Source organism: Streptomyces sp. KMM 9044, assembly GCF_024701375.2.
Taxonomy (GTDB): domain Bacteria; phylum Actinomycetota; class Actinomycetes; order Streptomycetales; family Streptomycetaceae; genus Streptomyces.
The window spans coordinates 2,012,661-2,070,331 of record NZ_CP113910.1; the positions used below are offsets into that span (position 1 = coordinate 2,012,661).

Sequence of the window (57,671 nt, forward strand, 5' to 3'; positions counted from 1 at the left end):
TGGTGAAGTCCCGTACCAGATCGAGGAGATGGGCAGGGCGCAGCATCCCGGCGACCAGGACCTCCTGGTCGGTGAGGGCTGCCGACGCGGACTTGCGCACCTCCTCGCGCACGCGGTCCTCGCTCACGGGCGCGACCGTGCGCCAGGGGGCGAAGTGCCGGGGTTCGGCGGTGACCGTGCCGGTCTCGGCGTGGTCGCGGTCGGTGCCGACCAGGACCTGCGCGAAGCGGACGAACTCGGGGACTGCGGCCGGGGAGTTGACGCCCGCGTACCGAAGGACCTGGTCGACGGCGTCGTCCAGGGCGGCCCGCACGTCTCCCCGAGGGCCGGACACCACGGGCGCCTTGCACTCGATCACCACCCACGGCAGCCCGTTGACGAACAGCACGAGGTCGGGCGTGACGGGAGCGGCGTCCTTGCGCTCGACCCGGAACTGGGAGACGACGAGCAGGTCGTTGCCGCCGCCGGGCGTGTCCGGCCGCTCCCCGAACTCGCCGTCCCAGTCGACGAGCCGTACGTGTTCGGGGTCGCCCTTCGTCCAGCCCGTCAGGGTGCGGGCGTTGCGGCCCTTGCGCAGGAGGTCGGTCACCTCCAGGTTCCCGGCCACACCGCGTTCCTTCGGGCCCTGCCCCGGCGCGGTGCCCTGGACCAGGGCGAGGAGGTGGTCGAGCTGCGCGTCGCTCAGCCAGGGTTTCCCGTCCGACGGCCTCGGGTTGATCCTGGCCACGGCGGCCCTGAACCGGTCCGCGTACACGACGGCCTCGAAGCTCGTACGGTCCGAGGCGCCCGGCGCGGTGGCGGGTCCGGCGGTCGGTCCGCCCCGGAGATGGGTCCAGCCCATCGCCGTCAGCTGCTCGATCAGCGGCCGCTCGGTCCTGACGTACTCCGGCTGCTCCCCCACGCGCCTGCCCTCCCCGGCCACCGGCCCCGCTCCCCGCCCTCCGGTACAGGACAGGAGATCGAAACTCTATCGGCGGCCGGGGAGCGTGGGGCGGGGTGCGCGCGGATCAGGCCGCGAGTACGGGTGAGGGTGGCTGGAAAGCACCCACTCCTTACTCAGAGGCGCGTGGTGTCCAGGACGATCCCGAAGGGCTCGGGCAGGGTGACCGGGGTGCCGAAGGGGTGAGGGCCGTCGGCCTTGGTGTAGCCGAGTTCGCCCGGCTCGGAGAAGAGCGTGAGTTCGCGGTTCTGACGGTCGACCAGTAGGTACAGCGGAGCGCCGTACTCGGCGTAGCGCTTGCGCTTGGTGACGCGGTCCGTGTCGGCGTTGGACTTCGAGGTGACCTCGACCGCCAGAAGCGTCAGATCCGGGGTGACAACGATGTTGTCGTCCTGCGCGAGTTCCTCGGGGACGACGGCGATGTCCGGGACGTACCAGTTGGGCGAGCCGGGGAGGTCGATGTCCCCGGAACCCTCGACGCAGCCGAGTTCGTCGACACGGTCCTCGATCTGACGGCGAATGACCCGTGTGGCGCGTTCGTGGTCCCAAGTCGGCGGCACGGGTTGGATGATCCCCTCGATGATCTGTACACGGCTGCCGGCCATGTACCTGATGGCGTGCTTCAGGGCCCGCTCGTGATCGATGTCCGCGTACCTGTCGTCGGGCTGCGGGTGGGTGCTCATGGCGTCGTCGCCTTCTCTCGCGGAACGGCGTGATCGGTGTACCACGGACGTGGTGACTCCTGAACCAGGACGCAGGCAGTGCTCCCCCATACGGGTGATGAACACTGCCGGCGTCGGCTTCGGGAGGTAAGGCACCGGGTGTGCGGATCAGGCCGCGAGCGCCGGGAGCGGCGGCCTGAAATCACCACCAAGGGCGAGTTCGAACCAGATGGTCTTGCCGCCCGGCCCGCCGTTCGGCCCGTCGACGGACCCGCAGCCGCCCCACCGGTCGGCGAGACTCTCGATGATCGGCAGCCCACGGCCGGAGGGAGCGGCGGGATCGGGCATCGCCGCGCCCGGCGCGAACGGAGGCAGATCCGGACTCGCGTCCCACACGCTCACCCGCAGCGCGGGGCACAGCCACTGCATCCGGACGATGACCGGGCCCTTGGTGTGCCGCACCGAGTTGGTGGCGAGTTCGCAGGTCAACAGCTCTGCTCGGTCGGCGAGTTCACTGATCCCGTGCGCGTGGAGTACGGCACGGAGGGTGCCCCGGACGATCCGGGGGCCGCGTGGGTCGCAGGGGAGGTGGATCTCGTACGTCCAGGGAGCGGCGAACGGGATCGGGGCGGGGTGGTCGCCGTAGCCGACGTCGTGGTTGACGCCGTAACTGACAGGGCGGGTCGATTCGTTGCTCGGTTCAGTGCTCTGTTCGTTGCTGCTCACGAGGGTCTGCCTCCGTGGTGCGGAACGGGTTCTTTGGGGCGCCGGTCGCGAACCGCCGTACGGCGGTGGCAATGCCGGGGTCCTGCCTTCCGGAGGGCAGGGGGCCGGTGCGCTTCCGCTGAGCGGCTGGAACGCGAATGGCGTGCTACACAATGTAGAGCTACCCACTTAACCCGTGCCATGCTTTGAACTGGAACGAGTGAATAATCGGATTCGGTTGGACCCGATCCACCAGCGTCGGCACACTGTGCGCGAGCAAGGAGGCTGTAAATGGCACCGAAGCACCAGCCTCGATTCTTCACTTGCGGTGTGACGTCGGTCGGTTCGGCGGTTTGCCCGTAATGTCCCCTGCCGTTCGAGGACGGGCCGTCGCGTGACGCTGCGGGGCGTCGGGTTCCACGGGCCCGAGGGTGCTGCGGGTCCTCTCCTCTCCGCTGTCGTCGGGGCGGGGCCGACCGTCAGGTGTGGGCCGGAAGCTGGGTGGCCCGCTGCCAGGCGGTGGCGAACGCCGGCGCCCAGGGCCAGGTGCGGTCGAGGTGGAGGGTGCGTCTGCGTGCGTGGGCGGTGAGCCGGGCGGGCAGGTGGTAGAGCCTCCTGCGGATCGTCTCCGGTTCGGCGGCGGCGAGTTCGGGCTCGTCATGCAGGAGAAGGAGCCTGGTCCATGCGTCGAGGTCCGCGGCGATAGTGGCAGCCAGCACCCAGGCGGCGTTCAGCTGCCAGGACTTCGAGGGCAGCAGCCCGAGGCCGATCCGCTTGATCGCCTTGACACGATCCTCGACCTCGGCATGATCACGGTAGAGAGCATCGACGAACCACACCTGCCCGGAGCCGGACACCCCGGAAAGCCCCTGGTGGGCGGGGATGTTCGTGGCGACGATCTGGTAACGCCAGCCGGTGCGCTGCTCGAACGCGGTCAGCTTCTTCAGATCGCGGCGCGAGGGCTTGACCCGGCGCACGATCAGCCGCATCCCCTCGGGCCAGCCGCTCAGGTCGCGCACCCCGGTCAGCTCGGCGACCTGGTAGGTGACCTTCTGTCCGTCCGGGCCCTTGATCTCGTGGACCTCGCCGTCCTGCCGCAGCGCGTCGTTCCACACGTCCGCGGGCAGCAGTGCGATCGCGGCCTCGTCGGCGGTATTGATGGCCCAGCCGGTCACCCAGCGCACTCGGCGGCGGCTGGTGGTCAGCGCCTGCAGATGCTCAAGGAGGCCGTGGCTGAAGGCCGCGCCGTCGATCCTCACCAGCAGCTTCGACCACAGCGGCAGCGGAGTTGCCGCAGCGCGGCGGCCAGCACCGTCTTGTGGTCGGCGACGTCGTTGGACGCCGCGTTGCCCGGCCGTAGCAGCATGGTCACGCACTCGCGGGTATTGGCCAGCCAGGCGCCCAGCGGGTGATGTCCGTAGCCGCCCTTGAACGTGCCGGCCGCGCCGTCCTTCTTGCTGGTGCAGGTCACCAAGGTGGCATCGAGATCCAGGACGTACCAGTTGGTGAGCGTGCGCCCGCATACCGAGATCCACGGGAACCCACCGGGCCGCAGGGCGAGCAGCGTCCACACCCCACGCCGTATCACGGCGCGCACGCGCTCCACCCGGGCTCCGACAGGGCCGTCGATGGCTTCCAGCGTGCGCCACAGGGTGCTGTCCGAGACCGGACGGGGAAGAACGGCCTCCAGTGCTGCTGCAGTTGCTCGGCCTGCAGGACATTCCTCGCGCCGAGGACGATCGCGCAGGCCAGCTGGACCAGGGCCATCCCGCGATCCCGCCACCCCGGCCCGACGCCGCGGGGCAGCGCGGCGGCCAGGGCGCGGGTCAGCCCGACCCGGTCCGCGATCCGGTGCAGCAGCACCACGCCCGCATGCCCGACCAGGTTCTTGCCGTCGGCCCGCACAACGAGCCGACGATCCCATTCGGTAGCCTGCACCTGTTGGGTGCCCCCACTCTGCGACGTTCTTGATCTAGGAAGTTCAGATCATCGCAGGTCAGGGGCACCCTTCCGCTATCAGGGCGTCACATCACTGACGGACGGCCCTCGTAGCTGAATACACGAGGCCAGCCCACGATCCGTCAGCGCCGACTCGGCGCCGAGCTGCGACGGCTCAGAGAGTCCGCAGGCATGCCCGCTCCCAGGGCAGCCGAGTTGCTGGGCACCGACCGCACCAACATTTCCAACATCGAGGCCGGTAGGTACGGCATCAGCGAGGACCGTCTGCGTCGGCTCGTGAGCATCTACGAGTGCGACGACGAGGAACTCATCGACGCCCTGGCCTCCATGACCGGAGGCCGCCGGAGCGGTTGGTGGGAGGAGTACCGGGGCAAGATCCCGCCCGATTTCCTCGACACATCGGAACTGGAGCACTACGCCACGAGCCTGCGCTCAGTCCAGACAGCCCATCTTCCCGGCATCTTCCAGACCGAGGACCACGCGCGCGCCCTCTTCGACTTGTTCATCCCGACCCTGCCCCGCCTTGAGGTGGAACTCCGCATCGCTCATCGGCTGGCGCGGCATGCACGGATCGCAGATGAGCCCGGCATCCCCTACATCGGACTCATCCACGAAGCCGCGCTGCATATGCAGGTGGGCGGGCGGAAGGTAGCCAAAGCGCAGCTCGCTCGCCTCTTGGAAGAAGGCGAGCGTGACAACGTCACTCTCCGGGTCATCCCGTTCTCGGCGGGCGGCTTCCCCATGGCCGGCGACTCCGTGATGTACGCGGTGGGCCCCAGCCCTCACCTGGACACAGTCCTGGTCGACTCCCCGCTCGGCGCCGCTTTCTTCCACTCGTCCACTCAACTCGCCAACTTCCGTCGGCGACTGGACGCGATCGAACAGGTGGCGTTGAATCCGAAGCAGTCATCAGATGCCATCGCCGAAATCGCCAACGACCTCTAAGAGGTGCCCGTCGTGTCCGCCCTGAAGTGGATCAAGTCCTCGTACTCCGAGGCCAGTGGTAACAACTGCGTTGAGGTTGCCTGGACACAGACAGGAGTCGCCCTGCGGGACAGCGAACGCCCGGCGGATGTGATCGTCATGGGCCGGGCGTCGCTTGGTGCGCTGATAGGAAGCCTCAGGTCCGGTTCACTCGGGAGCGGCCGCTGAGCAGGTCTTCGATCACGCCCTGCTGGATCGTGCGGAGCTTTGCGATCTGCTGTTGCAGCACGGCAGCCCGCTCCCGAGCCGCATGTACCGGGCCGAGTAGACGCCGTTGCTCCTCCACCGGCGGGACCGGAACCGGCATCTGCTTCACCTGGGTCGAGTTGATCGACGCAAGGTTGGTCGTTTGCTTACCCACACGCTGAAAGTAGGCTCGGCCCTCGGGCGACGCGGCATACAGCGCGAGGAAGTCCGGCAACATCTGCTCGCCACAACGAACTCTGAACACATGGTTCTGGTGCAGACACTCGTCGATGCGACCGTCCCAGACGGCACCTCGGCCCAGCTTGTCGAGGTCGCCGCCCTCGGTGAGTAGAAGGTCACCCTTCCTGAGGGCGTAACGCTCATACTGTGTCTTTACGATACGAACCGTCTTTACGTCAGTGGTGTCAATTCGCCCATCGAGCACGTTCGCGACGCGGAGGTAGGGCAACTCGATGGTTCCGTCGCCCACGAGTTCGGAGCCGAGTGTGACACCGGCCGCAACGGTGGCGACCGAGTCGAGACGCGGACCGGCTGTCCCGACTTGACCCAATGCATGCGCAGAGAGCGCGGATTCGGCGATTTCGACCTTGGCCAGCATCCGCTCCAACGCCCCGATCCGCCGCTCGAACGCCTTGTGCGCGGCGACAATGTCGCGTTGTTCGGACAGCGGCAGTCGCGGAATCTCCAGGGCTCGTACGTCGGCCTGCGACACCTTGTACTGGCCGCTGGTCCCGCGCATGGCCGCCTCAATCTGCCGCCGCACAGCAGCTGAGGTCAGCACGATTCCCAAGAATCCGGGGTCCAGCAGGTCAGGATCAGCAACCAGCCGGAACACCAAGTCCGGCAGAAGCAGTCTCGGACGGACCTGGTTCACCGTGCAGGCGACACCCACCAGCGCCTTGACCCCGTTGGCCCGGGACATGAGGACATCGCCGCGCCGTACTTCAAAGGCGATCCTCGGCAGGACCTCGTTGGGAAGTCGCTTCGCCTCCGAGGCGACGAACTTCCCCGAAGTGACCGCGCTGAGCTTCAGGACACCCCACTCGTCCATCGCAGGTCGCGCCGAGTCGCAGACCGGACTCCATCCGGTCTCGACTTTCCGCAGCACATCCTTGAGTGCCACCGTGGATCGGACCTCAACGCCCATAACCCAGCACCCCCAGCCACTCCGCAAGCCCCTTCGCCGCGTCCCCGCTCTCGTCCTCCAGGTCCGTCAGCGAGACCTCGTACTTCTCGGCCCAGCGTCGGAAGGAGGCGACGATCTCGCGGCGGCCCGCCGCCAGCGCCGCGTTCAGACGGTCGGACAGGTCACGGCGCAGGACGGCGAGGACGACACCCTCAGGTCCGCCCGCCTCGGACAGCTTCCACTTGGCCGCCTGCTTCAACTCCGGCAGGAAGCTGTCGTCCAGCGCCTTGCGCTTCCTGCGCGCCGCCGTCAGGGACTTCTTGGCTGCCGTCAACGCCTTGTCCAGAGCGGCGAGTTGCTCCGGGGCGACCGGCTCCCCCAGTTCACCGGATTCGGAGTCGGACTCGTCGTCCGTGTCCGTACCCGCGTCCGCCACCGCCGACCTCGCCTCGGCCGCTGTCTTCGCCGCGGCCTCCGCCTCCGCGACGGCCTTGTCCGCCGCCTTGACCGCCTCCAGGAACTCCGGGATCAGCTCCCGTACGACCGGCTGGTCGAGGGCCCTGCGGCGCTCGGCCGGAGAGACCGACGTGCGCTTCGCGTCCTCCGCGCCGCCACCCGGGACCGCCGGGTCGACGATCGCCTCGACGGAGTCGACCCAGCCTTCCAGGACCCGCTCGAAGCCGCCCGCCGCGAGGGCCTTCATGTCGTAGCGGTTCTCCGTCCACCAGGCGGCGATGATGCCGGCGGTCGTGAACTCGTCGAGAACCCCGGCTCCGCCGACCGCGGCCGTGAACCCGTCGAGAAGCCCACTGCGCAGACCCATCAGCTTCCGGTCCGCCGCGAGCTGGGCGAAGAGACCGGAGCTCTTCGCCCACCACTCGTCGAACGTCTCGCGCAGCTCCGACTCCCGCGCGTACGTCAGTCCCGGAACACGGGCGGCCGTGGCCTCCGCGCCCTCCGGCAGGAAGTCGTAGTACTCGCCCGAGCCCTCCCGGCGCGCGAACAGCGAACCGGCGTCGACCCCGTACGCCCTGAACAGCCCCTCCTTCGCCGCGACCTCGGCGACCGGCACGCCCCCGTACAGGTGCGCCCGTACGTCCTGCGGCTCGGCGGGAGGCGAGTTGTCCACCCAGCGGCGAATGTTGAAGTTCGCCTCGGGGACGCCCTTCGCGTCGGGGGCGAGGAGTTCGTCGCGGTGGACCTCGCGCGAGTAGCCGTCGATGAGGCGCCAGCTGCGGAAGACCTTGACGATCTTCTCGATGTGTTCGGGGCCGAGTTCGTTCTGGTTGCGGCCGGGCGTGAAGTCCCGGTCGGCGTTGATGAAGAGGACCTTCTCCCGGCGCTTCGGGTCGGTCTTCCCGTGCGGGGGCCGCAGGATGAGGATGCAGGCCGGGACGCCCGCGCCGTAGAACAGGTTCGGGCCGAGGCCGATGACGGCTTCCACGCAGTCCGCGCGGAGCATCCCGATGCGGATCTCGCGTTCCTTGCCGCCCCGGAAGAGCACCCCGTACGGCATGACGACGGCCGCTCGCCCGCCGTCCTCCTCCAGGACGGACACCATGTGCTGGACGAACATCAGGTCGGCCTTCTTGCCGCTCCCGGGCGTCCAGCCCCAGTGCATCCGCTTGCCGTGGTCCTCGTCGGCCCTGGCGACGGCGTCCTCGTCGTACGGGAGCGAGAACGGAGGGTTCGACAGGATCGCCGAGAACTTGCGCAGCCGCCCGTTCTCGTCGAGGTGGAGCGGCTCGGCGAGGGTGTCGCCGTGTTGGAGGTCGAAGGTGTGGATGCCGTGCAGGACCATGTTCATGCTGGCCATGGACCAGGACGGGCCGTTCTTGTCCTGCCCGTTGACCGACAGTTCCTCGGGGTCGCCGCCGTGTTCCTCGACGTGCTCGCGGGCCGCGATGAGCATGCCGCCGGAGCCCGCGCACGGGTCGTACACCGACTCCCCGGCCTGCGGGTCGACGAGGCGCACCATCATCCGCACCACCGAACGCGGCGTGTAGAACTCGCCGCCGCGCTGGCCGGCCGAGTCCGCGAACCGGCCGAGGAGGTACTCGTAGGCCGCGCCCAGCATGTCGGGGAACTCGAAGTCCTCGTTGCGCAGCCGGTAGAGGCTGAAGTGCCGGATCAGCGAACGGAGTTCGGGGTCGGTGAAGCGCGGCTTGGTGCCGACCACCTCGTTGAAGCCGATGTGCGAGGCGATGCCCGCGAGCAGGTCGTTGCCCTCCTGGAGCGCCACCAATGCCTCGTCGAGGCCCTGGCCGACGTTCTCGGTCAGGGCCATGATGCCGGGCGCCGGGCTCTGCGGTTTCTCCGGGTCGTGGTGTGGTCCACGCCACCAGCGGGCCCGCGGCGGCACGTAGAAGACGCGGGGGTAGGCGGCCGGGTTGTCCGCCTTGGCCAGTGCCCTCGCCTCGTCGCCGCCGGTCTGCGCGAGCCGCTGCTCGTACACCCGCTTCCACTCCGGCTCGAACTCGTCCGAGGCCCGCTTCAGGAAGAGCATCCCGAAGATGAAGTCGCGGTACTCGGAGGCGTCCATCCGGCCGCGCAGGATGTCGGCGGCCGAGAAGAGATGGCGTTCGAGCTCGGGCAGGGTGATTCTGGCCACGCGCGGATCCTTCGTACGGAGATGGAGGTGCTACGGAAGGTTAGACGGCCCGCCGGTGCGGGAGGCAACCCGCGCGGAAACCGGACATCCGCCGCCGCACGGCGAGGGGCGCGGCCGTCGCTCAGACCTTGACGATGCCCAGGCTGACCAGGAGCCGCCACACGTCGGTGGACGGGTCGCGGTTCAGCGGCTCGCAGTTCTTGGCGTGCCCCGAGCGGGGGGCCCGTTCCTTCTCCGAGCGGCCGTACTCCGGAGCCTCGAACGTGGCGTTGGCGGGCTTGCACGCACCGTGCTCGCACTGACCGACCAGGGCTCGCGCGTGCCGCACCGCCGCCTTCTCCCTGCCCTTCAGCGCCTTGGTACGGGCATCGCCCAGACCCTTGTCGGGCTTGTCGAACCGCTTGTACGCGGGGTCGGCCTTGCGCAGCTTCTCCAGGACGTGCGTGTTCTTCGCCGCGCCCTGGGCGCCGCCGAACGGCTGGAAGTGCAGCAGCAGCCACAGTTCGAAGGAGGGGTGGGAGAAGCAGACCTCGGTGTCCGAGGCCGCTGCGGCCTCGAAGGCCTCGGGGATGTCGTGGTGGCTGTCCCGGTCGAAGAGCACCCAGGTCTCGTCCTCCCCCCGGGCCGCGTCGACGACCGCCTCGACGGCGCGGGACGGGATCAGGCCGTCGGCCTTGCGGACCGGCTTGATGGTGAAGGCCGGCCGGCCGGTCTCGCTGTCCCCGCTCCCGTACTCCTTGTTGAGGTAGCGCAGGTAGTCGTACTCGGTCGCCTCGCCTTCGCATCCCACGTACAGCACCCGCTCGCGACGTGAGTACTGCGGCGGAGGCGCCTGCGGCGGCATCACCGTGCTCGCCGCGTCCTTCCTCGACCTGCGTCTGCTGCTCATGCTCCGTGCCCACCCCGCTCGCTCACGCCGTCGCTGCCGCCTTCTCCTCCAGCTGGGACACCTCACGGGCGATCTCGCCCGGGGTCACCCGGGGCACCCCTCCGTACCGGCCCCGCAGATAGCCGCGCTCCAGGTCCTCGCCGGCCTCCGGATGGGCTGCGACCAGCGGATACAGCTCGGTCGCGCCGGACTTCGTCTTCGCGGTGAGCCATACCTGGTCGCGGCCGAGCGGACGGTCCAGCACGGCGTTGCCGAGCAGGGTGGCGTCATGCGTGGTGAAGATCAGCTGGGCACCCTTGGCATTGGCCTCACGGTCCTGGAAGAGGCGGACGACCTCGGCGGCCAGCGTGGGGTGGAGACTGGAATCGAGCTCGTCGACCAGCAGCGTCGCCCCGTTGTCGAGGACGGTGAGCATCGGGCCGAGGAAGGCGAACCACGCGTGTGTGCCGAAGCTTTCCTCGGTGAGGAAGTCGAGCGGCACCGCTTCCGCCCCCTCCGTCCGGTGCCGAAGGGAGACCGTACCGGTGTCCGGATCGAGATCGAAGCCGGTGACGCCCAGGTCGGCGGCGGCCAGGAGCTGGACGAGTCGTTCGCGGTAGCCGGTGTCGTCGTGACGTTCGGTGAGGCGGCGCTTGGTCCAGTCGGCACGGTGGCTGATGTCCTCCCCCGGGGTCATCAGCCACAGGTTGTTCAGGAACCAGCGGTGCAGGGCGGACAGCTGAGGGTCGTTGAGGGTGGCCGCGGTGGAGAGGAAGAGGGCGTTCGGCCGGGTGAGTGCGACCAGGTCGTCGCGGCGGCCGGTGAAGGCCGGGCTCTCGAAGAGGTACGCGTCGCCGTCCTCCGCCGGGCGGTCCGCCTCCCGGTCGAACCAGACCTGCCGGACGCCGCCCGGGTAGGCGTGCAGCCATTCGGCCTCCACCCGGTCGTCGGAGAGTTCGAAGCCGTACGTGTAACGGACGGGGGTGCGGGCGCCCAGGACCAGGTCGACCTCGAAGAGGGTGGTCTCCTCGGCGCCGGCGGCGTCCAGCTTGAAGGGCTGCCGGTGCGGTACCCCGGGATACTTGGCCCAGTCCGCGAAGGAGGTGCGTACCGCCTCCCGCATGGCGTGGAACGCGCTGAGCATGTTGCTCTTGCCGGAAGCGTTCGCACCGAAGATCCCGGCGACGGGCAGCACCGGCACGTGCCCGCCACCGTCCTGAGCGATCCCGCTGTCCCGCGCGACGCTGTCGGAACTGTCCACACCGCCCGCAGCGACAAGTGTCAGCTCGGCCTCGTCCCGGATCGAGCGGTGGTTCGCCACTCGAAAGCGCAGAAGCACCGTCCACCTCCCGGAGGGGCGGGGAGGTCCCGCCGCCGACTCACCCTGCGCGGACCTTCCGCGACGGCCAGCCTATGCCGGGGTGGTCGGACCGTGCCAGCTCCTGCGAGCCCTCGACATCAGGCGGTGGCGGCTTCCCGGCGAACCGTGGTGGCGATGGTGGCGGAGCCGACCACCCGGGTGCCGTCGTACAGCACGATCGCCTGCCCGGGAGCCACCCCGCGCACGGGCTCCGTGAACGACGCGTGCAGCGTGTCACCGACCAGCTCCGCCCTCACCTCGGTCTCGCCGCCGTGGGCGCGGAGCTGGGCGGTGTAGGTGCCGGGGCCGGCCGGGGCGGTACCGCACCAGCGGGGCTCGACCGCGGTGAGCGCGCCGACGTCGAGGGAGTCCGCGGGACCGACGGTGACCGTGTTGGTCACCGGGGAGATGTCCAGGACGTACCGGGGCTTGCCGTCGGGGGCGGGGGTGCCGATCCGCAGACCCTTGCGCTGGCCGATGGTGAAGCCGTGGGCGCCCTCGTGCGTGCCGATCCTGGTGCCGGACTCGTCGACGATGTCGCCCTCGGCCCGGCCCAGCCGGTTCGCGAGGAAGCCCTGGGTGTCGCCGTCGGCGATGAAGCAGATGTCGTGCGAGTCGGGCTTCCTGGCCACCGCCAGCCCCCTGCGCCCGGCCTCCGCGCGGATCTCGTCCTTGGTGGTCACCGTGTCGCCCAGCGGGAACATCGCGTGGGCGAGCTGCCGGTCGTCCAGTACCCCGAGGACGTACGACTGGTCCTTGGCCATGTCGGAGGCGCGGTGCAGTTCGCGCGTGCCGTCGGGCAGGGTGACCACGCGCGCGTAGTGGCCGGTGGCCACGGCGTCGAAGCCGAGGGCGAGGGCCTTGTCCAGCAACGCGGCGAACTTGATCTTCTCGTTGCAGCGCAGGCACGGGTTGGGGGTGCGGCCGGCCTCGTACTCGGCGACGAAGTTCTCCACCACGTCCTCGCGGAAGCGGTCGGCGAGATCCCACACGTAGAACGGGATGCCGATGACGTCGGCGGCGCGGCGGGCGTCGCGCGAGTCCTCGACGGTGCAGCAGCCCCGCGCGCCCGTGCGGAAGGACTGCGGGTTCGCGGAGAGCGCGAGGTGGACGCCGGTCACGTCGTGTCCCGCTTCGGCGGCACGGGCCGCGGCCACGGCGGAGTCGACGCCGCCGGACATGGCGGCCAGGACGCGAAGGGGACGGGAGGGCTGCGGGGTCTCAGTCATAACGTCTCCAGGGTACGGGGCACGGGAACCGGAACCACCGGGTATCCGTTGTAGACCGCATGGGGGAGAGAAGAGCTTCCAGGGACCGGGTCACCAGGGACGGGGACCGTCGCATCGGCCGGCGGGCCCTGATCGTCGGCGGGGTGGCCGCCGCCGCGGGGACGGCCGCGCTCGCACGGGACGAACTGGGCCGCCTGTGGTGGAGGGTGCCGGGGGTCGAGAAGCCCCGTGAGGACGGTGTCGTCGACTTCGCGGGCGCGCGCTGGGTGGCGGCCTCGGACGCCAACTGGCGGCGCGCGGACCGGCCCGACGACTTCGGCATAGACATGGTGATCGTGCATGTCACCCAGGGCAGTTTCGACAGCGCGGTGCGGGCCTTCCAGGACCCCGGGCACCAGGCGGCGACGCACTACATCGTCGGCCAGGACGGACGCGTCACGCAGATGATCCGCGAGCTGGACGTGGCCTACCACGCGGGAAACCGCGACTACAACGAGCGCAGTGTCGGCATCGAGCACGAGGGGTTCGTGGACCGGCCGCAGGACCTCACGGACGAGATGTACGAGGCCTCGGCCCGGCTCGCGGCCCGGATCTGCGCCCGCTACGACATCCCGGTCGACCGGGAGCACATCATCGGCCACATCGAGGTGCCGGGCACCGACCACACCGACCCGGGTCCGCACTGGGACTGGGACCGCTACATGAAGCTGGTCCGCCGGGCGCTCACGGCACAGGCCTGAGAGCCGGCGTTCAGGTCAGGCCTGCCCGGCGGGCACGTTCCACCGCCGGGCCGATGGCCTTCGCCAGGGCCTCGACGTCGGCGCGGGTGGAGGTGTGGCCGAGGGAGAAGCGGAGGGTGCCGCGGGCCAGGTCCGGATCGGTGCCGGTGGCCAGGAGGACGTGACTGGGCTGGGCGACACCGGCGGTGCAGGCGGAACCGGTGGAGCACTCGATGCCCTGGGCGTCGAGCAGGAGCAGCAGGGAGTCGCCCTCGCAGCCGGGGAACGCGAAGTGGGCGTTGGCCGGAAGCCGTCCCCCGGGCGCGGGGTCGCCGCCGAGGACGGCGTCCGGGACGGCCTCGCGGACCGCGGCGACCAGCGCGTCGCGGAGCGCGCCGATCTCCCGGGCGAACCACTCCCGCTGCTGGGCGGCGAGCCGGCCGGCGACCGCGAAGGAGGCGACCGCGGGCACGTCGAGCGTGCCGGAGCGCACGTGCCGCTCCTGACCGCCGCCGTGCAGCACGGGTACGGGGGTGTACTCACGGCCCAGGACCAGCGCTCCGATGCCGTACGGGCCGCCGATCTTGTGGGCCGAGACGGTCATCGCGGCGAGCCCCGACGAGACGAAGTCCACCGGCACCTGGCCGAAGGCCTGGACGGCGTCGGAGTGCAGCGGGACACCGGACTCGGCGGCGGCCTCGGCCAGTTCACGGACCGGCAGAACCGTCCCGATCTCGTTGTTGGCCCACATCACGGTGGCCAGGGCCACGTCGTCGGGGTTCCTGGCGATCGCCTCGCGCAGGGCGTCCGGGTGGACCCTGCCGTGCGAGTCGACCGGCAGGTACTCGACGGTGGCGCCCTCGTGCTCGCCGAGCCAGTGGACGGCGTCCAGGACGGCATGGTGCTCGACGGGGCTGGCGAGGACCCGGGTGCGGGCCGGCTCGGCGTCGCGGCGGGCCCAGTACAGCCCCTTCACGGCGAGGTTGTCGGCCTCGGTGCCGCCCGAGGTGAAGACCACCTCGCTGGGGCGTGCGCCGAGGGCGTCGGCAAGGGCTTCACGGGCCTCCTCGACACTCCGGCGGGCACGCCGGCCGGCCGCGTGGAGGGAGGAGGCGTTACCGGTGACGCCGAGGTGCGCGGTGAGTGCCTCGACCGCCTCGGGAAGCATCGGGGTGGTCGCGGCGTGGTCGAGGTAAGCCATGGTGGGGCCGATTCTACGGGCCGTGTCCGGTGGCCCTGGGGCGCGGTCGGCCGGGTACCGCGCCCGCTCGGAAGCTCCGGGAGATCGTGTCGTCCGTCTGCGTCGACGCCGGCAGGACCAGCGGGTCGGCGACCAGGCCGAGGCCCAGGCAGGCGCGTGCGCGCCGGGTCGTGCCCCGCCGCAGGGCGAGGCCCGCCAGCACGACGGCGATCGGCCCGGGAACGACGTCGAGGACGAGCAGGCCCAGCACCCCCAGGACGAAGGACGCGACCGCCATGCCGTCGGCGCCCTGGACAGCGGTCCGGTGGGCGACCCCGGAGGTGGGGTATGGGGGGTCGGGCAGCTCAGCCCAGGCGTACCCGGGCGAGCTGACGGGACTGGGCCGCCAGACGGCCGGTGCTGTCCCAGACCTCGGCGTCCTCCTCGAGGAAGCCGCCGGCGAGGTTGCGGGTGGTGATCGACACCCGCAGCGGGCCGGGCGCCGGGCGGGAGCGGACGTGCACCGTCAGCTCGACCGTGGGGACCCAGCCCTTGAGCCCGAGGTCGAAGGCGGTGGGAGGCAGCGCGTCCACCGCGAGCAGCAGGGAGAGCGGGTCGTGGTCCCGGCCGTCGGCGAGCCCGAACCAGGCACGCGTCTCCCCCTTGCCGGAGGGCTCTCCGAGAGCCCAGCCGAGGGTCGACGGGTCCAGTTTGAGCAGCAGACGGTCCATGATGGCGGAGCTGCCGTCGACGGGGGCCGGGCCGTCCTCGGCACCGAAGCACTGGTCCATGGGCGGTATCACGGGCGGCTCGGCCGACGTACGGACGTCGTCGGGCAGGGCGTCCAGGTCGCCGTAGGAGGCCAGGAGACGGATGCGCTCGACCTCACGGCCCCGGTCGTCCGTCTGGAAGAGGGACGCCTGCCCGGTCGAGAGGGTGTGTCCGGTGCGTACGGTCTGGGTACGGACGACCGCCGGGCCCGGCTGGGAGGCGGTCAGGTAGTGCGCGGTGAGGGTGAACGGGTCCGGATGCGGCAGCGCGTGGGCGAGGGCGCGGCCCAGGACGGCCAGCAGATAGCCGCCGTTGACGGCGCTGATGATCGTCCATCCGGCGGAGAGATCGGCGTCGTAGACGCCCGGTGCGCGGGGGACGACCGCGGTGTCGCGATCGAACTCACTGTCGCCGATGGTGGCCCGAACGGCCGCGGCGGAGGCTGCTTCTGGCATGGATGAACAGTACAAGAGCGACCTACTGAGCGGTAGCTTTTCCCCTTGTCCCTCCACCGCTCCCCTCGTCTACTCCTCCTCGCGAACCGTCGTGCGGCGCTGCCAGGCGCGGGGCGCCCGCCAGTGGTACCGCAGCGCCAGCAGCCGCAGCACGAACGCCGTGATCACCGCCACAGTGCTGGTGAACGCGTTCAGCGCGTCGAACCGGATGCACAGCGCGACCATGGTGGCGCCGACGATCGCCGGTACCGCGTACAGGTCGCGGTCCCAGCGCAGCAGCGAGGGCACCTCGTTGGCGAGCACGTCCCGCAGCACGCCGCCGCCCACCGCGGTGGCGAGGCCCATGCAGGCGGAGGCGGTCAGGCCGAGCCCGTAGTCGTACGCCTTGGTGGTGCCGACGACGCAGAACAGGCCGAGCCCGGCGGCGTCGAAGAAGTTGACGGCGTTCTGGATGCGCTCCACGTGCGGGTGGAGGAAGAAGACCAGCACCACGGCGAACAGCGGGGTGACGAAGTACCCCAGGTCCGTGAAGGCGGCGGGCGGCACCGCGCCGATGACCACGTCGCGGAAGAGACCGCCGCCGAGCGCGGTGACCTCCGCGAGTACGGCGATGCCGAAGACGTCGAGGTTCTTGCGCACGGCCAGCAGGGCACCCGAGATCGCGAAGACGAAGATGCCGATCAGGTCGAGCGTGTGCAGGAGGGACGGGCTGAAGAGTTGCTGAAGCACCCGTACATTCTTACCCGGCAAGAACCCCTCGCCTTGCAAAGCAAGGCGAGGGGTGAGACGAACGTGCTGTCCGTGGACCGGTGGGATCAGATCTGCCGTCCAGTCGTCCGACGGCCGCCGGGCTGTCCGCGACGGTGCGAACCGCTCCGGGCGGACACCGGGCGGTGGCCCGGAGGGTTCCCGGAGCGCCGGGAGGTCTTGCTCCGTCCGGCGCTCCGGGAATCCGGGAGCACGGCGGTCCGTCAGTCGGTCCCGGCCGAACCCCTGGCGGACACGTCCGGCCGCGCCACGTCATGGCCCTTCGCGTCGGCATCGGCCGTCGGGTCGCCCGGGACCTCGACCGCTGCGGGCGCCTTCTCCTTGACCACCGCGGCGTCCGGCTTGGTCGTCGAGTCGGCCGGCAGGAGCGCGGCGGGAACCTCCGCCTCGCCCTCGGCCCGCTCCGCCGGCACGTCCTCGGTTTCCGTGACGGCCTCGATGCCCGTCGGCTGGGTCCGCGTCAGCTCTCCCGACGCGATCTCGGCGGTGTAGTGGCAGGCCACCCGGTGACCGCCGCCGACGTCCTGCAGTTCCGGCCGCTCGGTCGCGCACCGCTCCGCCTGGGCCCAGGGGCAGCGGGTGTGGAAGCGGCAGCCGGTGGGCGGGTTGGCCGGGGAGGGCAGGTCACCGGTGAGCAGGATGCGCTCGCGGCGGTCCTCCACCTCCGGGTCCGGCACCGGCACGGCCGACATCAGGGCCTTGGTGTACGGGTGCTTGGGCTCGGCGTAGAGGGTGTCGCTCGGTGCCTCCTCGACCAGCGAGCCCAGGTACATCACGCCGATCACGTCGGAGATGTGCCGGACGACCGCGAGGTCGTGGGCGATCACCAGGTAGGTCAGGCCGAGTTCCTCCTGGAGTTCCTCCAGCAGGTTGACGACCTGGGCCTGGATCGACACGTCGAGCGCGGAGACCGGCTCGTCACAGATGATCACATCCGGCTCGAGGACCAGCGCGCGGGCGATGCCGATGCGCTGGCGCTGGCCGCCGGAGAACTCGTGCGGGTAGCGGGCCAGCGCGTTGGAGGGCAGGCCGACCCGCTCCAGGATCGCCTTGATCTTCTCGCGGCGCTCCTCCTGGTTCTTGCCGATGCCGTGGGCGACCATGCCCTCGGACAGGATCGACTCGATGTTCTGCCGGGGGTTGAGCGAACCCAGCGGGTCCTGGAAGACCATCTGGAGCCGGCGCCGGAAGCGGCGCATCTCCTCGCCGGGCAGCTTCGCCAGGTCGGTGCCGTCGAGGACGACCGACCCCTCGGTGATGTCCACCAGCCGCAGCACCGACCGCCCGAGGGTGGTCTTGCCGCAGCCGGACTCGCCGACCAGGCCGTAGGTCTCGCCGGCCTCGACCTTCAGGGACACCCCGTCCACGGCGTAGACGTGTCCGACCGTACGGTCGAACAGGACGCCCTTCTTGATGGGGAAGTGGACCTTGACGCCGTCCAGTTCGAGCAGGCTCATGCGGGGACCTCCTCGGCCTTCGCGTCGTCGGGTACGGGGTTGACGCACCGCACCCGGTGATCGGCGGCACGCTCCTCGGCCAGCTGCGGGGTGCCGGTCAGGCAGCCCATCTCGTACCGGTCGCAGCGCGGCGCGAAGGCACAGCCGTCGGCCCAGGCGACGCGGTCGTTGATGGAGCCGCGGATGGGCTTGAGGGACTCGCCCCGGGGGGCGTCCAGGCGCGGGATGGAGCCCAGCAGTCCGTGCGTGTAGGGGTGGGTGGGGTGGGCGAACAGCTCGCGGCGCCCGGCGGACTCCACGGCCTTGCCCGCGTAGAGCACGTTGACCTCGTCACAGAGGCCGGCGACCACACCGAGGTCGTGGGTGATCATCAGCAGGGCGGTGCCCTCCTGGTCCACGAGTTCCTTGAGCAGTTCCAGGATCTGGGCCTGGATCGTCACGTCGAGGGCCGTGGTCGGCTCGTCGGCGATGAGCAGGCTCGGGGCACAGGCCACCGCCATGGCGATCAGCGCGCGCTGGCGCATGCCGCCGGAGAGCTGGTGCGGGTACTCCTTGAGCCGCCGGACCGGGTCGGGGATGCCGACCCGGTCCAGCAGGTGGGCGGCCTCCTTGCGGGCGGCCTCCCCCTTCATCCCGCGGTGGCGCTCCAGGATCTCGGTGACCTGCACGCCGATCGGCACGACCGGGTTGAGCGAGGACAACGGGTCCTGGAAGATCATCGCCATCCTGCTGCCGCGCAGGTCGCGACGGGCGGACGGGCTCATGGTGAACAGGTCCGTGCCGTCGAATTCGGCGCGGCCGCCGACCGTGACGCCCTTGTGGGGCAACAGGCCCATCAGGGCCAGGGAGGTGACGGACTTTCCGCAGCCGGACTCGCCGACCAGGCCCACGACCTGGCCCTGGTCGACCGCGAAGGAGACGCCGTCGACCGCCCGGGACTCCTTGCGGCCGCGGCCGCCGAAGGTGACGGTCAGTTCGTCGACAGTGAGCAGAGACATGGTGGTTCAGCCCCTCAGCTTCGGGTCGAGGGCTTCCCGCATGGCCTCGCCGAGGAGGGTGAAGCCGAGGGCGGTGATGATGATGCCGACGGCGGGGTAGACCGCCATCATCGGCGCGTTGTCGAAGAAGCGCTGCGCCTGGGCGAGCATGACACCCCACTCGGGGATGGCCGGGTCGGGGTTGCCCAGGCCCAGGTAGGACAGGGCGGCGGCCTCGATGATCGCGGTGGCCAGGGAGAGCGTGGCCTGCACGATCACCGGGCTGAGCGAGTTGGGGACGATCTGCGAGACCACGATGCGCCGCTTGCGCACGCCCAGGGACTTGGCCGCGAGCACGTAGTCCGCGCCGCCCTGTGCCAGCATGGAGCCGCGCAGCAGCCGCGCGAACACCGGGATCTGGACGACACCCACGGCGATCATCACCGTGGTGAGCGACTGCCCCATGACGGCGGCCACGGACACGGCCAGCAGCAGCGAGGGCAGCGCCAGCATCATGTCGATGAAGCGCATGATGACGGAGTCGATCCGCTTCCCGGCATCACCGCCGAGGGTGGCGGCGGCTCCGGAGACGCCGCCGATCAGGAAGCCGACGGTCAGGCCGATGAAGGTGGAGACGACGCCGACGAGCAGCGTCTGGCGGGCGCCGACCAGCATGCGGGAGAACATGTCCCGGCCGAGGTGGTCGAGCCCGAACCAGTTGTCGCCGCGGGGGCCGACGAACTCGCCCCGGTTGGGGAAGACCTCTCCTCTCCACGCCTGGGCGGTCGGGGAGTACGGGGTGAGGTAGGGCCCGACGACCGCGACGAGGACGAACAGGGCGATGACGACGGCGCCGATGATCGCCATCTTGCTGTGCTTGAGCCGGCGGAAGGCTTCCCGCCACAGGCTGGCGCCGGAGCTGGTCTCCTTGGTCGCGGTCAGTTCCGCGAGGCGCTGGATCTTGTCGGTCTTGGTGGCGACACTCACGTCAGTGCACCCGCACTCTCGGGTCGATGAGGCTGTACGCCACGTCCACCAGCAGGTTGATCAGGACGTACACCAGCGCGATGAACATGATGAACCCGACGAGCACGGGGTAGTCACGGCCGTCGATCGCGGTGCGGATGAAGGAACCGATGCCGCCGAAGGAGAACACGGACTCGGTCAGGACCGCCCCGGACAGCAGGGAGCCGGTGAGCAGGCCGACCGCGGTCACCACGGGGAGCATCGCGTTGCGCAGCACGTGGCGGCTGCGCACGACGCTCCGCTTGAGGCCCTTGGCCTCGGCGGTGCGGACGTAGTCCTCGTCCTGGACCTCGAGGACGCTGGCGCGGGTCATGCGCACGATGACGGCGAGCGGGATGGAGGCCAGGGCGACGGAGGGCAGCACCAGGTGCATGATCGCGTCCCAGGACGCGTCGAGTTCCCCGGTCAGGACGCCGTCCAGGACGGCGAATCCGGTGACGTTCGTGGCGTTGATGCCGGTGTCCAGGCGTCCGTAGCTGGGGAAGATCCCCAGCTCGACGGCGAAGATCTGCTTGAGGATCAGGGCCAGGAAGAAGACCGGGATGCAGATGCCGACGAGTGATCCGGAGACCGCTGTGACGTCGAGCCAGCCGCCGCGGTTGCGGGCGGCGAAGTAGCCGAGCGGGATGCCGACGGCCACGGCGATGATGATCGCCAGGAGGGACAGCTCCACGGTGGCGGGGAAACGCAGGACGAACTCGTCCCACACCGGCTGTCCGGTCTGGGTGCTGGTGCCCAGGTCGAGTTCGGCGATGCGCTTGAGGAAGCGCCAGTACTGGACGTAGACGGGCTGGTCCAGTCCGAGTGCGCGGTTGATCCGCGCCACTTCGGCCTCGGTGGCCTTTTCCCCCAGGATCGCTGAGGCGGGTCCGCCGGGCAGCCGGTCGAGCCACAGGAAGAGCAGAACCGACAGGCCGAGCAGCGTGGGTATGAGCTGGAGCAGTCTTCGTACGACGAGACGCAGCACCCCGCATGCCCCTTTCTTGCGTAATGTGTGACATGAACGGACCCGCCCGGCCGCCGAGTTGCGACGGCCGGGCGGACTCCTCGTGCTTGGGTTGCTCCTGCTCGCCTACTTGAACGAGACCTCGGCGAAGACTTCCTGCGTCAGCGGGGAGACATTCGGCGGGTTCACGTTCTTGGCGAAGGCGATGGCCGGCGGGGAGGACGAGACCGGGAGACCGGGCAGGTAGTCCATGATGGCCTCGTTGGCCTTCTCGTACGCGGCCACGCGCTCGTCGTGGTTGCCGAGGGTCGAGCCCTCGTTCACGGCGTCGAAGACCTTCTTGTTCTTGAAGCCCCACTGCTTGTCGTACCCGGAGAACCAGGTGCCGATGAAGTTGAAGCCGTCGTTGAAGTCACCGGTCCAGCCGAGCATGTGCAGGTCGCAGGAGCCCGACTCGGTGGCGTCCAGGTAGTCCGGGGCCCACTTCATCGCCTTCGGCGTGACGGTGATGCCGGACTTCTCCAGGTCGGCCTTCATCAGCTCGAACAGGTCCTGCGGGGCAGGCATGTACGGGCGGGTGACCTCGGTCGGGTAGCAGAAGTCGACCTTCAGCTTCTCCTCACCGGCCTCCTTGAGGAGGTTCTTCGCCTCGGCGGTGTCGTACGAGTACTGCTTGACGTCCTTGGAGTAGCCCTCGACCGTGTCGGGCATGAACTGGTCGGCGACCTTGCCGCCCTCGGGCAGCTGGGTCTTGACCAGGTTCTCCCGGTCGATCGACTGCGCGATGGCCTGGCGGACTTCCTTCTTCTTGAGCGCGGGGTTGGCCTCCTGGCTCATGCCCACGTAGAAGAGGTTGAAGACGCCACGGGTCGGGACGACGTAGCCCTGGTCCTCGAGGGTCTTGACGTCCGCCGGCGCGACGAGGTCGTAGCCGTCGATGTCACCGGCCTGGAGCGCCTGGCGGCGGCCCTCTTCGGTGTCGATGGTGCGGAAGACCAGGTTCTTGACCTTCGCCTTGTCGCCCCAGTAGCCGTCGAAGCGCTCAAGGGAGACTTCCTTGTTGCCCTTGTTCCACTTCGTGATCTTGTACGGGCCGGTACCGGCGACCGTGCCGGCCTCCTGGCTGTACTTGGGGTACGTGATGGCGTCGCCCTTGGCGGAGGCGTCCTGCTTCTTGTACTCCTCGAGGGCCTTCGGCGAGTGGATCGCCAGGGCCTGGAGGGAGAAGCCGCCGGGGAGGTTGGCGGAGGGCTCCTTGACCTCGATGACGGCGGTGTTGTCGTCCTTCGCGGTGCAGGACTTGTAGTTCGCCTCGGACGTTTCCTTGTCCTCGTTCTTCGCGAAGCCGCCCATGATGGACTGCCAGTAGTACGAGACCGCGCTGGACTGGTAGGTGCCCGTCCAGTTGAACCAGTGGTCGTAGTTGGCGCAGACGGCCTCGGCGTTGAACGCCTCGCCGTCGTGGAACTCGACGCCCTTGCGGAGGTTGAAGGTCCAGACGGTGCCCTCGTCGTTGCTCGACCACTTCTCGGCGAGGCCGCCGACGAGCTCGCTGCCGCCCGACTCGTGCTCCAGAAGCGCCTCGAAGGCCTGCCGCGTCACGCGGAAGGTTTCACCGTCGCTGGCCAGGGCAGGATCGAGGGAGCCCGGGTCACCGGCACCGGCGAAGACGAAGGTGTCCTTCTCGCCGCCGCTCTCGTTGTCACTGTCCCGTTCACTGGAGCAGCCCGTGGCGATCAGACCGACCGCCACCGCGGCCGTGATCGCCCGAGCGGCTCGGGACTTGGGTATGCGCATATTGGGGCCACTCCGGGTCCGCTATGTGGATGCATCTTGACCGGCCGAACACTACAGACGTTCACAGCGAGTCGAGAACAGTCCGGATAGCGGTGATACCTAGCTGAGATCTGAACAGTTGACATAAGGGATGTTTCAGGCGTCCCCCTGTTGCAAATTAACCGTTCGGACACATCTGACCCTCCGTCAAGAGACCCGAGAAAAGCGCCGGACGGCGTGAAGGACGGGTGAAACCGCAGGTGACAGGCGGTTGACTGGCCATAGCTGAGTGCACATGGCCGAAAATCTGACGTGAAATCAGCGGCCGGGAGGGCGAAACGGGCGCTCTCCGTCGACAGGTGTGCCCGTTCCGCGGACACCGTCACGTTGAGTCATCACGGGGAGTGCGGCCGGGTCCTTCCGGACCTGCCTCTCACGCATACGCCCCGGTCAGCGCTGGGACCCGTCCGGCGGATCAGGCCGGAGGTGACTGGCGGTATCTCTCCGACCAGGCCGAGCGGGGGCCGGTGCGTTCAGCCGCAAGGCGGAGGAGGGCGCCGACGCGATGAGGGCCCTCCCCGCTCATGGGAGTTCCCCGATCGAGCGAAGCCGAGAGCCTGGGGAAGTCGGCAGCCGACGACAGCGCCGCCGGGGCGCCCCCTTCTCGAAGAGCTCGAGGAGGGCGTGCCCGGCCGCCCCCGCTCATGGGAGTTCCCCGATCGAGCGAAGCCGAGAGCCTGGGGAAGTCGGCAGCCGACGACAGCGCCGCCGGGGCGCCCCCTTCTCGAAGAGCTCGAGGAGGGCGTGCCCGGCCGTCCCCCGGCCTCCGAGGCGCGGTCCGCCGGACAGGACCTACCGCGCGGGCAGGTAGCCGGACCCCGCGGCGGGAGGCGCGGCGGCGGCGGCGTGCGCCTCGCGGTCGTAGAACGGGCGCGCGTGGGCACGCAGCCACATCGCGACCGGGTCGTGCTCGTCGGACATCGCGACGGTCGACACCGGAAGCCCGTCCGGGACCGCGTCGAGGGACTGCCGCATCATCGCGCGCACCGCGTCCACGGCCGACGGCGACGTGTCGTACACGTCCAGGCCGACGGCGAGGTACGGGTCACCGAGCGACGGCTGCACCCAGGCACGGCGCAGCGAGCGGACGGCGGGAGTGCGGTGCGCGTTCTGCGCGAGCAGGGCGTAGAACTGCGGGATCTCGATGGCGGGTTCGGACAGCCTCAGGGGTCCGGCGGGCTGGCGGTCCAGCCCGGTGGCGAGCCTGCGCAGATCGAGCCAGGGGATGCCGAGGCCGCCGCCGGGGGCGTGCGGATTGAGCCAGAGTCCGTAGCGGTCGGGGTAGAGGGCGCGGGCGGCCTCGACGCCGTCGACGACCTCGTAGGACCGGTTCCAGCCACTGGCGGACAGCTCCTGGGCGGAGGTCACGCAGGGCGCGTAGCCGAAGCCGTCGACCTCCATGTTCCCGTACTGGGCGTCCGGGGAGCCGGCCTGGCCGTGCCACAGCAGCATCCAGACGTGGCCGGAGGAGGGTGTCGCGAGCGCGCGCAGCAACGCCTCATAGGCGTCGTAACGCCCGGGTGTCACCTGGCGCAGCATGTGCTCGACCTGCCCGGCCGCCGCGGTGCCAGCGCTCACTTTGTATCGCCCCTCCGTACCACCCGTACAACACCCTCGCCCGAGCCCGATGAACCTAGCTTAAGCGCCTCCCGGCGCCGGGGAGCTCCGCCGGTGCGTGACCGGCCTCCGGCAGCACCGAGCCCCCTCAGCGCTGCCACTGGTAGAAGGGGCGGACGCGGTCGCGCATCCACTGGCCGACCGGGTCCTGGGCCACGTCCAGGAGGACGAGGTTGACGGGCCACCTCACCGGCTCACGGCCCAGCGCGCGGCCCAGCGCGTCCATCGGCGCGGCCCGCAGGTCGCCCTCCGTCCGGGACAGTTCGGCGGGGGCCAGCTCGACGCCGACGAACAGCACCGGTTCGGCCGTCTCGATCTCGGCGAGGCAGCGGCGGGCGGTGGTGACGACGCCGAGGGCCTCGAACTCCGCGGCGGCGGCGGCGAGGAAGTCCACCGGGTCGTCCTGCCAGTCGGGGGCGAACAGCTTGACCCGGCCGCCGCTCGCGGGTCCGTCCAGCGGGCCGCGTCCGGCGCGGCACAGGGCGGCGACGGCGGGGGGCGGCAGCGGGATGCCGACCACTCCCCCGGGGTTCACGGCGATCCCGGCCTGCGGCGGCAGACCGCGCGCGAACTCCACCGCGGGCGCGACGGTGAACGACATGTGGGTGCCGACGACCTGACGGAACTGTTCCTCGGAGCTGAAGACCGGTACGTACGCCTGGCCGTCGATCTCCGTCATGGGCAGGTCCAGCGGGCCGCTGTCCGGTCCGCCGCCGTTGGGCAGTGGTATCCACAGGTGACTGCGGCCCAGCACCTCGATGATCCGGCCGTCGGCCGAGGGGACGCCGAGGGACGCGGAGAGCGCCTCCTCCAGTTCGTTGCCGGGCCATCCGCCGTGCGGGTGGGGGTGAGTCTGTGCCGGGAAGTCCGCGGAGAAGCCCGCCGGGAAGTCCATCTGCCTACCGCCTGCCTGGAACCACTGCTGTGGCTGAAAAGGCTAACCGCTGCCGTACCCCGGCGTGCGGCCCGTCCACGGGCCGGCCGTGGAGCCGCCGGCCCGTGATCAGTCCGTGAACTCGATGCGGTGCAGCGCGTCCGCCGCGTCGCGGTCGGCCAGGACCGCCGAGCCGCAGCCCGCGGGCAGGTCGCCGCGCGTCACGGACGTCAGCAGCCGGTCGATGGCGGTGCGGTGGCGCCGGAAGGCGTACCGGGAGACCCCGCGGCCGCGCTCGCGCTGGCCGTCCAGGGCCTGCTTCGGGGGGACGTCGAGCAGCAGCAGGTGCAGGACCGCGCCCCGGCGGCGGGCCTCGCGGGCCAGCCAGCGGCGCACCCAGGCCTGCGTGCCGCAGTCGTGGACGACGACGCCCTCACCGGTGCGCAGGGCGCGCCGCAGTCCGGCGTAGTGGGCGAGGCGGACCAGGGGCCGGTACACCGCGTACGGCAGGAGGCGCGGCATGCCGCGGTCCCAGCGGTCCCGGGTGTCCTGCGAGTCGATGCGGGTGCCGCGCGCCGCGCGCCGCATGAGGGTGGACTTGCCGCTGCCGGGCAGTCCGGTGACCACGACGAGGTCGCGGGGGCCGAAGAGCAGGGCGTGCGGGCTGCGGCCGGCACGCTCGCGCAGGTCGCGGACGACCGGCGCGGGCAGGATGACGCGGGTCCCCCGCACCGAGGGGGCCTGCTGCTCGGGCAGCGCGACGCCCGTGGTGGTGGCGTACGCCGTGGCCTTGTTCACCGTAAGTCCTCCCCTGGGGGCGGTCCGGCCCTGTGACCAGGTACCGGACCGTCTCCCCGCCGAGTGTAAAGAGACGGTAACGCCGCGGTCTTCAGGATTCCTTCCCTTTCCCGGTACAGGCCTGTCACAGCCGTCCGTGAACACCCGAACACCCTGCGCTTCCTCCCAGAAGGGTCCCCCTGCCGCGGCCCGGCGATGCGTGCAATGATGTGCGCGCCAACTGCATACCGGCCGTTCGAATCCGCGCGGGAGAGTCCCCGGCACCGTTGCCGCCGGGGCGCCGAAGGAGCAAGTCCCTCCCTTGAATCTCTCAGGCACCGTTACCGCGTGGGCGAGGCACATCTGAAAAGCGGGCCGCCGCACGTGTTTCCGGCGGCCCCACCCAAGGTGCAAACCGTGGTCGTCCCCTGCGCGGGCGGTCATGGCGAACCTCTCAGGTCCCGATGACAGATGGGGAGGAACGACCTCGCCCGTCCTGCCCTGGGAGACCGACCGATGAGCAGTACCGCACCCCGCCGGACCGCACTGGACGCCCTGCACCGTTCGCTCGGCGCCACGATGACCGATTTCGCCGGCTGGGACATGCCCCTGCGCTACGGCTCCGAACGCGACGAGCACAACGCCGTGCGCACGAGAGCCGGCCTCTTCGACCTCTCCCACATGGGCGAGATCACCGTCACCGGCCCGCAGGCGACGCAGCTCCTCGACCACGCGCTGGTCGGCAACATCGGGACCGTCAAGCCCGGCCGCGCCCGCTACACCATGATCTGCCGCGAGGACGGCGGCATCCTGGACGACCTGATCGTCTACCGGCTCGAGGACACCGGGGCCGGGTCCCCTCACGCCGGGACCCCTCACGCCGGGACCCCTCACTACATGGTGGTCGCGAACGCCTCCAACGCCCAGGTGGTGCTGGACGCGCTGGTGGAGCGGTCGGCCGGCTTCGACGCCGAGGTCCGTGACGACCGCGACGCGTACGCGCTGCTCGCGGTGCAGGGCCCCGAGTCCCCCGGCATCCTGCGGTCCCTGACCGACGCCGACCTCGACAACCTGAAGTACTACGCCGGGCTGCCCGGCACGGTCGCGGGCGTCCCCGCGCTGATCGCCCGTACCGGCTACACCGGCGAGGACGGCTTCGAGCTGTTCGTGAAGCCGGAGCACGCGGTCGGGCTGTGGCAGGCGTTGACCGGGGCCGGCGAGGGCGCCGGGCTGGTCCCGTGCGGGCTGTCCTGCCGGGACACGCTGCGCCTGGAAGCCGGCATGCCGCTGTACGGCAACGAGCTGAGCACCTCCCTGACGCCGTTCGACGCCGGGTTCGGGCGGGTGGTGAAGTTCGAGAAGGAGGGCGACTTCGTGGGCCGCGCCGCCCTGACCGAGGCCGCCGCCCGCGCCGGGGCGACCCCGCCCCGCGCCCTGGTCGGCCTGGTCGCCGAGGGCCGCCGGGTGCCGCGCGCCGGGTACGCGGTGGTCGCCGGCGGCGAGGTGATCGGCGAGGTCACCTCCGGTGCGCCCTCCCCGACGCTGGGCCGGCCGATCGCGATGGCGTACGTCGACGTGGCGTACGCGGCGCCGGGCACGGAGGGTGTCGGCGTGGACGTCCGCGGCAGCCACGAGCCGTACGAGGTCGTGGCACTGCCGTTCTACAAGCGGCAGAAGTGACACCGCCGTAGACGGCCCCGGCACGGCCTTCCGGGCTTTCGCACGTCGGGGCACGGCGGTGCGCGGTGCCGTACGGCGGCGCAGGCCGACGTAGTTTCCGACTCATCAAGCACATCCCCCGCTTACAGGAGAACCCAGACCATGAGCAACCCCCAGCAGCTGCGTTACAGCAAGGAGCACGAGTGGCTGTCGGCCGCCGAGGACGGCGTGTCGACGGTCGGCATCACCGAGCACGCGGCCAACGCGCTCGGCGACGTCGTGTTCGTCCAGCTTCCCGAGGTGGGTGACACCGTGACCGCGGGCGAGACCTGCGGCGAACTGGAGTCGACCAAGTCGGTCAGCGACCTGTACTGCCCGGTCACCGGTGAGGTCACCGAGATCAACGAGGACGTGGTGAACGACCCGTCGCTGGTGAACTCGGCCCCCTTCGAGGGCGGCTGGCTGTTCCGGGTGCGGACCGGCGAGGAGCCGGCCGACCTGCTCTCCGCCGCCGAGTACGACGCCTTCATCCAGGGCTGAGGAGGCCGTAGCCGCATGTCGCTTCTGAACACCCCGCTGCACGAGCTCGACCCCGACGTCGCCGCCGCGGTCGACGCCGAGCTGCACCGCCAGCAGTCCACCCTCGAGATGATCGCCTCGGAGAACTTCGCCCCGGTCGCGGTCATGGAGGCCCAGGGCACGGTTCTCACCAACAAGTACGCCGAGGGCTACCCCGGCCGCCGCTACTACGGCGGCTGCGAGCACGTCGACGTGATCGAGCAGATCGCCATCGACCGGGTCAAGGAGCTGTTCGGCGCCGAGCACGCCAACGTGCAGCCGCACTCGGGCGCGCAGGCCAACGCCGCCGCGATGTTCGCGCTGCTCAAGCCCGGTGACACGATCATGGGTCTGGACCTCGCGCACGGCGGGCACCTGACCCACGGCATGAAGATCAACTTCTCCGGCAAGCTCTACGACGTCGTCGCCTACCACGTCGGTGACGACGGCCGGGTCGACATGGCCGAGGTCGAGCGGCTGGCCAAGGAGAGCAGGCCGAAGCTGATCGTCGCCGGCTGGTCGGCGTACCCGCGGCAGCTGGACTTCGCCGAGTTCCGCCGGATCGCGGACGAGGTCGGCGCGTACCTGATGGTCGACATGGCCCACTTCGCCGGTCTGGTCGCGGCGGGCCTGCACCCGAACCCGGTCCCGCACGCCCACGTCGTCACCACGACCACGCACAAGACGCTCGGCGGCCCGCGCGGCGGCGTGATCCTCTCCACCGCCGAACTGGCCAAGAAGATCAACTCCGCGGTCTTCCCCGGCCAGCAGGGCGGACCGCTGGAGCACGTGGTCGCGGCCAAGGCGGTCGCCTTCAAGGTCGCGGCGTCCGAGGAGTTCAGGGACCGCCAGCGCCGCACCCTGGAGGGCGCCCGCATCCTGGCCGAGCGCCTGGTCGGGGACGACGTCAGGGCGGTGGGCGTGGACGTGCTGTCCGGCGGTACGGACGTGCACCTGGTCCTGGTCGACCTGCGCGACTCCGAGCTGGACGGGCAGCAGGCCGAGGACCGGCTCCACGAGGTCGGCATCACCGTCAACCGCAACGCGGTCCCGAACGACCCGCGGCCTCCCATGGTCACCTCGGGCCTGCGGATCGGCACGCCCGCCCTGGCCACCCGCGGCTTCACGGCCGAGGACTTCGCGGAGGTCGCGGACGTGATCGCCGAGGCGCTGAAGCCGTCCCACGACACCGAGGCGCTCCGGGCACGGGTCACGGCTCTCGCCGAGAAGCACCCGCTGTACCCCGGTCTGCAGTAGTTCCGTACGCTTTCGTTCGTACGGACGTCCGGGGCATCGCACACACTGGGTCGGTGGGCGCGGTGCCCCGCACCATGCACCGCGCACGTGACATCCCCCTCCGGTCCCCCCCTTCGATCCCCCTCCGGTCCACCCCCTGCCCGGCGGACAGCGCCGTCCGCCGAACCCCTAGGAGTCCTCCCGTGGCCCTCTCGGTCTTCGACCTGTTCTCGATCGGTATCGGGCCGTCCAGCTCGCACACGGTCGGCCCGATGCGGGCTGCCCGCATGTTCGCCCGGCGGCTGCGCAACGAGGAGCTGCTGGACTCGGTCGCCTCGGTCCGCGCGGAGCTGTACGGCTCGCTCGGCGCGACCGGCCACGGGCACGGCACGCCCAAGGCGGTGCTGCTCGGCCTGGAGGGAGCCTCGCCCCGCACGGTGGACGTGGAGACGGCCGACGAGCGGGTGGCGAAGATCAAGGACGGCGGCCGGCTCCGTCTCCTCGGGGACCACGAGACCGCGTTCTCCTTCGACGACGACCTGGTCCTGCACCGCCGCAAGGCGCTCCCCTACCACGCGAACGGCATGACCCTGTGGGCGTACGACGCGTCCGGCGCCGAGGTGCTGTCGAAGACGTACTACTCGGTGGGCGGCGGCTTCGTCGTCGACGAGGAGGCGGTGGGCGCGGACCGCATCAAGCTCAACGACACGGTCCTGAAGTACCCGTTCCGCACGGGCGACGAGCTGCTGCGCCTGACCCGGGAGACGGGCCTGTCCATCTCCGCGCTGATGCTGGAGAACGAGCGCGCCTGGCGGACCGAGGAGGAGGTCCGCGAGGGGCTGCTGGAGATCTGGCGGGTGATGCAGGCGTGCGTGGCGCGCGGCATGTCCCGCGAGGGCATCCTGCCGGGCGGTCTGAAGGTGCGCCGGCGTTCCGCGAACACGGCACGCAAGCTGCGCGCGGAGGGCGACCCGAAGGCCCTCGCCATGGAGTGGATCACGCTCTACGCGATGGCCGTGAACGAGGAGAACGCCGGCGGCGGCCGGGTCGTCACCGCGCCGACCAACGGCGCGGCCGGCATCATCCCCGCCGTCCTGCACTACTACGTCAACTTCGTCCCCGGTGCCGACGAGGAGGGCGTGGTCCGCTTCCTGCTGGCGGCCGGCGCGATCGGCATGCTGTTCAAGGAGAACGCGTCCATCTCCGGCGCCGAGGTCGGCTGCCAGGGCGAGGTCGGCTCCGCCTGCTCGATGGCGGCGGGCGCCCTCGCCGAGGTGATGGGCGGCTCACCGGAACAGGTCGAGAACGCAGCCGAGATCGGCATGGAGCACAACCTCGGCCTGACCTGCGACCCGGTCGGCGGCCTGGTCCAGATCCCGTGCATCGAGCGCAACGGCATGGCCGCGGTGAAGGCGGTCACCGCGGCACGGATGGCGATGCGCGGCGACGGGTCGCACAAGGTGTCCCTGGACAAGGTCATCAAGACCATGAAGGACACCGGTGCGGACATGTCGGTCAAGTACAAGGAGACGGCGCGGGGTGGGCTCGCGGTCAACATCATCGAGTGCTGAGGACGGGACGCCGCGGACGGCGTATGTTGTCCCGCGGACGGCGTATGTTGTCCTCGCTGGTCGGGTTCTGGTCCGGGCGTGGGGTCCGGTGTTCCGTTGGGGTTGGTACACATGGTTGCTGGTCGTGTGGTGCGGTTCGACGCCGTACGGGGTTACGGGTTCATCGCTCCGGAGCACGGCGGGGAGGACGTCTTCCTCCACGTCAACGACGTGCGGATCCCGGAGCATCAGCTGCGTCCCGGGGTCACCGTGGAGTTCGAGATCGAGGAGGGCGACCGGGGGCTGAAGGCCTCGGGCGTGCGGCTGGCCCAGGGGGCAGGCCCGGTGTCCTCCGCCGGGGTGGGGCGGCATCCGGACGGCGACGACTCGCTGTGCGACGTGCTCACCGTCGAGGAGTACCTTCAGGAGGTCACGGAGGTCCTGCTGTCCGCCGTGCCCACGCTGACCGGCGAGCAGATCCTCCAGGCGCGTCGCGGGCTGCTGCAGTTCGGCAAGACCCACGGCTGGTGCGACGGGTGAGACGGGCACGGTGAGCCCGGCCCCGGTGCGGTCGGGCGGGTTCCTGGTTCCTGTGGACCGTCGTGTAGGACGCAGCGCAGGTCGCCCGACGGACGCGGGACGGGAGTTCGCCGATACCCTGCCTGCCGGGCGTCGGGCTCGGCCCGCACCGGGGCCGGACTGGGCTGTGGCCCCTCCGGCCCTGTCCGGTCAGTGGGCGCCGTCCGTCCGTGTCCTGCTCGCGATCGTCTCCGCGAGCGGATCGGTCTCCAGTACGGTGCCCGCGGGGCTGGGCGGGTTGACGTACAGCGCGTGGCCGGATGGCAAGCGGTCCAGGAGGTCCGGCACGGCGACGAGTGCGGAGGCGAGGCCGCCCACGGTGTCGAGGTGGGGCGGGGCGGTGAAGACCGGGACCACGAGCCGGCCGTCCTCCACGGCGGCGGTCACCGGTGTTCCGTCCGGCAGGGTCAGCACCGCCACCTCGGCGGTGGCCAGGGCGCGCAGTACGTCCTCGGCCGGTCCGTAACCGGTGACGGCAAGCCGGAGGGCCTGGTCGACGCCGTCGGTGGCCTCGGGCCAGCCGAGCGATTCCGGGGAGGGGCGGTGTGCCTCGTTGTCCTCCCACTCCTCGATCTCGCCGGTCGTTCCGGTGCGCCAACGGCCGACCACAGCCCAGTCGGGCGGCACGCCCTCGCCGTGCCAGCCGGGGTCGACCATGCTGATCCAGTGCTCCGGCGCAAGCCGTGCGGCCTCGACGATGTCCTCGGGGGGTGTGGGCATCGACGCCCCGCTGCGCTCACTCACCTCGTTCACCCGCAGGCACTCTCCCGACCCACAGCGCTGCCATCCGTCGCTCCACTCGTCGCTCCACTCGTCGCTCGTCCGTCTGCTTCACCTACCGGGCCCCCGGACCACCTGTCCCGAGGGGCGGCAGTCCGAGAGCGTGCCGGAGCCGGGCGGCGAGGCGCACCGCCTCCCGAAGGTCCGCCCTGTCCGCCGCCAGGCGGTCGGCGACCTGCCGCACCGCGTCGCGGAACTCCTCCCCCGCGTACCGGGAGTCCGCGAGCACGGAGTGCGCCTCGTGCGGCAGTACCAGCCCGACGGCCGTGTCCCACGCCCGGACGGCGTTCAGGTCCGTACCCGTGCCCTCGGCGGGGAACGCGCTCTCGAAGTCCGTGAACGCCCACTGCCAGATCCGCCTCGACACCGCGGCCGCGATGGCCTCGAGCGCGTCCGGCCACAGGCCGGGCCGCAGCATCAGCAGCCGCACCTGGTCGAGCGGCGCCAGTCCGCTGCCGCGCAGGCCTCCCCCGAGTTGTGCCTCGACGTCCATTCCGGGGGTCACCGGGATGCCCGCGGCCCTCAGGTCGCTCAGGCCGACGATGTCGGCATCGCCGAACCCCGGCGGATTCCCGGGCAGGTCCTCGGCCGTCACCTGCCCGGCCACCCACTGGCGCTGGGCGGTGTCGCGAGGCACGACGGGCACGTACCCCACGTCGGCGTCAGGGCCGGTGCCGGTCCCGGGGAGGGCCTCGGGGGTGGTCTCCCCGGGTGGGGGCGTGGTCCCCTCCGCGGACACCGGCACCGGGTGTGCCGGTGCGTCACTGCCGCCGTGGCGCTCACTTCCCGCCGTCGCGGTCCCGTCGCGGTCCTGGCCGGTCCAGACCTGCCCGGGGGTGGCGAGCACCGCCGGATCGTGGGTGTCGCGGCCGAGGGCCGCCGCCGTGGCCGCCATCCGGAGCAGGTCCGCCCGCAGGGCGTCGTCCCGCGGGTCCTCGCCGGTGCCGCCCAGATGAAGCGCCTTCGTCGTCAGGGCGTCGGGGTCGGGATGGTTCTCCACGCTCTCCACGGCCTTGACCGCGGCCCACAGCGCGTTCTGCCGGTGGGCCGCGGTGACCTGCGCCGCCGGGTGCAGACCCAGCACCCGGCGGACCCACTGGTCCGGATCGTGCTGTCCGATCAGTTCGCGGGCGCGGTCGACGGAGGGCAGGGAGGCGAAGTCGGACAGTGCGGACCGGGGGTCGGTGGACAGCCGCACCGACGCGGCCTCGAGCATCGTCCGTACGTCGACGGGCTCCGGCGGCGCGGGCCGGGTGCCGGGGGTGGTCGTCAGGCCGTGGTGCGCGCGGGTGACCCGGTCGAGCAGGTCGAGCGTCAGCTCACCGTGTCCCCGCAGGTTCTCGTCCCCGCGGCGCATGACCTCCAGGGCGCCGATGCCGCGCAGGAGCTGACGGTAGGTGCCGGCCGGGTCGTCCCGGTCGTGCTCCACATCGACGCCGAACGTGATCCTCAGGGCGCGGACCAGTCTCAGTGCCGTGTCCCGGGCCGTGACCCGGGGGAGGTCGGGGGACGTCTCCAGGCCGGCCAGGCCGGCCAGAGCGGCCAGGGCGTCGAGTTCGTCCGGGGTCGGTTCGGGGCGCAGCTTCACCATGTCCACCGGGTCGTTCGCCGGCGTGGTGGGGATCCCGTGGTGGTGCAGCTTCCCGTTCGCGTGGCGGCTCCAGTGCTCCCTCTCGGGGGCGTAGACGTCGCGCCGTGTCACGTTGGAGACGCTCTGGGCCGCCGACGAGGCGGAGAGCGGGTCGGGGACGAACGGGCGGCTCCGCTTCAGGGCTGCGGCGGTGTGTCCCTCCGGTCCGCTCCCCCAGCAGGACAGGAACACGAGGGGGGTGTCCCGGTCCAGTCGTGCCACGCTTCGGCGCCGCCGGAGGAAGCCACCGGTTTCAGAACCCCGGACCGGAACGTCGCTCTGGAATTCATTGACCATGAGGGTCTGGCCCGGCAGGCCGTGGGCCAGGAAGAAGTAGGGCTTCCGGCCCTTCCAGGGAACCGGCCGGGGGTCTCCGACCGGTTCACTGGTGAGCGGGTCGTAGACGGACCACTCCGTCGACCGGGTCATGGTCTGCAGCAACGGCTCGAACCGGAGCAGGTCGGGGCCGTTGAGCACCGCGCGGCCGACGGGCCGGCCCTCGTCGGTGAGGGTGAAGGACATGACCTTCCCGTCCTCGAGAGTCCTCCCCTCGACCGTGTGCAGGACGCCCTCCCCGGGCCCCGGCCGTCCCTCGTCCGGGCCCAGGTCGTCGGGCCCGCTGCCGATCCACCCGCCCAGCGGCCCGCTTCCGAGGACCCGGTCGTCGGCCACCTCGATGCGGTGGCGGCCGGTGCCGGGGTGCGGCTTCAGGGCGGCCTCGCCGCTGTGCGACCACAGCGTCCTGCCGGACCGGGCCGCGGCCCTGCGCGGCAGATCCAGTCCCATGGCGCCGGCGTTCTGCGAGACGAGCACCACCTCGGTGCCGTCCTCACGGCTCGCCAGTTCCTCGTCCAGCGCCAGCAGCTCGGCGAACTCCTCCGACGACAGCTTCCACCGCTTGCTGCCGTCCGGCAGGGACAGCCCGACCTTCGTGTGGTCACCGTCCTTCGTCCCGATCACGTACGGGAGGGGAGCACCGGGCCGGCGTGCCCACGGCGAGGGCTGGGAGTCCCTGCTCCCTCCGTCCACCACGTCGTACGAGGAGACGTCCACGTCCCGGGCAGGCCGGCCCGTCCAGTTCCGGCCCAGCGGGGTGCCGTCCGGTGCGGTCAGGCGGGTGGCGTCGGACAGCAGGCCCTGCTGGCCCAGGTGATACGCGGTCAGCGACGTCCGGCTGGTCGCCCGGCCGGCCGCCATCGCCTCGTCCACCAGCTCGTACAGCCTGCGCACGCGGTTCGACAGACCGTCGACGTCGAAGCGCACCGGTGCGGGAGCGGAGTCCGTGGACCCACGGTCCGAGTCGCTGTCCGAGTCGGGGTCCGAGTCGCGGTCCGAGTCACGGTCCGAGTCGCGGTCCGAGTCGGGGTCCGAGTCACGGTCCGAGTCACGGTCCGAGTCACGGTCCGAGTCACGGTCCGAGTCGGGGTCCGAGTCACGGTCCGAGTCGGGGTCCGAGTCACGGTCCGAGTCGGGGTCCGAGTCACGGTCCGAGTCGGGGTCCGAGTCACGGTCCGAGTCGGGGTCCGAGTCGGGGTCCGAGTCGGGGTCCGAGTCGGGGTCCGAGTCGGGGTCCGAGTCGGGGTCCGAGTCGGGGTCCGAGTCGGGGTCGTCCCCGGGGTTGTCGTCGAGGTGCAGGAGGTTCCTGGCGAGCCTGTCCGGGCCGGTGAAGTAGTCCGCCTCGCCGAAGTCCTCCGGGCTCAGTTCCGCCAGCCGGGCGACGGCCTCCGACAGGGGGGAACGGTCGACCGTGATCACTGCCTGCCGCCGTGCCGCCCGCCCGGTGGCGCCGTCGGTCGGGCCGACGGCGCCGATGTCCCGGCCGCCGCTCTCCGCGGTGATCGGGAAGTCCTCGGCCCGGACCGTGCCGCCCCGTACTTCCGCGACGTTGCGCACGGCCCGCTCGTTGAGTTCCAGCTGACGCCGGATCTCCTCGAGGAGGAGGTCGCGCACGGCGTCCGCCCGCCGCCGGCCGACCGTCCCGGCGTGCTCGGCGGCACCGCCGGACAGCGCGAAGCGCGGGCCGTTGCTGTAACCGGTGACCGTGATCCCGGGGAGCCGGAGGCCGGCCCTGAGGTCCCGCAGGCCGGACAGCACGATCTGCTCGGCCAGGCCGGCGAGCAGGCGGCGCTGCACCGGATCGGTGATGTCCCGGTGGCGGTGCTCGAAGGCGATCCGGGTGCGGGACGGGGAAGGCGTCGGGGCGGGCTCGGCGGGTCCGTCGTCGTCCGGCACCGCCACGCTCCGGGCCTCGTCGTCGGGGCCGAGGGCGGGGACGGTGTCCGACAGCGCCCCCGGAGCGGTCGGCCGCGCCACCGTGTCCGTCGGGGCCGGGGTGGCGGTGGAGGCCGGCGGCGCGGCGGGGGCGGTGGGTCCCACGGCGTCGGAGGGCCGCAGTTGGCCGGCGCGTGCGGCGCGCAGCAGGTATGCCAGGGAACCGGCGGTCAGCGACCGGTGCCAGCCCTGGCGGGCGGCGTACCGGCCGACGATGTGCCGGAGTCCGCCCCAGGTGAGCAGGCCGGGGTCGGCGTTGCCTGCCGCCTGGAACCGCAGCCTTTCGAGGGCGCCGAAGCCCTCGATCAGCTCGTGGAACTCCGCCTCGCGGGCCGGGTCGGAGTCGGTGTGCACGCCGTGGGTCTGGCGCAGGGCCCGCACCCAGTGGAGGGCGTGGTCGGTGCGCCCCGGCAGCTGGGCGGGCAGTCCGCCCAGGTCGGCGAGCGCGTCGAGGGCGGCGCTCCTGGGCTCGGGAAGGAATTCCTCGATGTGGCCCACGGGGTCGTCGGGGTCGTCGTACACGATCAGGCGCGGCGGCAGGCTGCCCTCGGCCTCGCTCGGCGAGATCTGCCGGTCCACGGTGAAGACGGTGCGTCGGGTCTCGTTGGCGACGTACTGGGCGGAGGAGGGATGGGCGAGCAGGTCCTGGTCGGCGCGTGTCATGGACAGCTCACAAATCAGCAGCCACACCGGCTTATCGGGGGACAGCGCCTGCATGCTCTTGCGCCGCGCCAGTATCCGGCCCAGCTGCCGGGGATGGACCGCCTGGTTGGCGCCGGTGCTGCGGCGGGGCACGGTGGTGCGTCCGCCGTCGCCGTGGCCGACGACGACGTAGGAGTCGGCCAGGCCCCGCGGCAGGGGCAGCGCGCCGCTCTGCCGCCCGGCATACACACCGGGCAGCCCTTCCAGGGCATGGGTGTAGTGCTGGATGGCGGACACCGTTCGCAGGGCCTCCTCACGCATCGCCATGTCGTGCGCGTCGAGGAACGCCCGCCCGGTCAGGGCCTGCCCGTCGACCGTGACCAGCGGGTACGAGCGGACGTCGGCGTCGGGGAGGACGGTGCCGTTCGCGGCCCTGACCGTGGCCGCCGGGTCGTCCGGGACCAGTCCCGGGTCGGCGGGGATCCAGGTCCCCGCCGGGTCGCTCCCGGAGACCGGCGGGGCCAGGACCGGAACCCGGCGGCCGTCCGGGGCCCTTTCCAGTCGCAGGTCGCCGTAGGTGAACCAGACGCGGGTGCCGGTGCGGTCGGCGATCACCCGTGCGAGGGCCTCGTTGCGGCCGTCCTCCTCCCCGATCAGGAGCGCCACGGGCACATTCGGCTGCCGCTCGGGGTCGTGCAGCACCAGTTCGGCGAACTCCTCGTCCGACACCGGCCGTCCGTCCGCCGTCATCACTCCCTCGGCGTTCCGTTCGGCCACCGCCACGTAAGCGGCGGGCCTCCAGGGCGCGGGGTGGACGCCCCGGGGATCGGCGACCACGTCCAGGTGCAGGTGGACACCGGGACGTCCGGTCCAGTTCCTGCCGTGCGGCGCGCCGTCGTCCCCGCTGAGCACGGACTGCTCCGGGTAACCCTGCCGGGTCAGCCCGTAAGCGGCGACGGCGTCCAGGCTGCCGCTCCGGCCCCGGCGATGGGCGCTGCTCACGAGGGTGAGGGCGTCGTAGTGCCGGGCCGCGTCCACCGGTTCGTCCGGCGCCAGGTGCAACAGCATCCGGGTGATGCCGTCGAGGTCCAGGTCGGCGCCGAAGCGGGGGTGCCCGGCGCGCACCGCCTCGATCACGCGCAGTGAGTTGAACAGCCCGTCGCGCAGCTCCGGCGGGAGCGGCTGGGAGCCGAAGGTGGCGTCGACGAGTGCCCACAGTTCCCGGAGACGCTGCTGGACCGTGCTGTGGGTGGGCGGCGGTGCGGCGGCGGACCGTGCCTCCGGCACCGGAGTGGGCAGCGGCAACGGGGCGGGAGTGTGCGGCTGCGGCGCGTGCGCGCCGGTGGTGCCGTCCCACAGGGCGCGGACGGCCACATAGGAGTCACTGCCGTCACCCGGGTCGCCCTCGGCGACGTCCCACAGCGCACGGGCACGGGCCAGTGCCTCGTTCTCCACGTCGGTGGCCTCGACGGGGTTGACGTCCGCGGGGCGCGGCCCGCGGGGACGGGCCGGTTCGACGCTGCGCGGGTGGCCGGGCGCCGTCCGGGGGCCCTCGCCGTACAACCGGCGCAACAGGGGGTACAGGGCGGGCTGGCGGGTGCGCACCCACTCCGGGCCGGCGTTGTTGCGGGGCAGCCCGGTGTAGGGGTCGCTGCCGCCGTTGGCCCTGAGGTAGACGTTGGTGAGCTGGGCGAAGAACTCGAGCTCGTCACGGCTGCTGTAGTTGGGGGCGCTGCGGCGGCCGTCGGCGTCGTAGCCGTGGAGGGGGCCGTCGGGCCAGTTGCCCGCCTCGCCGGCCCGTGTGGTGGTGCGGAAGGTGTTGGTGATGCGCTGCCGGTCGACGGCGTCCAGACCGTGCAGGTGAAGGGTGTGGGCGAATTCGTGCAGGGTGGTCGAGTAGCCGTCGGGATAGGCGGACATGCCGGCGCTGACGGTGGTGCGCTCGCCGAGCAGATTCTCCTCGGTGACGGCCGCGGTGCGCGTGCCGACGCCGCGGACGTCGTCCCAGGGGCGGCCGTCGCCGGTGACGGCGCCCCGCAGGAAACGGAAGGCGTCCAGGGAGGTCATGGCCTCGCTCCTGGGCACCACCACGACCCGCGAACCGCCCTTGAGCAGCCGCGCCGCGACGTCGGGGTCCCGCAGCAGTCGGGCGACCTGGGCACGGGCCCGGTCACCGGCGGAGACGGGCTGTTCGACCCCGTCGGGCACCTGCGTCATGAGGCGCGCCGCGACCGAGCCGAACTCGGCCGGGGCGAGCCCGGCACGCAAGGCATCGACGAGCACGGGATCACCGGCCAACCGCTCACGGTCCGCGGGCGGCAGCGACGCCAGCGTCACGTCGCGGTCGGCGGTGGACAGGCCGGGCAGCCGCGCGGCGAGCGCCCGGACCGGGTCCGCGGCCACCTCCGGACGGACCCGCAGCCCGTCGGCCAGCGCGGTCAGCTCGGCGCGCAGCGCGGGCAGGTCGGCGTCGGTGACGCCGAGGGCGCGCCACGTCTGTTCGTGGCGGGCGAGGGCATCGGGGTCCAGGGCTGCGGAGTCGAGCAGTTCGCTGAGCCGTACGACGAGGGAGGGGGCGGCGCCGGCGGGCCGCGCGGAACGGTAGGCGTCCTCGCGCGCGAGCACCGGCGTGACCGTACGAGGGCTGTCGGCAGGGGTGTGGTGAAACGCCCACAGCAGGTCGAGGAGGTCGCGTCCGCGCAGCTCCGGGTCGGTCCCGGTGGCCGGGGCGAGGGCGGCGTCGGCCAGGGAGTCCGCGGGCGCCGGCACGGTGAAACCGTCGACCGTGACCGTGCCGGAGACCGGCCGGTCCACCGCCGTGACCGTGATGTCGACGCCGTTCACCGACAGGCCGAGAACACGGCCGCCGCCCGTGACGGGCCGAACCCGCACCGACGCTCCGGGCATCTCCCGCTCCAGCGCCCCGCGTATCCCGGCGACGGCGGGCAGGGCAGCCGCGGACAGCTGGAACTCCACGGTACCCAGCGGCCGGGGCAGGCCGAACTGCACCCGGCCGCGGGCGGCTCCGGCCAGCACCACCGGGTGGCCGAGGCCGCGCAGCACGGCACCGACCCGGCGCGCGACGTCCAGCTCGCCGGTGCCGTCACCGGACGGCGTGTCCGGCTCGTACGCCCCAGCCCCCTTCAGGGGGCCCGGGACACCGCGCCCGGCCGGGGTGGTGGGGGCCGACGGCGGAGGCGGAGGCGGGGGCGCGGGCTGCGGGAACGGCGGGGGTTCCGACGGCGGGGCCGGGGCGGGTGCGGCGGTCTTCACCTGGTCGGTCCGGACGACGACGCCCAGCCGGTCGCTGAACAGGGCCGCCACGTTGGCCAGCCATGCGGCGGCCTCATCGGCGTCCAGGTCCGGCCGGACCTGGACGCTCATGTAACGGCCCGACTTGTCGTTCACCACCCAGGAGCCCAGCTTCGCGCTCCAGCGGAACTCGCCGGACACCCGGCTGCGCCCCGGCAGTGTCCGTCCGGCCTTCTTCTCGCCGTCGGCGGCGGGACCGGCGTCGGCGAAACCGGCGGCGATGCCGGTGTGGCCGAGCCCGTCCAGCGCCTCGCGCAGCGCCTGGGCCGTCAGGTCGGGGTCCCGCTCCCGCATGCCCGCCAGCAGTGCGTCGAACTGCTCCTGGGTGACGATCCCGCTCGGGCTCTCCGTGCCCAGGACCACCCGCCCGTCATCGGTGACCGTGTACAGCCACACCGCGTCCCGGTTCCCGGTGATCAGCAGGTGCGGATCCACCTCCTCCAACGGCACCCACAGGGGGTTCAGCCGTACGTCGCCGTCCTGGTCGCGTTCCTCGTCCTTGACCCGCTTCGGGAGAACCGGGTCGCCGAACCTGTCGCGGACCGGCACCACAGGCGGCACCACAACGTCCACCGGCACCACAGGCGGCTGGGTGTCCGGGGTTTGCGTGTCCGCCGGCGGTGTCCGTGCGGTCGGCAGTGCCAGTCGGTAGTGGCGGTCGTCGAGGCTCAGCACCACGTGTGCGCCGGTGTGTTCGGATGTCTCGACGAGTCCCCGCAGGTTCTCCTCTCCCGTCGGGTGCCCGGGAGTGAAGTCCTGGAAGCCGCCGTCGCTCCGGACCACCGTGACGCGCACGCCGAAGGTCCGTGCGGCGAGCAGCGGGAGCAGGTCCGCCGCCGAGTGGTTCCAGCCGGCCTCGGAGGCGGCGTCGCCCCGGCGCAGGAGCTGGGTGATCGCCAGTTCGGCCCGGACCTCGGGCGTCAGGTCGACAGCGTGCGGGAGGAGACCGCCGAGACCGTCGAACTCACGGCGGGCGGGGGTGTCCGCCGCGAGGTCCAGGCCCGCCGCGGCGATCTCGTCCGCGCCGAAGGCGTCGGTGGCGTCCGGGGCGACGGCGGCCAGCAGGTCCCCGTCGGCGTGGTCGGTGAGCCAGGAGGCCATCCTCCGGCGCAGCTCGGACATCGCCCGCGGACCGTCGGGGTCGATGCCCTGCGCGGACAGCAGTCCCGGGGCGGCGCGTTCGAGGCCGTGGGCGAGCGCGCGGAAGAAGGCCTCCCCGTCCCTCGGCACGTCGTGGAGCGTGTACGTCTCCTTCGCGGGAGACGTGAGGACGGTGTCCGGTCCCGTACCGGTCCTGGTGTAGCGGGGCGGGGCCGGGGAGGACGCCTTGGGTGCCTTGGGCGGGGCCTGGTAGGTCACCGCGGGCGGTTCGGCGAGACCGTCCAGCTGCCTGCGGCCCTCCTCGGTGGTCACGAGCCGGTGCCAGCGGGTGAGCTGGTCCGCCCCGGCCCGTACCCGGTGGTGTTCCGCCGCGGCCTTCTCCGCCGCCTCCCTGAGCGTGTCCAGCTCGGCGCGCCGGGCGTCGAAGGCGGTGCGTGCCGTGTCCCGGCGGACGGTGGCGTCGTCGAGGCTCCGGCCGGGCGCTCTCGCGGACAGCAGGGCCGCCTCGAGCCGCTCCTCGGCCGCGGCCTTCTCGGTACGCGCGGTGTCGAGCCGCAGCTCGGCGGCCTTCCGCAGGGTCCCGGCGGCCTTCGTCTCCTCGGCCAGGCGGGCCCGGACGGCGTCCTGTTCCTCTCTCAGGAGGTCGGCCCAGCCGTCGTGTTCGGGTTCGGCGCCGTACTCGTTCTCGGCGAGGGCGTCGACTTCGGCCTGTGCGGCGGCCACGGCCGCGTCCGCGGTGCCGTGGTCCCGGCGCGCGTCGTTCCCGGCCTGTCGCAGGGCGGCGTCCGCCGTGTCGACGTCGGCCCGGGCGAGGTCGACGGGGCGCCCTGCCGCGCGGGCGGTCGCGGCGGCTCCGTCGAGGGCGGCCTGCGCGGCGTCGAGGTCCGCGCGCAGGCCGGCGGAGGCGCGCCGCTTCTTCCAGTAGGCCTTGTCGGCGTCGACCCACGCCTTGCTCGCTCTGCCGACGGCGTCCCACGCCTTCGCGACGCGTTCGGGGAAGTTCGCGTCGGTGACGAGTTTCAGGTCGCGGGCGATGTCCTCCCGGACCCAGGTGACGACGTACGCCTCGGACTGCATCGCCTGCGGACCCGACCTGGCCTTGCCGAAGGTCCCGCCCCGAATCCTGTTCGCGAGCTTCGAGTCCACGATGCTCCGGTGCACGTCGCCGACGCTGAGCCAGGTGGCCGGGACGGCGAACAGGAAGGACCGGCCCGTCTTGGGCTTGAGGTTGCGCGAGGTCAGGTGGTCGTCTCCGACCGGCATCCCGTCGCCGTCGAGGTCGTTGGGGCCGGGACCGGAGAGTCCGATCTGGTTGAGGCCCGCGATGTCGGGAGAGTCGTACAGGAAGCCGCCGCCGAGGCTCGCGGCCTGGCCGTGCTCGCCCGACGAGGACGTGCCGGCGTTGTCCCCGTACCGCCTGAGCACCTCCAGCTTCTTGCCGTCGGCGACCGTCAGCAGCAGCGCGCGGCTGAAGTCGGGCGTCGAGCGCAGGGTCAGCCGCCCGGTGTCGGTGCCCACGAGGGACTGCTCGGTCAGCCCCACCACCTGGTAGCCGCCCGGTTCGGTGGTGCGGGGGAAGAACGCCGTGACCGCCGTGGTGCTGGTGCCGTCCTCCAGTGCCTGCGCCGATCCGGTGCCCAGCCGGGTCAGGCCGGTCTCCCTGGTCCTGCGCAGGAGCAGGGAGAGGGTGTCGGCGTCGGGACCGTCCTCGGCCTCGAGGGCACGGAGGGAGAAGCCCGCGTCGTACGCCTTCGTGAGGAGGAGGTCGTTGGCGACGCGGATGTTCTCGATGCCGACGATCCCGCGGGGGTGCATGCCGTTCTCGGGGAAGGTGAACGGCCGTACGGCGCCCTCCCCGTCCCGGACCAGTACTTCTTCTCCCGCCGTGGGAAGAGGCACCGGCCGGGGCGGTTCGGCCAGGGCGGGGTCGGCCGCCGGATCGGGCGCGGGCAGCAGCCGGCCGGCGGTGGAGGTGCCGGCCGGGGAGGCCCCGGTCCCGTCCGCCCCGGACGAATCCGTCTTCGACGGCACCGGCTCCATCAGGCTGAGCGGCACGTGTTCGCGCAGCTCACCGGCGTCGTTCTCCTCGATGATCCGCAGTCGGCCCCGGAAGCGGTCGAAGGCCGTGGCCCGGCGCTCCGGCGGTCCCCCGTCGGCCGGGGCGCCGGTGTGCGGGGGGTCGTCGGCTTCCAGGGTGATCCGCATCCGGTACGGGGTGACGATCTCCGCATGCGGTTCGGTGGACGCCGCCCGGTAGATCGTGACGGTGGTGACCGCGTGGCTCGACGCGACCGTCCTCCGGTGGGATCCGCCCTCGGTGTACGTCGGTCCGGCGGCCACCACCTGCGCGTTGCCGGTGTGCGCCAGCTGGCTGGTCAGAAGACCCACGTCCGCCCCGGACGAGAACTCCGAGTTCTCCTGGGCGGTCTCGATGGCCCGCCGGTTCTCCTCCAGCTCCGCGCTGTGGTCGAGCCCGTCGAACGCGGGTGTCCCGGGGATCAGCTCGACCCGTACCCGCACCCGCCGGCTGCCGAGCCGCACACTGCCCCAGCCCCAGCCTCCGGCGGTGACCGGCGTCGACGGGCCGGTGGTCGTCATCTCCCCCTTCAGGGCCCGGGTGGCGCGGGCCGTCACCATCTGCCGGATCCTCTCCCGGCTCTCGTCGTCGAGCCCCAGTTCCCGGATCCGCCGGTCGAACGCGAGCAGCACCTCGGTGGGATCCAGCGCGTTCACCGCGTACGTGCCGAAGGCGGCGCCGCGCAGCCAGGGCTGCGGCGCCCAGAGCTGCCGCGTGTAACGGGGGACGTCCCCCATGCCGTCGGCGAGCAGCCCCATCCGGTGCGCGCTCTTCTCCGGCAGGTGCCCCAGCAGGCCGCCCGGGCTGGTCAGCTCCGTTCCCGCCGCTCCGGCGAGTGAGCGGGGTACGAGGGCGCTGGCCGCCGCGGTCGTCCCGATCCGGCCCGCCCCCAGCCGGCTGGAGACCAGCGCGAACCAGTGGTGCACGTCGCCGGCCACCAGCACCTGGTGGGTGAAGCCCTTGCGGTTCATGTCCGCGACGACCGTCCGTACGACGCTGAGGCTGCGCGCGCGGGACGTCGAGACGGGGTTGGCGACGATTCCGTACGCGCCCATGAGGCCGTGCCCCGGATTCTGGGCGACGAAGTAGATCAGCTGGCCGCCGAAGACGAAGCTCGTGCTGTTGCTGGTCTTGCCGGCCGCCTGCCGGGTGCCGCCGAGCGTCATCTCGGTGTCCATGGACATCGACGGCGTGAGGGCGTGCAGGTCCCCGACCGTCGTCGCGTACCGATAGGTCCCCCACAGCTCACCGTACGGCCCTTTGCCCAGCAGGCCGCTGCCCACCAGGCCCAGCGGCCCCGAGCTCTGGTCGAAGCCCGCCGCGAGGTACTGGGGGGTGAAGGTGCGGACGATCGCCTCCCGGGTGGGGGCGCCCTCCTTCACGAGGTGCCAGGCGCTGCCCGACGCCTCCTTCAGGACCCGGTCGACCTCCGCGGTCAGCGTGGGTGACAGCACCATGTTCACGATCACGAACGGGTGCTGCCGGAAGTCCCGGAACGGCTGTGTCCCGCGGTCGGCGAGCCGTCCGGCGGGCTGGCCCCCGCCGGTGCCGGCGGGCAGCACGAGGTCGCCCTTCGCCAGTGCGAGAGCCCGCTCGGTGGTCATGGGGGCGGGCGCGGGCTCGTCGGACAGATAGGGGTTGAGCGCCCCGTCCGCGTACGGGTCCGCGTCGGGGGTGTGCTGGACGGGGACACCGATGAGCACCTGCCCGGTCATCGGGCCGCCGCCCCGCAGGTGGCCCAGCGCCGTCCGGCCGAAGAGCACGTTGACCGGCTCGTCCAGGACCAGCAGTCCCGGCAGCCCGAGGCCGAGCCCGCGGATCAGGCCGCGGGGCCGCCAGTAGCCGCCCAGGGTCGCGGTGAGGGAGAGGTCGTAGCGGTACAGGTGGGTGGGCTGGTTGCTCACCGACATCGGCTCGTTGGTGACCGTCGAACCGAAGGCGGTCTCCGCCTCCCCCTGCCATCCCCGGCGCGCGCCCAGGGTCAGTCCGAGCGTGTTGCGGGGGAGCCCCGCGTCGTCGGCGTTGTTGTCGCGTCCCGAGAACGTGCCTTCGAAGCCGAGGTCCACGCCCCGTTTCGCGCTTGCCTGGCCGTCGAGCCGGTCGACGCCCTGTGCGCTGAAGCGCATTCCCTCGTCGACGTCCTTGCCCTCGTACCGTCGCCCGGTCAGCGTCCCGTGCACCCGGAGGGTGTAGTAGGTCTGTCCGACGGAGTCGGGGTCCGTGAGTCTGACCGGCAGGCCGACCGTGGTCAGCGCCTCCAGGTTCGCGGTGATGTTCTGCTGGGACAGCACACCGAGGATTTGCAGGGTGTTCTGGAGCGCGATCCGGTACGTGACGGGATCGGTCCACCGGGGCGGCACGGGCAGGCGCCGGGCCGCGTCGAGCGCCTGGTCCGGCCTGCGGGTGAGCAGGTCGCCCAGGCGGGCGCGCCAGGCCCTCGGCAGGTTCGGCGGCAGCAGCTGGTCGAGGGGGACCACCAGCCCTTGGCGCAGCTGCGCGAGGGAGTCCACCACGCCGTCGGCGAACGCGTCCAGCAGGGTGCGGCCGACGCCGTCCGCCGCGTCCGGTGCGACCCGGGTGCGCAGGCCGTCGTCGAAGGTGAACTCCTTCACCCGGTGCATGCCCAGGGTGCGCGGGCGGTCCACGGTCAGATAGGGCGGGACGAACGGCGGGGCACCGCCGTGGCGCAGGGCGAGCGAGGTCCCGTCGTCCCATCCGGCCAGCCGCCGTGCCTCGGAGCTGGTCATCCGGTCCAGGCTCCAGGTGAGGAAGCGCGTCGGCGGTGCGCTGTCACCGGCCCGCCGCACGCGCACCGACTTCACGACCAGGTAGAGGGCGGTCCTGGGTCCCTTCACCTGTCCGGCCGACTTGAGGGTGCCGGCCCCGCCGAGTCCGGCCGACCAGGTCTTCGCGTACGCGTACTGGGCACTGGGCCCGAACTGGAGCCGCAGGTCGAAGGGGGCCGTGCCGGGGTCGAAGAAGTTGAAGGCGGGCCCGGCGACGGCTTGCAGCAGCAGGCTTCTGCCCGTGGCCCGGCTGCGCTCGCTGCGGACCGTCGAGGTGTTGATGTCCCGCATCTCGGCCTGGTCGGTCTCTCCGACGAGCACCGCCGCCCGGGGAATCAGTTCCTCCACGACGAAGACGCCCAGCGGTGACTTCTTCTTGTCGTCGGCGAACAGCGGCGGGGTGGTGATGCGGCCGCGCGCCATCGTGCCGCCGTGCCGTTGGAAGCTGTCGCCCGAGAAGAAGATGTCCAGCTCGGTGTAGGCCGAGCTGCCGGGCAGGGCCCCGACCTGTCCGGCAGCCCAGTCGCGGATCGCCGCGACGGGGCCGAACCCCTCGATCCGCACGAAGCGGTACGGGGAGTTGCGGTCCAGGTCGATCGACCGGGGGACGCGGCCCGGCTTCGGCATCTTCGTCACGCTGTCGGGCAGGCGCACCCGGAGCCCGTTGCGGAGGCCGAAGGCGAACCGGGCCGGTGCGGCCGGGTCGGTGTCGGTGCCCGTGACGTCCCGTCCGGCGGCGTCGGTGACGCGTATCTCGTAGTGGACGTCGTCCAGGAACGACCGTGACGCGTCCAGCGTCCGGGTCTCCATCTGGTTCATGCGCTGGTCGGCCAGCGTGTAGCCGACCTTGTTGATGAAGCCGAACCGCAGGGCGAGACGGCCGAAGCCGCCGAACGCGGCGGCGCCCGCCGGGCCGATCGGCCCGCCGAGACCGTACTGGGAGTTGGCCTGCATGTTCTTGGTCAGCCCGAACGTCGCGGCTCCCCGGTGCATGCTGTCGATCTTCGCGGCGTCACCGGTGCCGTCGTCGAACGGAACCCAGTTGCCGTAGTGACGCGCTCTGACGTACAGGACACGGACCTCTCCGTCCGCGGTGACGTACGGGAACGGGCGCCCGTCTCCGTCCGCCAGCGTCTTCGGCTTGTCCCGGAGCGTCCGACGGATGTCGGTCAGCAGCTGTGCGCCGCCCTTGCCGGGCCGGGCGCCCGGCCTGCGCCGCAGTTCGGCGTCGATCGCGTCCACTGCCTGTTCGAAGCCCCGCAGGGCGACCGTGCTCTGGCCGAAGGTGCTGGGACTGGCGAGGAGCTGTTCGAGCTCGGCGGCGGTCAGCCCGGACGGCAGCAGCGCCTGGAGGTCGTCGACGTACTCGGGCATCCGCCTGCCGTCCTCGAACCGGGCCGGGGCACGGCGTCGGGGCGGGGGCGTCATGGCGCGGTCGAGGCGCGGGGCGTGCGGAGGGGTCGGGTCCGGCTCGGTGGGCTTCGGGACGAGGGCCACCGTCAGGTCCGGCTCCGGGGACGAGGGCGGCTTGTCCGGGGCCTTGGTGTCGTCCTCGGCCGCGAACGTGATGTCGTCCGCTCCGGTGCGGCCGGTCCGCGCGCCGGTGTCCGGCGCGGTGGGGTCGCCGGGCCGGACGGCCGCCCAGTCGGCCGCCGCGGGACGCCCCGGCGCGCTGGGCAGGAGGGAGGGGACGTACGGCCGTGACGGGCCGGTCGGGGCCAGGCTCACGCTGCCCTGCGAGGCCCATACGGTACGACCGGTCCCGGCGCTGACGACGGCCCGCGGATCGGTGTCCGGGGTGCCGTTGCCGGCCGGCCCGGTGGACGTCGGGGGGCCCGCCTGGGCCGCCTGGCCCGCCTGGGCCGCCTGGCCCGCCTGGGCCGCCTGGCCCGCCTGGGCCTCCTGGGCCTCCTGGGCCTCCTGGGCCGCCTGGCCCGCCTGGCCCGCCTGGCCCGCCTGGCCCGCCTGGCCCGCCTGGGCCGCCTGGGCCGCCTGGGCCGCCTTCGGGACGGCCAGGACGATGTCCGTGGTGTCCTGCGGGCGGGTGTTGAGCACCGGGTCGCGTGCCAGCAGCTCGGCGACCTCGTCGTAGGGCACCCGGCCGCGGAAGCCGCCGGGCAGGTGCATGATCAGGTGGCCCGGTCCGCCTCCGGCCCACACCAGGTAGGCCGGTGCCCTGTCGGGTGTGCTCCACGGCGGGCGCTCCTGGCCCACGGCCCGGTAGCCGCCGCCCTGCTCGGGTACGGCGACGACGACGCGGTCGGTGGCCGTGGTCGTGGTCGTGGTCGTGGTCGGCGGGGAGGGGGACCAGCGTCGTCCGGTCGGCACGCCGTCGAGGTCGAGCAGTTGCGTCCGGGGCGCGAGGGCGCCCAGCGTCTCCAGGTGGAACGCGCCCAGTTCGGTCGGGTTGTCCACGTCGACGCCGACGGCCGCCGCCTGTGCGACCAGGTCGAGCAGTTCGGGCCGCCGGGCCGGGTCCGGCCGGTCCAGATGCAGCAGCCTGCCGGTCAGGGCGTCCGGGTCGGGGGTCCGGCTCTCCCACTCCAGGGCCTTCACACTCGCCCAGAACAGCCGGGCCCGCTGGGGCTCTTCGACGGCCGCCGGGCCGCCGTCGAGACGCAGGATGCGGGCGGCCTCGGTGTCCAGGTCCTGGTCCGGGAGACCGCCCAGCCGCTGCGCGGCGGCGGTGACGTGCGGCAGGGCGACGAAGTCGGAGAGTACGGTGCCCGGTCGACTGCGTACCGCGTGGGCGGCCCGGTCGAGCAGGTCCCGGTAGGCGTCGGGGCCCGGGGCACCACCCCGCTGGTACGCGTGGGCCACGCGCTCGAACAGGTCCGTGCTGAACGGGCCGAGGCCGCGCAGCGCCGGGTCGGCTGCGCGCATGCTCTCCAGCGCGCCGATGCCGGCCAGGAGTTCCCCGTACCGGCTGTCGTCCTCGATCGCCGCGCCGAAGGTCAGGCGCAGCGCGCGGACCAGCCGCAGCGTCCGTTCACGGGTCGCGTCGGACACCGGCTGTGAGGGGTCCGCGTGCAGGCCCGCCGCGCGGGCGCGGTCGTCGAGGACGGCTCCGGCGGGTTCGGGGCGGTGCTCCACCCACGCGCCGCGCCGGCCCCGCGAGTCCGTGTAGAGGCGGTGCACGAACGTCCGGTCCGGCAGCACCGCGAAGCTGACCATGTGGGTGCCGCCGTAGGTGGTGCGCCCGGTCTCGTTGGCGACGTGCTGGCTCTCGCTGACGACCGCCAGCGGGTCGGGGACGAAGGTGTCGTCGATGCCCCTGCGGGTGCGGACCGCACCGGGCGGCTTCGCGCTGGAGCACGCCTCCATCAGGACGGCGTGGTCCTTGGGGAGCCGCGCCAGGCTCGGACGCCGCTTGAGCATCCCGCCGGTCTCCCGCTGCCGGGTGTGGTGGCGCGGGTCCGTCATGGTCGGTACCCGGGTCGCGCCGGGCCGGCCGTGTGCGCTGAAGACGTACACCGGCTTGCCGGCGAACGGTACGGGCGCGTCGTCCTTGGCGGACTCCCCGGTGACCGGGTTGTAGTGCCACAGCTCCGTCGACTCCGTCGCGCGCCGCAGCGCCTCGATCCGGCGCGGAGCCTCGGAGTCCTCGAACACGCCTCTGCCGATGGTGGTGCCCCGGTCGGTGACGACGCTGTGGGACCGCACCTCGCGCTCCCAGGCCGGCGCGTTCCGGTACTCCGCCGGGTCGAGCACCTGACCGGGGGTACTGCGGATCCAGTGGGCGCGCGGCAGCCCTTCCCCGAACTGCAGGGAGACGACGTGCGGCAGGGCCGGGTCCTGCTGGGGCGACACCTTCACCGTGCCGTTGGCCGACCAGACCTCCCTGCCGGTACGGTCCGCCGCCCTGCGGGGCAGATCCAGACCCCGCGCACCGGCGTCGGGGACGAGCAGCACCACGGGGACGTCCGGGGGGAGCCCGCTCAACGCGGGGTCGAGGGCGAGCAGTTCGGCGAACACGTCGATCGGCACCTGGCGCGGGGCGCCGTCGAAGCCGCGTACGACGACCCGTCGGTGGTCGCCCTCCGTCATCACGACGTACGGTTCCGGCTCACCGGGGCGGTGCCATGGCGCGGTGCCCACGTCGCCGCGCGCCAGGCTGCCGTCGGCCTGGCGGACCACCTTGCCGACATGGGCGAGATCCAGGTCGGGGATCGCGCCGTTCGTCCAGTTGCGGCCCCGGACGCCCCCGCCCGGGGCGGTCATCGTACGGGTGGGTGACAGCACCCCCCGGAGCTGGAGGTGGAACGCCGCCAGGGCGGCCAGGCCGCCCGCCGACTCCACCGCCGGGTCCATCGCCACCCGGAACAGCTCGCTGCGCTGCGCGTCGGTCACCGCAGCGGCGGTGTCCAGGATCAGCACCCGGCGGGTCAGGGCGTCCAGGTCGAGCGGTCCGTCGCGCAGCGCGGGGTCGGCCTGCCGGAGCCGGTCGAGGTGCGTGAGGGTGTCGCGGAGGGCGGGGTAGATCCGGTTGGTCCCGACGCCGGGGCCGAACACCCCCGTCAGCAGCCGGTGGTCGAGGGCGTCGGTGGCCGGGGACGGCTCGGGCGAGTCGGTCGTGGACGCGTCGCCGTCCTCCCAGTCCATGATCATGTCGATCGAGTCCGGGGAGCCGGGCGAGCCCGGCCGGGAGGAGGGCCCGGCCGGGATCTCGGCCGGTGCCCGGGAGCTGAGCGGCGTCTCGTCGGCGACGACGGGGGGTACGGGGGGCACCTCGCGGGCGACGGCCGGGGCCGGTTCCACCAGGGAGGCGGCGGCCGGCAGTTCCCCGGACTCGGTCCGTACGGGCCGGTAGGGCGGCGGGACGTCGGACGTGGCCCCGGCCTCCGGCGCCGTGGGGGGCGGGCCGGACCGCTCGGCCTCCTCGGGCGAGGGGGCACGGGTGCCGTCCGGGGTGACGGTGGCCGCCGGGTCGTCGGTGGTGGTGACGCCGTCGGTGTCCGTGAGGGTGGTGCCGTGCTCACCGGACGGGGTGGTCTGGGGCCGTTGCTGCGGGGTGGCGTTCGGCGGGGCGGGGGCCGGGGAGGCGGTGGTCGAGGGGGTGGGTGTCGCGGCGGCCGGCGAACCGCCGGGAACCGGGGCGACCGGGGGTGCGAGGGGACCCGTCAGCGGGTCCGGCTGCGGGGTGGCCCGGTCCTGCTGGTCGGACGTGACCCGGGTGTCGGGGGTCCGGGACGTCTCCGGGTTCCTGGAGACGTCCGCGGAGTTCTCGGTGTCGTCCGCGGCGTCCGTGTCGTCGGCGAGCGGTGTCGTCGTGTCGTCGTCCGCCGTCCGTTGGCGCTCGGTGCCGTCCGATACGGAGGTGTTGCCGCCCGTCTGGGTCGACGGCGGCCCCGGGGCGGAGGAGCCGACGGTGGACGGGATGTTCCCCGGCCCGTTGTTCGTGCCGGTGGCCCCGTCTGCCCCCGGGCCGGTGGCCACCGGGGGGCTGAGGGTGGAGAAGACGGTGTCGGTGTCCAGGTTCACCGGCGTCGGCGGGAGGTCCCGGCCGAGGGCGGAGTCCGGGACCGTGGTGTCCAGGTCGTCCGCGGCAAAGTCGTCGTAGGCGTTCGTGGACGCGTCCGAGGGGGTGTTGGTGTACGACGGTTTGCCCGCACCCGGTGCTCCCGGTCCGGCCTGCGTGCCGTTCCCACCGGTCGCCGCGGGCTGTACGTGGGGGTTCCCGTCGAGGGCGCTGTCGGCGTCGTGGTCCGGGCCGTGGTCCGTGAGGGAGGAGACCGTCGAGAGACCACCGGCGTCGCTGAAGACCGACGCGCGGTCACTGATGTCGCCGACGGAGGAGGGGTCGTCGTCGTGGGTGCCGGAGCGGGGCGGCGGAGTGTACGGGGTGTTCCAGGTGTCGGTGGTGGAGACCGTCTCGGGGCGGGGCAGAGGGGCGGGGTTCGGGCCGGGGCCGGACACCGGGGGCCCGTAGGGGGTTTCCGTGAGGTCCTGCACCCCGTTCCCGTAGGTGTCCTGGTACGCGTTGCCGTTGCCGTATGGGTCCCTGTACGTGCTCTGGTACGTGTCCGTGTACGCGTCCTTGTAGATGTCCCCGTACCGGTCGCGGTCCCGGTAGCCGTTCCTGTCCCCGCCCCCACCGTTCGTCAGGTGGTTGATGTCGTCGGGGCCGAAGTCGGGCTTGTGGAAGAACTTGTCGTACATCCACTTGCCGCCGTACTCGGCGCCGGTGGAGGCGGCTTCGAAGAGGAGCCCGCTGAGGCCCGCGCTCACGAACGTCGCGGGGTTGAGGGTGAACGTGCCCAGGAATATGAGGCCGGTGAAGGCCTCCGCGAAGGTTTCCGCCTGGCCTTCGTTGACGAAGCTGAGCGGGAGGTCGAACACTTCCTTCCACGTGTGGTTGTTCTTGAAGATGTTGCGCACGATCGGCGCGCTGAACTGGGAGAACAGGCCCCCGAAGAGTCCCGCGAACGCGCCGGCGACCGCCGACTGCCCGATCTCCGTCCAGTCGAACTCCTTGCGCCGGCGGTCCGGGGCGTCCGGCGCGGTCATGGAGATCAGCTGCGCGGCGAACGTGACGAACGCCTCCTGGATCGCCTCGAGCAGGACCGACAGCGGCGTGGGGACGGCGCGTCCCAGCCGCTGGAGGAGCAGCAGGATGGTGAGCGCGGTGCGCGCCTTCGCGATGGCGATCTCGGTGAGCGAGGTCCCACCGGTGAAGACGGACAGCGCGGCGATCAGGGCCAGCTCGATGTTCATCAGGATGAACTCGAGGAGGATCTGGTACTTGGCCTCGGAGAGCTTCATCGAGCGGTCCACCTGCCGCGAACCGATGTCCCGGAGCTCGTCGGAGAACTTCTGCAGGTGGTTCTGGCCGTTGTCGTCGACGAACAGCTTCATCGCGGCGACGAACTCGTCGGCGATCCGCGGCGGCAGCGAGTTCCCGGCGGTGGAGATCGCTCCCTTCACCGCGTCGGACAGGTCACGGACGTCGTCCGCCAGCCGCCGGTAGGGATTGCGGCTGGCGAAGCCCAGGTCCTCGTTGCCGGTCGCGACGTTCGCGCCCACCCAGACCTCGATGAACTCCCGCAGACCGGGCGGGAACATGATCGCCATTCAGCGCCTGGTTTCGCTCTCCGAGCCCTGCGCCTCGATGTCGTCCAGCGCCTGGGTCTGGGGCCGCTGCACGTGCTCGGCCTCCGCGGCGACCGCGTCGACCAGGGCCAGGAACCCGCTGGTGATGGCCGTGACCGTGGCCGACACCTGCTCCTGTTCCTTCCGGACCTGCTCACCGACGGCGTTGGCGAACTCGTCGTCGCCGCCCTCCTCGCCCCACCAGCCCGAGTACGCGGCGTAGCCGTTCTCGAACCGGGGCAGCATCTCGTCGCCGTACCGGACGGCGTCGGCGAGGTGCTTGGAACCTGCCAGGATCGCCTGGATGTCGGCGGAGTAGTTGCCGGCCACGACTACATCCCCTCCTGCCGCCGGTCGTCCGTGCCGCGGATCCCGGGCGGGGCCGCGGGCTCTTCCTCGTCCTCGACGATCTCGTCGCGGAGCCGGCTCATCGCGGTCGGCCGCCCCTTCGTCACGGAGGTCTCGCTGAGCAGCGAGCCGAAGACCGACCCCCAGTCGACGCCCATCCGCTCGGGTGCGGCGCCCCGCGAGGTCATCCGGGTGAGCGGGTCGAGCGTCTCGACGACCCGGCGGGCCATCTCGGCCCGTGCCGCGTTGGCGGCCTCCAGCACCGCCGCGGACAGCTGTGGGGCGGCCATGGTCCGGTACTTGCCGTCAAGAAACTCCAGGCTGGTCAGTTCGCCCTTCGCCCCGACACAGACCCGGACCGACCGGTCCGACGAACGCGCGGTGACCGACGCGGCGTCCAGCTCGGCGCGCGCCGAAGCCGCGGCCGCCTCCGCCGCCCTGAGGTGGGCCATCGCCTGGGCCACACGGTCTTCCATCGACTGACTCAACTCGGTCTCCTCCCCGTCAGCGCCCCAGGGCCTGGGGCGCTCCCCCCTCGTCGGTGCCCCAGATGTCCTCGTCCTCGGCGAGCCAGGTGGTGCGTTCCCTGTCGCCGCTCTCCGTCTGCGGCCTGCCTTCGCCCGCCCCGCCCATGCCTCCCATGGGCGGCATGAAGGGCATGCTGCTGCTGGTCTGCGTGCCCTTGGACACGACGCGGTGTTCCTCGTCGTCGACGGTCGGTGTGCCGGCCGCCACCCGGGCGGACCGGGCGACGCCCGGCTCGATGACGTTCCTGACACGCTCGCCGGAGTTCCCACCGGCCTCGCCGCCGGCGCCCCGCGCCATCGGCGGATACATCCCCGGCGATCCCGCTCCCGTGCCGGTCCCGTCCGCGGAGGCGGCCGCCAGGCTGTCACCGCTCTGCGGGCGACCCAGCGCCGAGGAGAGGTCGTCCTGGTTGTAGAGGTTGTCGGCGAAGACGGAGGAGTACGCCGATCCGGCCGATCCGGCGGGTGTGCCGCCGGAGTTGTAGGCGGAGAGGTCGGGAGGCTCGGGGAGGTCCGCGATGCGCTGGCGGATCAGTTCGTCGATGTTCTTGTCGTCGGCGTTGATCCGGTCGTACTCGGCCTGGATGTCGCCCATGCGCTCGTCGTACTCGGCCCTGGCGTCCTTACGTGCCTGCTCCGCGTCGGTGCGCGCCTGGTCCCGTTCCTCCTGTGCGGCGGCCTTCTCCCGCTCGTACTCGCTCCTGGCGTCGGCCTCGGCGGCGTCGGCCCGTTCGACGGCTTCCCGTTCGGCGGCGTCGATCTCCGCGATCCGGTCGTCGTACTCCTGCCGGGCGCGGGCCTCGTCGGCGCCGGCGGCCATCTCGCGCTCGTACTCCTGGCGTGCCTGCGCCCGCTCCTGCTCGGCCTGTTCCCGCGCCTGGTCCCGCTGTTCCCCGGCGGCGGCCTTCTCCCGCTCGTACTCCTGTCTGGCCGCCTCCTCCTGACGGTCGGCCTCCCGTACGGCGGCCTCGCGCTCGGCACGCGCCTCGGCCTTCTGCTCCTCGTAGTCGGCCTGCGCCTCGGCCTTGGCCTGTTCGGCCTCCAGCCTGGCCTGCTGCTTCTCGACCACCGCCTCGCGGCGGGCCTGCTCCTGCTGGGCCTCGGCATCGGCCCTGGCGTCGGCCTGCTCCTGCCGGGCGGTTTCCCTGTCCTGCTCGTACTCGGATCTGGCCGCCTCCTGTTCGGCCCGGGCCGCCGCCTTCTCCTGCTCCGCCTGGGCCTTGGCGGCCTCCTGCTCCTTCTCGGCCTCGGCCTTCGCCTGGGCCTGTTCCTGCTTGGCGGCTTCCTTCTCCGCGGCGGCTTCGGCCTTGGCGGCCTCCTGCTCGGCCTTGGCCTCGGCGCGGTCGGCGTCGTTCTGGGCCTGGGCCCGTTCGCGCTCCTTCTTCGCCTCGTCCTGAGCCTTCTGGTTCTGGGCGAGGACGAAGGCCTGCTGCTCGGCGGCCTCCGCCTTGGCCTGCGCCTTCTCCTTGTCCGCCTCGTCCTTGGCGGCCTCCTGCTCGGCCTTGGCCGCCGCCTTCTCCTGCTCCGCCTCCGCCTTGGCCTGTGCCTTCTCCTTGTCCGCCTCGGCCTTGGCGGCCTCCTGCTCGGCCTTGGCCGCCGCCTTCTCCTGCTCCGCCTCCGCCTTGGCCTGTGCCTTCTCCTTGTCCGCCTCGGCCTTGGCGGCCTCCTGCTCGGCCTTGGCCGCCGCCTTCTCCTGCTCCGCCTCCGCCTTGGCTTCTTCCTTCTCCTTCTCCAGGGCGGCCTTCTCGGCGTCACGCTCGGCCTTGGCCGCCGCCTTCTCCTGCTCCGCCTCCGCCTTGGCTTCTTCCTTCTCCTTCTCCAGGGCGGCCTTCTCGGCGTCACGTTCCGCCTTGGCCTCGGCCTTCTCCTTGTCCGCCTGCGCCTTGGCGGCGTCCGCTTCTTCTTTCGCCTTCTTCTTCTCGGCGTCCGATTCCGCTTCGGCGGAGATCTCCGAAAGAGGCCGGCTGTCCCTGTCGGTTACGCTGGCGTCGAATGCGTCCTGAGCCGTCTTGAACGCCTTGTGGATCTCGACAATGGCCGTGGCGCCAGCCGTGCTGAGCCAGTCCTGCACCGACTGCTCCCACCGGCGCACCGCCTCGTCGCCGATCGCCTTCCACGTCGACATCTCGCTGGGCCTGCCGTACGACTTGCCCTCGATGACGATGTCGTTCTGGAAGCCGGCCGTGGCCACCACGTTGTTGTGCCAGGACGTGTACAGCCCGGAGCCGTAGCTCACCGTCTCGATGTCGGTCTTGTCGTACTGGGTGTCGAAGAGCGTCAGCCGGGCGTCCTCGAGCATGTCGTAGAGCCAGCGCTGCGGATTGCTCTCGGCTTTCCACGCCTCCCAGGCGTCGTAGAGGTTCTGCGCCTGGGTGAGGATGATCTGCTGGGCCTCGGCGAGGGCGCGGGCCGGCTCGGACGTCACCGTCACACCGTCGATGGTGAGGGCGGAGCCTTCACCGCCGTCACCGTTGAGCTGGTCCGCGTACCCCTCGTAGTTGCGTGCCAGCTTGTGGATGAGTTCCTTGAAAATGGCGGCCGAGGTGCCGTCCCAGGACTCACTGCCCTCTCCGATGTCCTCGGTGTCCCACGTGCCGACGGTGACCTGGCTGTCCTCGAAGAACTTGACGACCCGGTCGAACGCCTTGGCGGCCTCCGTGAAGGACCGCAGGTCGACGTAGTTGGCGTCGTCCACCTTGAGGTCACGGTTCGTGTACCCGTGGGTGGAGTAGGGCCACATCGTCAGCTGCGAGAGGGCGTCCCGGGAACCGTAGAGGTACTGGACCAGGGGGTTGGTGTCCCAGTCGAGTTTCTCCCCCTCCTTGTTCCAGCCTCCCTTGTCCTTCAGGACCTCACTGGTCTTCGTGTAGCCCGGGATGATGTCGTCGCCGCTCGGCGGCCAGGCCTGGCCCGAACCGAGAAAGGTGATGTACGCCCGGTACCGGTAGAGGTTGCTGCCCTCGGACACGTCCTCCGTGTCACTGCTGGGACGGTAGAACGGCAGGGTGTAGTCGGTGTTCTTCGTCTTCCAGCCACTGGGGGAAAGGAACCCGGACGAATATCCCGGTCCGCCTTCCCTGTCCAGCCGGACGTGGATCAACGGGATGTCGTCGTTGCCCTTCAGATTTTCGAACAACGTGCTCCGCTCCGGCAGGATGTAGCCGGTGAGCATGTCAACTGCCTTTTTCCAGTTGTCGTTGTTGTTGTCTTCGGGGTTGGCCATCGCCGAGCTCCGCGAGGTGGTGGGGAGGAGAACTACCGGGTGTGCGTCGAACCGCCCGGGGTCACCTGCTGTCGGGTGACCCGGTCAGTCCTCGTCGGGGGCGCCCGGATTGTCGAAGTCGCTGTCGACATCCTCGAAGATGTCCATGAACTCGTCCGCGGTGATGCTCTCGAGGTTCTTGTTCTGGCTTTTGGCCAGCTGGTCGATGGTGTCCCACAGGGCCTCCTCGAGGTCCTCGAAGAGGACTCC

General features: G+C 71.7%; 37 protein-coding genes and 2 riboswitches (2 of these 39 cut by a window edge). Of the genes, 8 read left to right on the plus strand and 29 right to left on the minus strand.

The genetic code is table 11. The features are described 5' to 3' along the window. The 6 genes from HUV60_RS09000 to HUV60_RS09025 all read right to left on the minus strand — a co-directional run. A protein-coding gene (locus HUV60_RS09000; RefSeq protein WP_257847911.1) for a type I restriction endonuclease subunit R crosses the window boundary here: on the minus strand, positions 1-901 show its beginning. Its footprint begins 2,756 nt before the window's first position; the window shows 901 of its 3,657 coding nt (coding positions 1-901); the start codon lies at positions 899-901; the stop codon falls past the left edge of the window. Positions 902-1,056: 155 nt separating this feature from the next. Beyond that, the gene (locus tag HUV60_RS09005; RefSeq protein WP_257847910.1) at positions 1,057-1,623 is read right to left on the minus strand and encodes a Uma2 family endonuclease; all 567 of its coding nucleotides are present in this window, start codon (positions 1,621-1,623) and stop codon (positions 1,057-1,059) included. A 147-nt stretch (positions 1,624-1,770) separates the two neighbouring features. Continuing rightward, positions 1,771-2,328 carry an ATP-binding protein gene (locus HUV60_RS09010; RefSeq protein ID WP_257847909.1) on the minus strand — a complete coding sequence of 186 codons (558 nt, stop codon included), beginning with the start codon at positions 2,326-2,328 and terminating at the stop codon, positions 1,771-1,773. 458 nt (positions 2,329-2,786) lie between these two features. Continuing rightward, on the minus strand, positions 2,787-3,566 hold the full coding sequence (locus tag HUV60_RS09015) for a transposase (RefSeq protein WP_257853091.1): 780 nt from the start codon (positions 3,564-3,566) through the stop codon (positions 2,787-2,789). Then, positions 3,563-3,904, minus strand: coding sequence for a transposase (locus HUV60_RS09020; protein WP_257853090.1), 342 nt, complete (start codon positions 3,902-3,904; stop codon positions 3,563-3,565). Before HUV60_RS09020 ends, HUV60_RS09015 begins: the two co-directional genes overlap by 4 nt. Further along, positions 3,892-4,245, minus strand: a complete 354-nt coding sequence (locus HUV60_RS09025) for a hypothetical protein (protein WP_257853088.1) — start codon at positions 4,243-4,245, stop codon at positions 3,892-3,894. Before HUV60_RS09025 ends, HUV60_RS09020 begins: the two co-directional genes overlap by 13 nt. Before the next feature lie 114 nt (positions 4,246-4,359). Between HUV60_RS09025 and HUV60_RS09030 the strand changes: the two genes are divergently transcribed. Continuing rightward, positions 4,360-5,211 carry a helix-turn-helix domain-containing protein gene (locus HUV60_RS09030; RefSeq protein WP_443047505.1) on the plus strand — a complete coding sequence of 284 codons (852 nt, stop codon included), beginning with the start codon at positions 4,360-4,362 and terminating at the stop codon, positions 5,209-5,211. Positions 5,212-5,223: 12 nt separating this feature from the next. Then, positions 5,224-5,418: a DUF397 domain-containing protein gene (locus HUV60_RS09035; protein ID WP_257847908.1), complete on the plus strand. Its 195-nt coding sequence runs from the start codon at positions 5,224-5,226 to the stop codon at positions 5,416-5,418. Here the strand turns inward: HUV60_RS09035 and HUV60_RS09040 are convergent. From HUV60_RS09040 to mnmA, 5 genes are all read right to left on the minus strand, one after another. Continuing rightward, positions 5,387-6,580: a restriction endonuclease subunit S gene (locus HUV60_RS09040; protein WP_257847907.1), complete on the minus strand. Its 1,194-nt coding sequence runs from the start codon at positions 6,578-6,580 to the stop codon at positions 5,387-5,389. The two genes, HUV60_RS09035 and HUV60_RS09040, sit on opposite strands and share 32 nt — an antisense overlap. A 13-nt stretch (positions 6,581-6,593) precedes the next feature. Further along, entirely contained in the window at positions 6,594-9,194 is a 2,601-nt protein-coding gene (locus HUV60_RS09045) for a type I restriction-modification system subunit M (RefSeq protein ID WP_257847906.1), read from the minus strand. Between the two features lie 121 nt (positions 9,195-9,315). Next, positions 9,316-10,083 carry an RloB family protein gene (locus tag HUV60_RS09050; protein ID WP_257847905.1) on the minus strand — a complete coding sequence of 256 codons (768 nt, stop codon included), beginning with the start codon at positions 10,081-10,083 and terminating at the stop codon, positions 9,316-9,318. A 22-nt stretch (positions 10,084-10,105) separates the two neighbouring features. Continuing rightward, the gene (locus HUV60_RS09055) at positions 10,106-11,401 is read right to left on the minus strand and encodes an AAA family ATPase (protein ID WP_257847904.1); all 1,296 of its coding nucleotides are present in this window, start codon (positions 11,399-11,401) and stop codon (positions 10,106-10,108) included. Between the two features lie 119 nt (positions 11,402-11,520). Beyond that, positions 11,521-12,651, minus strand: a complete 1,131-nt coding sequence (gene mnmA, locus HUV60_RS09060) for a tRNA 2-thiouridine(34) synthase MnmA (protein WP_257847903.1) — start codon at positions 12,649-12,651, stop codon at positions 11,521-11,523. A 59-nt stretch (positions 12,652-12,710) separates the two neighbouring features. Here mnmA and HUV60_RS09065 point away from each other — a divergent pair, with 59 nt between their 5' ends. Then, entirely contained in the window at positions 12,711-13,391 is a 681-nt protein-coding gene (locus tag HUV60_RS09065; RefSeq protein WP_257847902.1) for an N-acetylmuramoyl-L-alanine amidase, read from the plus strand. Positions 13,392-13,401: 10 nt separating this feature from the next. Here HUV60_RS09065 and HUV60_RS09070 read toward each other — a convergent pair whose 3' ends face one another. The 12 genes from HUV60_RS09070 to HUV60_RS09125 all read right to left on the minus strand — a co-directional run bounded on the left by HUV60_RS09070 (position 13,402) and on the right by HUV60_RS09125 (position 26,075). Beyond that, complete coding sequence (locus tag HUV60_RS09070) at positions 13,402-14,571, minus strand: cysteine desulfurase family protein (RefSeq protein WP_257847901.1); 1,170 nt, start codon at positions 14,569-14,571, stop codon at positions 13,402-13,404. A gap of 13 nt (positions 14,572-14,584) precedes the next feature. Continuing rightward, positions 14,585-14,848, minus strand: coding sequence for a DUF4190 domain-containing protein (locus HUV60_RS09075; protein ID WP_257847900.1), 264 nt, complete (start codon positions 14,846-14,848; stop codon positions 14,585-14,587). 67 nt (positions 14,849-14,915) lie between these two features. Next, positions 14,916-15,776: a thioesterase family protein gene (locus tag HUV60_RS09080; protein WP_257847899.1), complete on the minus strand. Its 861-nt coding sequence runs from the start codon at positions 15,774-15,776 to the stop codon at positions 14,916-14,918. Positions 15,777-15,845: 69 nt separating this feature from the next. After that, positions 15,846-16,505, minus strand: coding sequence for a trimeric intracellular cation channel family protein (locus HUV60_RS09085; RefSeq protein WP_042167866.1), 660 nt, complete (start codon positions 16,503-16,505; stop codon positions 15,846-15,848). A gap of 242 nt (positions 16,506-16,747) precedes the next feature. Next, on the minus strand, positions 16,748-18,001 hold the full coding sequence (locus HUV60_RS09090) for an ABC transporter ATP-binding protein (protein WP_257847898.1): 1,254 nt from the start codon (positions 17,999-18,001) through the stop codon (positions 16,748-16,750). Continuing rightward, positions 17,998-18,999 carry an ABC transporter ATP-binding protein gene (locus HUV60_RS09095; RefSeq protein ID WP_069086929.1) on the minus strand — a complete coding sequence of 334 codons (1,002 nt, stop codon included), beginning with the start codon at positions 18,997-18,999 and terminating at the stop codon, positions 17,998-18,000. The genes HUV60_RS09090 and HUV60_RS09095 overlap by 4 nt, the downstream gene beginning before the upstream one ends. 6 nt (positions 19,000-19,005) lie before the next feature. Beyond that, positions 19,006-19,965, minus strand: a complete 960-nt coding sequence (locus HUV60_RS09100; RefSeq protein ID WP_042167859.1) for an ABC transporter permease — start codon at positions 19,963-19,965, stop codon at positions 19,006-19,008. A gap of 1 nt (position 19,966) precedes the next feature. After that, entirely contained in the window at positions 19,967-20,971 is a 1,005-nt protein-coding gene (locus HUV60_RS09105) for an ABC transporter permease (protein ID WP_257847897.1), read from the minus strand. 105 nt (positions 20,972-21,076) lie between these two features. Further along, positions 21,077-22,747 (minus strand): ABC transporter substrate-binding protein, encoded by a 1,671-nt coding sequence (locus tag HUV60_RS09110; RefSeq protein WP_257847896.1) that lies wholly within the window; start codon positions 22,745-22,747, stop codon positions 21,077-21,079. A gap of 831 nt (positions 22,748-23,578) precedes the next feature. Next, entirely contained in the window at positions 23,579-24,325 is a 747-nt protein-coding gene (locus HUV60_RS09115) for an enhanced serine sensitivity protein SseB C-terminal domain-containing protein (protein WP_257850115.1), read from the minus strand. 166 nt (positions 24,326-24,491) lie between these two features. Then, entirely contained in the window at positions 24,492-25,298 is an 807-nt protein-coding gene (locus HUV60_RS09120; protein ID WP_257847895.1) for an enhanced serine sensitivity protein SseB, read from the minus strand. A gap of 108 nt (positions 25,299-25,406) precedes the next feature. Continuing rightward, on the minus strand, positions 25,407-26,075 hold the full coding sequence (locus HUV60_RS09125; RefSeq protein ID WP_257847894.1) for an ATP-binding protein: 669 nt from the start codon (positions 26,073-26,075) through the stop codon (positions 25,407-25,409). Between the two features lie 236 nt (positions 26,076-26,311). Continuing rightward, positions 26,312-26,411: riboswitch (glycine riboswitch) on the plus strand. Further along, positions 26,412-26,535, plus strand: a riboswitch (glycine riboswitch). It begins immediately after the preceding riboswitch. 35 nt (positions 26,536-26,570) lie between these two features. Here HUV60_RS09125 and gcvT point away from each other — a divergent pair. From gcvT to HUV60_RS09150, 5 genes are all read left to right on the plus strand, one after another. After that, the gene (gene gcvT / locus HUV60_RS09130; RefSeq protein WP_257847893.1) at positions 26,571-27,734 is read left to right on the plus strand and encodes a glycine cleavage system aminomethyltransferase GcvT; all 1,164 of its coding nucleotides are present in this window, start codon (positions 26,571-26,573) and stop codon (positions 27,732-27,734) included. Positions 27,735-27,875: 141 nt separating this feature from the next. Continuing rightward, positions 27,876-28,253: a glycine cleavage system protein GcvH gene (gene gcvH, locus HUV60_RS09135; protein WP_257847892.1), complete on the plus strand. Its 378-nt coding sequence runs from the start codon at positions 27,876-27,878 to the stop codon at positions 28,251-28,253. Between the two features lie 15 nt (positions 28,254-28,268). Continuing rightward, positions 28,269-29,528 (plus strand): serine hydroxymethyltransferase, encoded by a 1,260-nt coding sequence (glyA, locus tag HUV60_RS09140; RefSeq protein WP_257847891.1) that lies wholly within the window; start codon positions 28,269-28,271, stop codon positions 29,526-29,528. A gap of 182 nt (positions 29,529-29,710) precedes the next feature. Further along, on the plus strand, positions 29,711-31,078 hold the full coding sequence (locus HUV60_RS09145; protein ID WP_257847890.1) for an L-serine ammonia-lyase: 1,368 nt from the start codon (positions 29,711-29,713) through the stop codon (positions 31,076-31,078). 111 nt (positions 31,079-31,189) lie between these two features. Continuing rightward, positions 31,190-31,597 carry a cold-shock protein gene (locus HUV60_RS09150; protein ID WP_257847889.1) on the plus strand — a complete coding sequence of 136 codons (408 nt, stop codon included), beginning with the start codon at positions 31,190-31,192 and terminating at the stop codon, positions 31,595-31,597. A gap of 189 nt (positions 31,598-31,786) precedes the next feature. On the opposite strand, the gene HUV60_RS09155 is transcribed toward HUV60_RS09150, so the two are convergent. The 6 genes from HUV60_RS09155 to HUV60_RS09180 all read right to left on the minus strand — a co-directional run. Then, a complete protein-coding gene (locus HUV60_RS09155) occupies positions 31,787-32,389 on the minus strand; it encodes a type VII secretion system-associated protein (protein ID WP_257847888.1) in 603 nt (200 codons plus the stop codon). A gap of 82 nt (positions 32,390-32,471) precedes the next feature. After that, positions 32,472-53,306, minus strand: a complete 20,835-nt coding sequence (locus HUV60_RS09160; RefSeq protein ID WP_269441157.1) for a lonely Cys domain-containing protein — start codon at positions 53,304-53,306, stop codon at positions 32,472-32,474. Further along, the gene (locus tag HUV60_RS09165; protein ID WP_257847887.1) at positions 53,307-53,654 is read right to left on the minus strand and encodes a hypothetical protein; all 348 of its coding nucleotides are present in this window, start codon (positions 53,652-53,654) and stop codon (positions 53,307-53,309) included. It lies immediately after the preceding gene. A 2-nt stretch (positions 53,655-53,656) separates the two neighbouring features. Then, positions 53,657-54,148, minus strand: coding sequence for a YbaB/EbfC family nucleoid-associated protein (locus HUV60_RS09170; RefSeq protein ID WP_257847886.1), 492 nt, complete (start codon positions 54,146-54,148; stop codon positions 53,657-53,659). Positions 54,149-54,176: 28 nt separating this feature from the next. Further along, positions 54,177-57,422: an AAWKG family protein gene (locus HUV60_RS09175; RefSeq protein WP_257847885.1), complete on the minus strand. Its 3,246-nt coding sequence runs from the start codon at positions 57,420-57,422 to the stop codon at positions 54,177-54,179. A gap of 84 nt (positions 57,423-57,506) precedes the next feature. Next, on the minus strand, positions 57,507-57,671 hold the final stretch of the coding sequence (locus HUV60_RS09180; RefSeq protein WP_257847884.1) for a type VII secretion system-associated protein. Its footprint extends 279 nt past the window's final position; only the last 165 of its 444 coding nucleotides appear in the window; its start codon lies off the right edge, out of view — the gene reads right to left on this strand; it ends in the stop codon at positions 57,507-57,509.

Coding starts and splice junctions, on each gene's coding strand:
- HUV60_RS09175 (WP_257847885.1), bottom strand. CDS start 57,422: ATGGCCAACCCCGAAGACAACAACAACGACAACTGGAAAAAGGCAGTT.
- HUV60_RS09120 (WP_257847895.1), bottom strand. CDS start 25,298: ATGGACTTCCCGGCGGGCTTCTCCGCGGACTTCCCGGCACAGACTCAC.
- HUV60_RS09065 (WP_257847902.1), top strand. CDS start 12,711: ATGGGGGAGAGAAGAGCTTCCAGGGACCGGGTCACCAGGGACGGGGAC.
- HUV60_RS09095 (WP_069086929.1), bottom strand. CDS start 18,999: ATGTCTCTGCTCACTGTCGACGAACTGACCGTCACCTTCGGCGGCCGC.
- HUV60_RS09090 (WP_257847898.1), bottom strand. CDS start 18,001: ATGAGCCTGCTCGAACTGGACGGCGTCAAGGTCCACTTCCCCATCAAG.
- HUV60_RS09110 (WP_257847896.1), bottom strand. CDS start 22,747: ATGCGCATACCCAAGTCCCGAGCCGCTCGGGCGATCACGGCCGCGGTG.
- glyA (WP_257847891.1), top strand. CDS start 28,269: ATGTCGCTTCTGAACACCCCGCTGCACGAGCTCGACCCCGACGTCGCC.
- gcvT (WP_257847893.1), top strand. CDS start 26,571: ATGAGCAGTACCGCACCCCGCCGGACCGCACTGGACGCCCTGCACCGT.
- HUV60_RS09170 (WP_257847886.1), bottom strand. CDS start 54,148: ATGGAAGACCGTGTGGCCCAGGCGATGGCCCACCTCAGGGCGGCGGAG.
- HUV60_RS09115 (WP_257850115.1), bottom strand. CDS start 24,325: ATGCTGCGCCAGGTGACACCCGGGCGTTACGACGCCTATGAGGCGTTG.
- HUV60_RS09050 (WP_257847905.1), bottom strand. CDS start 10,083: ATGAGCAGCAGACGCAGGTCGAGGAAGGACGCGGCGAGCACGGTGATG.
- gcvH (WP_257847892.1), top strand. CDS start 27,876: ATGAGCAACCCCCAGCAGCTGCGTTACAGCAAGGAGCACGAGTGGCTG.
- HUV60_RS09005 (WP_257847910.1), bottom strand. CDS start 1,623: ATGAGCACCCACCCGCAGCCCGACGACAGGTACGCGGACATCGATCAC.
- mnmA (WP_257847903.1), bottom strand. CDS start 12,651: ATGACTGAGACCCCGCAGCCCTCCCGTCCCCTTCGCGTCCTGGCCGCC.
- HUV60_RS09150 (WP_257847889.1), top strand. CDS start 31,190: ATGGTTGCTGGTCGTGTGGTGCGGTTCGACGCCGTACGGGGTTACGGG.
- HUV60_RS09070 (WP_257847901.1), bottom strand. CDS start 14,571: ATGGCTTACCTCGACCACGCCGCGACCACCCCGATGCTTCCCGAGGCG.
- HUV60_RS09080 (WP_257847899.1), bottom strand. CDS start 15,776: ATGCCAGAAGCAGCCTCCGCCGCGGCCGTTCGGGCCACCATCGGCGAC.
- HUV60_RS09075 (WP_257847900.1), bottom strand. CDS start 14,848: ATGGCGGTCGCGTCCTTCGTCCTGGGGGTGCTGGGCCTGCTCGTCCTC.
- HUV60_RS09160 (WP_269441157.1), bottom strand. CDS start 53,306: ATGGCGATCATGTTCCCGCCCGGTCTGCGGGAGTTCATCGAGGTCTGG.